At 67.5% G+C, this 51,641-nt stretch carries 48 protein-coding genes and 1 riboswitch; of the genes, 21 read left to right on the top strand and 27 right to left on the bottom strand.

Annotated features, from left to right (window positions below):
• The coding region (locus ABQE89_RS25345) for an epoxide hydrolase EphH (protein ID WP_448421851.1) at nt 1-839 on the bottom strand (839 nt) is incomplete at its 3' end.
• A 62-nt stretch (nt 840-901) separates the two neighbouring features.
• Between ABQE89_RS25345 and ABQE89_RS25340 the strand changes: the two genes are divergently transcribed.
• The 4 genes from ABQE89_RS25340 to yhjD are packed head-to-tail and all read left to right on the top strand — an operon-like array spanning nt 902 to nt 5,190.
• Nucleotides 902-1,711: an exodeoxyribonuclease III gene (locus tag ABQE89_RS25340; RefSeq protein WP_448421849.1), complete on the top strand. Its 810-nt coding sequence runs from the start codon at nt 902-904 to the stop codon at nt 1,709-1,711.
• A 28-nt stretch (nt 1,712-1,739) separates the two neighbouring features.
• Nucleotides 1,740-3,071, top strand: coding sequence for an NAD(P)/FAD-dependent oxidoreductase (locus tag ABQE89_RS25335; RefSeq protein ID WP_448421847.1), 1,332 nt, complete (start codon nt 1,740-1,742; stop codon nt 3,069-3,071).
• 22 nt (nt 3,072-3,093) lie between these two features.
• Nucleotides 3,094-4,122, top strand: coding sequence for a tryptophan--tRNA ligase (gene trpS, locus ABQE89_RS25330; protein WP_448421845.1), 1,029 nt, complete (start codon nt 3,094-3,096; stop codon nt 4,120-4,122).
• 18 nt (nt 4,123-4,140) lie between these two features.
• Nucleotides 4,141-5,190 (top strand): inner membrane protein YhjD, encoded by a 1,050-nt coding sequence (gene yhjD, locus ABQE89_RS25325; RefSeq protein WP_448421843.1) that lies wholly within the window; start codon nt 4,141-4,143, stop codon nt 5,188-5,190.
• Here the strand turns inward: yhjD and ABQE89_RS25320 are convergent.
• The gene (locus ABQE89_RS25320; protein ID WP_448421841.1) at nt 5,187-5,876 is read right to left on the bottom strand and encodes a helix-turn-helix transcriptional regulator; all 690 of its coding nucleotides are present in this window, start codon (nt 5,874-5,876) and stop codon (nt 5,187-5,189) included. The genes yhjD and ABQE89_RS25320 overlap by 4 nt on opposite strands.
• 92 nt (nt 5,877-5,968) lie before the next feature.
• Here ABQE89_RS25320 and ABQE89_RS25315 point away from each other — a divergent pair, with 92 nt between their 5' ends.
• The gene (locus ABQE89_RS25315) at nt 5,969-6,379 is read left to right on the top strand and encodes a hypothetical protein (protein ID WP_448421839.1); all 411 of its coding nucleotides are present in this window, start codon (nt 5,969-5,971) and stop codon (nt 6,377-6,379) included.
• Here ABQE89_RS25315 and ABQE89_RS25310 read toward each other — a convergent pair.
• A complete protein-coding gene (locus tag ABQE89_RS25310) occupies nt 6,372-6,686 on the bottom strand; it encodes a DMT family transporter (protein WP_448421837.1) in 315 nt (104 codons plus the stop codon). The two genes, ABQE89_RS25315 and ABQE89_RS25310, sit on opposite strands and share 8 nt — an antisense overlap.
• Before the next feature lie 11 nt (nt 6,687-6,697).
• Nucleotides 6,698-6,761, bottom strand: a riboswitch (guanidine-III (ykkC-III) riboswitch).
• Nucleotides 6,762-6,821: 60 nt separating this feature from the next.
• Between ABQE89_RS25310 and ABQE89_RS25305 the strand changes: the two genes are divergently transcribed.
• The gene (locus ABQE89_RS25305) at nt 6,822-7,766 is read left to right on the top strand and encodes an NAD(P)H-dependent flavin oxidoreductase (RefSeq protein WP_448421855.1); all 945 of its coding nucleotides are present in this window, start codon (nt 6,822-6,824) and stop codon (nt 7,764-7,766) included.
• Here ABQE89_RS25305 and ABQE89_RS25300 read toward each other — a convergent pair.
• From ABQE89_RS25300 to ABQE89_RS25285, 4 genes are all read right to left on the bottom strand, one after another.
• Nucleotides 7,744-8,961: a D-alanyl-D-alanine carboxypeptidase family protein gene (locus ABQE89_RS25300; RefSeq protein ID WP_448421835.1), complete on the bottom strand. Its 1,218-nt coding sequence runs from the start codon at nt 8,959-8,961 to the stop codon at nt 7,744-7,746. The genes ABQE89_RS25305 and ABQE89_RS25300 overlap by 23 nt on opposite strands.
• Nucleotides 8,962-9,043: 82 nt before the next feature.
• Nucleotides 9,044-10,045, bottom strand: a complete 1,002-nt coding sequence (locus ABQE89_RS25295) for an SMP-30/gluconolactonase/LRE family protein (protein ID WP_448421833.1) — start codon at nt 10,043-10,045, stop codon at nt 9,044-9,046.
• A gap of 80 nt (nt 10,046-10,125) precedes the next feature.
• Nucleotides 10,126-11,487 carry an aspartate aminotransferase family protein gene (locus ABQE89_RS25290; protein WP_448421831.1) on the bottom strand — a complete coding sequence of 454 codons (1,362 nt, stop codon included), beginning with the start codon at nt 11,485-11,487 and terminating at the stop codon, nt 10,126-10,128.
• Nucleotides 11,484-11,993: an Lrp/AsnC family transcriptional regulator gene (locus ABQE89_RS25285; protein ID WP_448421829.1), complete on the bottom strand. Its 510-nt coding sequence runs from the start codon at nt 11,991-11,993 to the stop codon at nt 11,484-11,486. Before ABQE89_RS25285 ends, ABQE89_RS25290 begins: the two co-directional genes overlap by 4 nt.
• Nucleotides 11,994-12,116: 123 nt before the next feature.
• Here ABQE89_RS25285 and ABQE89_RS25280 point away from each other — a divergent pair, with 123 nt between their 5' ends.
• A complete protein-coding gene (locus ABQE89_RS25280) occupies nt 12,117-13,592 on the top strand; it encodes a gamma-aminobutyraldehyde dehydrogenase (protein ID WP_448421827.1) in 1,476 nt (491 codons plus the stop codon).
• Between the two features lies 1 nt (nt 13,593).
• On the opposite strand, the gene ABQE89_RS25275 is transcribed toward ABQE89_RS25280, so the two are convergent.
• Nucleotides 13,594-14,478 (bottom strand): hypothetical protein, encoded by an 885-nt coding sequence (locus tag ABQE89_RS25275; RefSeq protein ID WP_448421825.1) that lies wholly within the window; start codon nt 14,476-14,478, stop codon nt 13,594-13,596.
• Between the two features lie 139 nt (nt 14,479-14,617).
• Here ABQE89_RS25275 and ABQE89_RS25270 point away from each other — a divergent pair, with 139 nt between their 5' ends.
• Entirely contained in the window at nt 14,618-15,568 is a 951-nt protein-coding gene (locus ABQE89_RS25270) for a sigma-70 family RNA polymerase sigma factor (protein ID WP_448421823.1), read from the top strand.
• Here ABQE89_RS25270 and ABQE89_RS25265 read toward each other — a convergent pair.
• Complete coding sequence (locus ABQE89_RS25265) at nt 15,501-16,115, bottom strand: carboxymuconolactone decarboxylase family protein (RefSeq protein ID WP_448421821.1); 615 nt, start codon at nt 16,113-16,115, stop codon at nt 15,501-15,503. The two genes, ABQE89_RS25270 and ABQE89_RS25265, sit on opposite strands and share 68 nt — an antisense overlap.
• A gap of 42 nt (nt 16,116-16,157) precedes the next feature.
• On the bottom strand, nt 16,158-16,907 hold the full coding sequence (locus ABQE89_RS25260; protein WP_448421819.1) for a hypothetical protein: 750 nt from the start codon (nt 16,905-16,907) through the stop codon (nt 16,158-16,160).
• Nucleotides 16,908-17,194: 287 nt separating this feature from the next.
• On the opposite strand from ABQE89_RS25260, the gene ABQE89_RS25255 reads away from it, so the two are divergent.
• Nucleotides 17,195-18,145, top strand: coding sequence for a class I SAM-dependent methyltransferase (locus ABQE89_RS25255; protein WP_448421817.1), 951 nt, complete (start codon nt 17,195-17,197; stop codon nt 18,143-18,145).
• Between the two features lie 55 nt (nt 18,146-18,200).
• Here the strand turns inward: ABQE89_RS25255 and ABQE89_RS25250 are convergent, their stop codons facing one another.
• From ABQE89_RS25250 to sdhC, 4 genes are read right to left on the bottom strand one after another with little or no spacing between them, the layout of a single operon-like run.
• On the bottom strand, nt 18,201-18,992 hold the full coding sequence (locus ABQE89_RS25250; RefSeq protein WP_448421815.1) for a succinate dehydrogenase iron-sulfur subunit: 792 nt from the start codon (nt 18,990-18,992) through the stop codon (nt 18,201-18,203).
• Nucleotides 18,993-19,023: 31 nt separating this feature from the next.
• Nucleotides 19,024-20,778 carry a succinate dehydrogenase flavoprotein subunit gene (sdhA, locus tag ABQE89_RS25245; RefSeq protein ID WP_448421813.1) on the bottom strand — a complete coding sequence of 585 codons (1,755 nt, stop codon included), beginning with the start codon at nt 20,776-20,778 and terminating at the stop codon, nt 19,024-19,026.
• 34 nt (nt 20,779-20,812) lie between these two features.
• A complete protein-coding gene (locus tag ABQE89_RS25240) occupies nt 20,813-21,232 on the bottom strand; it encodes a succinate dehydrogenase hydrophobic membrane anchor subunit (RefSeq protein WP_448421853.1) in 420 nt (139 codons plus the stop codon).
• 56 nt (nt 21,233-21,288) lie between these two features.
• The gene (gene sdhC / locus ABQE89_RS25235) at nt 21,289-21,729 is read right to left on the bottom strand and encodes a succinate dehydrogenase, cytochrome b556 subunit (protein ID WP_448421812.1); all 441 of its coding nucleotides are present in this window, start codon (nt 21,727-21,729) and stop codon (nt 21,289-21,291) included.
• 257 nt (nt 21,730-21,986) lie between these two features.
• Between sdhC and ABQE89_RS25230 the strand changes: the two genes are divergently transcribed.
• The 4 genes from ABQE89_RS25230 (at nt 21,987) to ABQE89_RS25215 (ending at nt 25,360) form a co-directional block, all read left to right on the top strand.
• Nucleotides 21,987-22,394: a cytidine deaminase gene (locus tag ABQE89_RS25230; RefSeq protein ID WP_448421810.1), complete on the top strand. Its 408-nt coding sequence runs from the start codon at nt 21,987-21,989 to the stop codon at nt 22,392-22,394.
• Nucleotides 22,395-22,459: 65 nt separating this feature from the next.
• A complete protein-coding gene (locus ABQE89_RS25225; RefSeq protein ID WP_448421808.1) occupies nt 22,460-22,945 on the top strand; it encodes a DUF2231 domain-containing protein in 486 nt (161 codons plus the stop codon).
• A 28-nt stretch (nt 22,946-22,973) separates the two neighbouring features.
• The gene (locus ABQE89_RS25220) at nt 22,974-24,275 is read left to right on the top strand and encodes a thymidine phosphorylase (RefSeq protein WP_448421806.1); all 1,302 of its coding nucleotides are present in this window, start codon (nt 22,974-22,976) and stop codon (nt 24,273-24,275) included.
• On the top strand, nt 24,272-25,360 hold the full coding sequence (locus ABQE89_RS25215; protein ID WP_448421804.1) for an adenosine deaminase: 1,089 nt from the start codon (nt 24,272-24,274) through the stop codon (nt 25,358-25,360). Before ABQE89_RS25220 ends, ABQE89_RS25215 begins: the two co-directional genes overlap by 4 nt.
• A 90-nt stretch (nt 25,361-25,450) precedes the next feature.
• Here the strand turns inward: ABQE89_RS25215 and satS are convergent, their stop codons facing one another.
• From satS to ABQE89_RS25200, 3 genes are read right to left on the bottom strand one after another with little or no spacing between them, the layout of a single operon-like run.
• Nucleotides 25,451-26,713 carry a protein export chaperone SatS gene (gene satS, locus ABQE89_RS25210; RefSeq protein ID WP_448421801.1) on the bottom strand — a complete coding sequence of 421 codons (1,263 nt, stop codon included), beginning with the start codon at nt 26,711-26,713 and terminating at the stop codon, nt 25,451-25,453.
• Between the two features lie 23 nt (nt 26,714-26,736).
• Nucleotides 26,737-27,843 carry a C40 family peptidase gene (locus tag ABQE89_RS25205; RefSeq protein WP_448421799.1) on the bottom strand — a complete coding sequence of 369 codons (1,107 nt, stop codon included), beginning with the start codon at nt 27,841-27,843 and terminating at the stop codon, nt 26,737-26,739.
• 2 nt (nt 27,844-27,845) lie between these two features.
• Nucleotides 27,846-28,145, bottom strand: coding sequence for a type VII secretion target (locus ABQE89_RS25200; protein WP_448421797.1), 300 nt, complete (start codon nt 28,143-28,145; stop codon nt 27,846-27,848).
• Nucleotides 28,146-28,195: 50 nt separating this feature from the next.
• On the opposite strand from ABQE89_RS25200, the gene upp reads away from it, so the two are divergent.
• On the top strand, nt 28,196-28,819 hold the full coding sequence (upp, locus tag ABQE89_RS25195; protein WP_448421795.1) for a uracil phosphoribosyltransferase: 624 nt from the start codon (nt 28,196-28,198) through the stop codon (nt 28,817-28,819).
• Nucleotides 28,820-28,830: 11 nt separating this feature from the next.
• Here the strand turns inward: upp and ABQE89_RS25190 are convergent, their stop codons facing one another.
• On the bottom strand, nt 28,831-30,468 hold the full coding sequence (locus ABQE89_RS25190; RefSeq protein ID WP_448421793.1) for a phospho-sugar mutase: 1,638 nt from the start codon (nt 30,466-30,468) through the stop codon (nt 28,831-28,833).
• Nucleotides 30,469-30,514: 46 nt separating this feature from the next.
• Nucleotides 30,515-31,309 carry a purine-nucleoside phosphorylase gene (locus ABQE89_RS25185; protein WP_448421791.1) on the bottom strand — a complete coding sequence of 265 codons (795 nt, stop codon included), beginning with the start codon at nt 31,307-31,309 and terminating at the stop codon, nt 30,515-30,517.
• 56 nt (nt 31,310-31,365) lie between these two features.
• Here ABQE89_RS25185 and ABQE89_RS25180 point away from each other — a divergent pair, with 56 nt between their 5' ends.
• Together ABQE89_RS25180 and ABQE89_RS25175 are read left to right on the top strand one after the other, a co-directional pair.
• Entirely contained in the window at nt 31,366-32,547 is a 1,182-nt protein-coding gene (locus tag ABQE89_RS25180; protein ID WP_448421789.1) for a M20 family metallopeptidase, read from the top strand.
• Entirely contained in the window at nt 32,544-33,713 is a 1,170-nt protein-coding gene (locus ABQE89_RS25175; protein ID WP_448421787.1) for a M20 family metallopeptidase, read from the top strand. Before ABQE89_RS25180 ends, ABQE89_RS25175 begins: the two co-directional genes overlap by 4 nt.
• Before the next feature lie 24 nt (nt 33,714-33,737).
• Here ABQE89_RS25175 and ABQE89_RS25170 read toward each other — a convergent pair whose 3' ends face one another.
• The 3 genes from ABQE89_RS25170 to ABQE89_RS25160 form a co-directional block, all read right to left on the bottom strand.
• Nucleotides 33,738-34,733, bottom strand: coding sequence for an NAD-dependent epimerase/dehydratase family protein (locus tag ABQE89_RS25170; RefSeq protein WP_448421785.1), 996 nt, complete (start codon nt 34,731-34,733; stop codon nt 33,738-33,740).
• A gap of 63 nt (nt 34,734-34,796) precedes the next feature.
• Nucleotides 34,797-36,014 (bottom strand): glycosyltransferase family 4 protein, encoded by a 1,218-nt coding sequence (locus ABQE89_RS25165; RefSeq protein WP_448421783.1) that lies wholly within the window; start codon nt 36,012-36,014, stop codon nt 34,797-34,799.
• Between the two features lie 90 nt (nt 36,015-36,104).
• Nucleotides 36,105-36,584 carry a gamma-glutamylcyclotransferase family protein gene (locus ABQE89_RS25160; protein WP_448421781.1) on the bottom strand — a complete coding sequence of 160 codons (480 nt, stop codon included), beginning with the start codon at nt 36,582-36,584 and terminating at the stop codon, nt 36,105-36,107.
• A gap of 66 nt (nt 36,585-36,650) precedes the next feature.
• On the opposite strand from ABQE89_RS25160, the gene ABQE89_RS25155 reads away from it, so the two are divergent.
• From ABQE89_RS25155 to ABQE89_RS25145, 3 genes are read left to right on the top strand one after another with little or no spacing between them, the layout of a single operon-like run.
• Nucleotides 36,651-38,066: an NAD(P)H-quinone dehydrogenase gene (locus ABQE89_RS25155; RefSeq protein WP_448421779.1), complete on the top strand. Its 1,416-nt coding sequence runs from the start codon at nt 36,651-36,653 to the stop codon at nt 38,064-38,066.
• Between the two features lie 43 nt (nt 38,067-38,109).
• Nucleotides 38,110-39,861, top strand: coding sequence for a glycerol-3-phosphate dehydrogenase/oxidase (locus ABQE89_RS25150; RefSeq protein WP_448421777.1), 1,752 nt, complete (start codon nt 38,110-38,112; stop codon nt 39,859-39,861).
• Nucleotides 39,858-40,715: a pseudouridine synthase gene (locus tag ABQE89_RS25145; protein WP_448421775.1), complete on the top strand. Its 858-nt coding sequence runs from the start codon at nt 39,858-39,860 to the stop codon at nt 40,713-40,715. The genes ABQE89_RS25150 and ABQE89_RS25145 overlap by 4 nt, the downstream gene beginning before the upstream one ends.
• A gap of 3 nt (nt 40,716-40,718) precedes the next feature.
• On the opposite strand, the gene ABQE89_RS25140 is transcribed toward ABQE89_RS25145, so the two are convergent.
• The 4 genes from ABQE89_RS25140 to ABQE89_RS25125 form a co-directional block, all read right to left on the bottom strand.
• Nucleotides 40,719-41,543, bottom strand: a complete 825-nt coding sequence (locus tag ABQE89_RS25140; RefSeq protein ID WP_448421773.1) for a DUF8017 domain-containing protein — start codon at nt 41,541-41,543, stop codon at nt 40,719-40,721.
• A 145-nt stretch (nt 41,544-41,688) separates the two neighbouring features.
• On the bottom strand, nt 41,689-44,274 hold the full coding sequence (locus ABQE89_RS25135; protein ID WP_448421771.1) for a cadherin-like domain-containing protein: 2,586 nt from the start codon (nt 44,272-44,274) through the stop codon (nt 41,689-41,691).
• The gene (locus ABQE89_RS25130) at nt 44,271-46,187 is read right to left on the bottom strand and encodes a cadherin-like domain-containing protein (RefSeq protein ID WP_448421769.1); all 1,917 of its coding nucleotides are present in this window, start codon (nt 46,185-46,187) and stop codon (nt 44,271-44,273) included. Before ABQE89_RS25130 ends, ABQE89_RS25135 begins: the two co-directional genes overlap by 4 nt.
• 1,049 nt (nt 46,188-47,236) lie before the next feature.
• On the bottom strand, nt 47,237-49,093 hold the full coding sequence (locus ABQE89_RS25125; protein ID WP_448421767.1) for a glycoside hydrolase family 2 protein: 1,857 nt from the start codon (nt 49,091-49,093) through the stop codon (nt 47,237-47,239).
• A 347-nt stretch (nt 49,094-49,440) separates the two neighbouring features.
• Here ABQE89_RS25125 and ABQE89_RS25120 point away from each other — a divergent pair, with 347 nt between their 5' ends.
• Entirely contained in the window at nt 49,441-50,031 is a 591-nt protein-coding gene (locus ABQE89_RS25120; protein ID WP_448421764.1) for a DUF1330 domain-containing protein, read from the top strand.
• Between the two features lie 66 nt (nt 50,032-50,097).
• Nucleotides 50,098-50,868 carry an SDR family NAD(P)-dependent oxidoreductase gene (locus ABQE89_RS25115; protein WP_448421762.1) on the top strand — a complete coding sequence of 257 codons (771 nt, stop codon included), beginning with the start codon at nt 50,098-50,100 and terminating at the stop codon, nt 50,866-50,868.
• Nucleotides 50,869-50,983: 115 nt separating this feature from the next.
• Here ABQE89_RS25115 and ABQE89_RS25110 read toward each other — a convergent pair.
• Nucleotides 50,984-51,641 (bottom strand): cadherin-like domain-containing protein (locus tag ABQE89_RS25110; RefSeq protein WP_448421760.1); only part of this gene is annotated, 658 nt, incomplete at its 5' end.

Genomic DNA, 51,641 nt, shown 5'->3' with positions numbered 1-51,641 from the left:
AGGGCCGCGCTGTGCGGCGGGGGCTTGGCGTAGCGGTCGACGAACTTTACGATCAGGTCGGCGACGCGCGCGGGCGCCTCGAACATCGGGATGTGACCGACCCCCTCGAGGTGGGTGATCTCGGTGTCGGTCGGCAGGTGCGTGGTGAAGTGGCGGGTGAACCGTGGATGCGGCAGCACCCGGTCCTTCTCGCAGATCACCAGGTGGGTGGGCGTTTTGGCGTCGGCGAGTTCGGACAGCCCGGGCAACAGCAGCGATTTGACCAGCAGCTGGTAGTAGGCCGGGCAGTGGGTGACGTCGTCGATGATGTCGGCCAGGTCCTCGTCGGACAGCACCTCAGGGGTGGCGCTGACGGGGAAGTGGGCGAGGTAGCGGGTGAACGGCAGCTTCAGCACCCGCTCGCGGAACACCAGGGTGAACAGCCACACCGGCAGGCCGGCCAGGAACTTGCCGACGATCTCGAATTTGGCGGGGGTGAAGCGGGTCCAGCCACCCGCGGGCGCGATCCCGGTCAGCGTGCGGGCGCGGCCGCGGCGCTCCAGTTCGAAAGCCACCCAGCCGCCCAGCGAGTTGCCGACGATGTGTGCGGTGTCCCAGCCCAGCGCGTCGAGGCGGCGCTCCATGTCGTCGGCCAGTTCGGCCGTGTCGAGGAAGTACCGCCCCTTCACCCCGCCGTTGTGACCGGGCATGGTGGGCGCGAGCACCTCGTAGCGGCCGGTGTCGGCGATCAGGGGGGCGACCTTCTTCCACACGTTCTGCGACATCATGAACGGGTGCAGTAGCAGCATCGGCTCGCCGGAACCCAGGTGGATCGGGGCGCGCTGCGAAGTTCCAGCCATGCCGCCTGACACTAAAGGTGATACCGGCGGTACCGCAAGCGCGTGGGCTACGGTCTGGGGCCGTGATCGTCTCCACCATCAACGTCAACGGCGTGCGCGCAGCGGTCAAACAACGGTCCGCGGACAACCAGGGGCTGCTGCCGTGGCTGGCCGACACTGCGGCCGAGGTGGTGTGCCTGCAGGAGACCCGCGCCGACGACGAGCAGCTGGCCAAGGCGCTGGCGCCCGCGGTGGCCGACGGTTGGCAGCTGGCGTCGGCCGAACCGCACGTCAAGGGACGCAGCGGCGTCGCGATCTTGTCCCGGCCCCCGGTCGAGGCCGTCCGGCTACTGGACTTCGACGAATTCCGGGCACACGGCCGCTATCTGGAAGTCGACCTGAAAGTCGGCACCGCCGGGCTGACGGTGGCCAGCGTCTACGTCCCGACGGGCGAGGCCGACACGCCGGCGCAGCTCGAGAAGGAGCGGTTCATGGCCGCGTTGGCGCACCGGATGGCCGAGCTGAGCGCGACCGGGCGCGACGCCGTGGTCAGCGGCGACTGGAACATCGCCCACACCGAGGCCGACATCAAGAACTGGAAGGGCAATCTGAAGAAGTCCGGGTTTCTGCCCGGTGAACGACAGTGGCTGACCGAGCTTCTCGCGGCCGGCTGGGTCGACGTGGTGCGCGCGCTGCATCCGGGGGTGGTCGGGCCGTATTCGTGGTGGTCGTGGCGAGGGCGTGCGTTCGACAACGACGCGGGCTGGCGCATCGACTACCAGCTGGCGACGGCCGGGCTGGCCGCCCGCGCGGTGTCGGCCCGGGTCGAGCGGGCCGCGGCCTATGCACTGCGCTGGTCGGACCACGCCCCCGTGACCGTCGAATACGGCTAGGGTTTTCTGCGACGGGAGGAGCACGGCCATGCATCGTGTCGTGATCATCGGGTCGGGCTTCGGCGGGTTGTTCGCCGCCAAACACCTCAAACGCGCCGATGTCGACGTCACGCTCATCGCCAAGACCACCCACCACCTGTTCCAACCGCTGCTCTACCAGGTGGCGACCGGCATCCTCTCGGTCGGCGAGATCGCCCCCGCCACCCGCATCATCCTGCGCAAACAGAAGAACGCCAAGGTGCTGCTCGGTGAGGTGGTGGCCATCGACCTGGCCAACAAGACCGTCACCTCCAGGCTGCTGGACTGGGAGCGCGTCACCGGGTTCGACAGCTTGATCGTCGCCGCGGGCGCGCAGCAGTCCTACTTCGGCAACGACCACTTCGAGGCCTTCGCGCCGGGCATGAAGACCGTCGATGACGCGCTGGAGTTGCGCGGCCGCATCCTCGGCGCGTTCGAGGCCGCCGAGGTGACGACGTCGGCCGACGAGCGACGGCGCCGGTTGACGTTCGTAGTGGTCGGCGGCGGGCCGACGGGGGTGGAGGTGGTCGGCCAGATCGCCGAACTCGCGCAGCGCACTCTGGCCGATGCGTTCCGCAACATCCACCCCGGCGACGCGCGGGTGATCCTCGTCGAGGGCGCGCCCGCGGTGCTGCCGCCGATGGGGCCCAAGCTGGGCGGCAAGGCCCAGCGCCGGCTCGAGAAGATGGGCGTGGAGGTGCTGCTCGACACGATGGTCACCGACGTCGACTATCAGGGTCTGACCATCAAGAGAAAGGACGGGGCCTCCGAACGCATCGAGTGCGCCTGCAAGGTGTGGTCGGCAGGAGTGCAGGCCAGTCCGTTGGGCCGACAACTCGCCGAGCAGTCCGACGGCACCGAGTGCGACCGGGCCGGCCGGGTGATCGTCGAGCACGACCTGACGGTCAAGGGCCACCCGAACGTGTTCGTCGTCGGTGACCTGATGAGCGTTCCCGGCGTGCCCGGTATGGCGCAGGGTGCGATCCAGGGCGCCGTCTATGCGACCAAGCAGATCAAGCGCGAGCTCAAGGGCGGCGATCCCGCGCAGCGAAAACCGTTCAAGTACTTCGACAAAGGCAGCATGGCGACGGTGTCGCGGTTCAGCGCGGTATGTCAGATCGGCAAGCTCGAGTTCGGCGGGTTCCTGGCCTGGCTGGCGTGGCTGGCCCTGCACCTGTACTACCTGGTCGGCAGCCGCAACAGGCTGTTCGCCGTCATCAGCTGGTTCATCACCTTCATGGGCCGCGGCCGCGGGCAGATGACGATCACCGAGCGGTGGGTGTTCGCCCGCCGGGCCCTGGAGCAGGCCCAGGAGCAGAGCAGCCCGAAAAGCATCGGGTGAGGCGTGACAAGATTGGCTCATCATGAGCAGCTCTGTCGACCGTGCGCGCCGGTCCGTGGTGTTCTCCGGCGTCCAACCCACCTCTGACTCCCTGCATCTGGGCAACGCGCTGGGGGCGATCAGCCAGTGGGTCGGCCTGCAGGACGAGTTCGACGCGTATTTCTGTGTCGTCGACCTGCACGCGATCACGCTTCCCCAGGACCCCGAGCAGTTGCGGCGGCGCACACTGGTCACCGCCGCCCAGTACCTGGCGTTCGGCATCGACCCCGCGCGGTGCACGGTGTTCGTGCAGAGCCATGTCCCCGCGCACACCGAACTCGCTTGGGTGCTGGGCTGTTTCACCGGGTTCGGGCAGGCGTCGCGGATGACCCAGTTCAAGGACAAGTCGCAGCGGCACGGCAGCGACGCCACGACGGTCGGGTTGTTCACCTATCCGGTGCTGATGGCCGCCGACGTGTTGCTCTACGACACCGATCTGGTGCCCGTCGGCGAGGACCAGCGTCAGCACCTGGAGTTGGCCCGCGACGTCGCGGGGCGGTTCAACTCCCGGTTCCCCGAGACCCTCGTGGTGCCGGAACCGATGATCCCCAAGGCGACCGCCAAGATCTACGATCTGCAGGATCCGACCGCCAAGATGAGCAAGTCGGCGGGCACCGAGGCCGGGCTGATCAGTCTGCTCGACGACCCCAAGGTGACCGCGAAGAAGATCCGGTCGGCGGTCACCGACAGTGAACGTGAGGTGCGCTATGACCCGCAGGCCAAGCCGGGCGTCTCGAACCTGCTGACCATCCAGGCGGCAGTCACCGACACCGACATCGACAAGCTCGTCGAGACCTACGCGGGCCGCGGCTACGGCGACCTGAAGGCCGACACCGCCGACGCGGTGGTGGAATTCGTCACGCCGATCAAGGCCCGCGTCGACGAACTGCTCGCCGACCCCGCCGAGTTGGAGTCGGTGCTGACCGCCGGCGCACAACGCGCCCGTGAGGTGTCTGCGACGACGTTGCGGCGGGTATACGACCGGCTAGGGTTCCTGCCGCAATCCACCTGAGAAGTTCGGAGGCCGGGGATGACACCAGCGGGCGCGCCGGAGCAGACCGGGCAGTCGGCCAAGCCCGGGTTGGTGGACCGGTTCCGCAGCCGCTACGGCTGGTTCGACCACGTGATGCGGGCCCAGCAGCGCTACCAGGAGAGCAAGGGCGACTTCTACGCGGCCGGGGTCACCTACTTCACGGTGTTCGCGCTGTTTCCGCTGCTGATGCTGGGTTTCGCCGCGGCCGGGTTCGTGCTGGCCAACCAGCCCGAATTGTTGGCGGAGGTGACCGACCGCATCAAGGCGACGGTGTCGGGTGATCTCGGAGATCAGTTGATCGATCTGATGAGCTCCGCGATCGACTCGCGCACCTCGGTGGGCGTGATCGGGTTGGCCACCGCGGCGTGGGCCGGGCTGGGCTGGATGGCGAACCTGCGCGAGGCACTGAGCCAGATGTGGGGCTTGCTGCGCCGCGACCGCCCCGGGTTCATCCGCACCAAGATCTCGGACCTGACTGCGATCGTCGGGTTGTTCCTCGCGATCGCCGTCACCGTCGCGCTCACCGCGATCGGCAGTTCGGGAATTCTGCGCCGGATATTGGAATGGACTGGTCTGGAGGATGTTCCGGGGGTACCCCTGCTGCTGCGGGCGACGTCGCTGGTGGTGTCGCTGCTCGTGTCCTGGCTGCTGTTCACCTGGGTGATCGCCCGTCTGCCGCGGGAGTCGGTCAGCTTCCGCAGCGCGATGAGGGCCGGTGCGCTGGCCGCGGTGGCCTTCGAGATCTTCAAGCTGTTGGGGTCGGTGTACCTGAAATCGGTGGTCACCGGGCCGGCCGGCGCGACGTTCGGTCCGGTGCTGGGCCTGATGGTGTTCGCCTACATCACCTCGCGGCTGATCCTGTTCGCCACGGCGTGGGCGGCCACGTCGAAGGAGAATCTCGAGGCGGCCCCGGTCGATCCGCCCGCGCCGGTGGTCATCGTCCCGCGAGCGCCGGCCCGCCAGGGCATGGGCGCGGGTGCGACCGTGGCCGCGTTCGTCATGGGTGCCGTTGGGGTGCTGGGACTTTCGCGGCTACGCAAGGGTTAGTCCGGCCGCGGTCGTAGCACCACACAGCAGCGGTCGGGATCGGGTTCGAGGCTCGGTGTCGGCGCGTGCGGACCCAGCGCTTCGGTGACGCCGGCGACCAGCGCGTGATTCATCGTGCACACCAGCTGGGTCTGCGCCTGCGCCAGTTGATGGAACGGGCAGTTCACCATCACCACGCGGGTGGGCTCGCGGCGCGGTTCGTATCCGTGGCCGGCCAGCGTCTCGACCGCGATGTCCAGCGCGGCGGCGGTGTCCACCGGCGGGTCGGCGGTGTCGACCCAGCGCCGGCCCTGCTCGTGGGCGATCCGTTGGAGCTCGTCGATCACCGGCGTGCCGGCCTGCGCGGAGGCGGCGATGGCGTCGGCCATCATGCGCCCGGCGAGTTGGTATTCGCGGTCGGGCAGCGACACCGCGATGTCGCGGGCGGCCCGGCGGTACACCTTCGAGGGGCGGCCCGCGCCGGGGCCGCTGCGCCCGTGAAGTCGCGCGTAATCCGTGTCGAGCAGGCCCTCGGCCTCGAGCCTGTCGAGGTGGAACTTCGCCTGGTGGACCGGGATCTGCAGGGCCTCGGCGGCCTGGTCGCGGCTCACCGCATCGGGTTGCGTGCACACGAAGTGGTAGAGGCGGCGGCGCAACGGGTCGGCGAGCGAACCGATGCCGGAGGCGTCCCGGTCGTCGAAGGCCACCGCAACTCCTTTCTAAAAGACAAAACCATTGACGTTAGAGTGTCAGGCGATCTAACGTAGACAGTACTATCCGTTAGAGATTGGAGCTAGTCATGGCCACCACCACCCGGTCCGCGAACCCTCACCTCAAGGACCCTGTCTACCAGGCCTTTCTTCTGCTTCGCGTGGCGTTCACCGCGGCGCCCATCCTGTTCGGGCTCGACAAGTTCACCAACCTGATGGTCGATTGGCCGACGTATCTGGCCCCGTGGATCGACGGCCTCTCGCCGTTCGGTGCGTCGACGACGATGCAGATCGTCGGCGTGATCGAGATTCTGGCGGGCATCCTGGTCGCCGTCGCGCCCCGGATCGGCGCCTACGTCGTCGCGCTGTGGTTGGCGGGCATCATCGTCAACCTGCTGACCTTCCCGGGCTTCTACGATGTCGCACTGCGCGACTTCGGATTGCTCGTCGGGGCGCTCGCACTGGGACGACTGGCCGACGGACAGCGGCGCGTCAGCTGACCAACTGCAGGCCCACGACACAACCGACGATGCCCAAGAGCAACGCCAACTTGAGCGCGGTGACCGGCTCCTGGCCGGTCGCCAGCGAGTAGGCGACGGTGAGCGCGGCACCGATGCCCACCCATACGGCGTAGCCGGTGCCGACCGGTAGCTGACGTAACGCCAAACCCAGGCCACCCATCGAGATCACCGCTGCCGCAAAGAAAACGGCGACCGGTACGGGTCGGGTGAAGCCGTCGGACTTGCTCAGCGCGACGGCCCATACGGCCTCGAACACAGCGGAAACGATGAGGATGATCCACGCCACAGCACACCTCCGAAACGCCGTCTTGTCGCTGGCCGGGTACGGCGCCCCTCGTCCGGTGTCAGCTGGTGACGCCGCCACGCTATCAAAGCGGTAACGTCGCCAATCGTGCCACTGTCAACGTCATGGTCTGCGCGGATGGGCCTGGAAGTGCCGATCGTCAACGCCCCCATGGGCGGTGCGGCAGGCGGTGCGCTGGCGGCCGCGGTGTCCCGTGCGGGTGGGCTCGGGATGATCGGGATGGGCAGTTCGGCGACGGCCGAACAGTTGACCTCCGAACTCGGTGCGGCGTCGGGAGTCTCGCAGAACCTCGGCATCGGTCTCGTGCACTGGGTCACGGAGCGCGAACCCGAACTACTCGACGTGGCCCTCGCCGCGCAACCGGCGCTGCTGGCGGTCAGCTTCGGCACCGACTGGGCATGGGTGCGTCGAGCCCACGAGCACGATGTGCCGGTGGCCGCCCAGGTGGCCGACGTGGACGCGGCGCGGCGCGCTGCCGATGCCGGAGTGGACGTGGTGGTGGCCCGCGGCGCCGAAGGCGGCGGGCACGGGGAAGCACGGATGGGCACGTTGCCGCTGCTTGCGGAGGTGCTCGACGCCGTGCAGGTGCCGGTGCTGGCCGCGGGCGGCATCACCTCGCCCCGCGCGTTGGCCGCGGTGCTGGCGGCCGGGGCCTCCGGCGCATGGCTGGGCACCGTGTTCACCGCGTGCACGGAAGCGGCGACCTCCCCCGCGGCGCGCGACGTGCTGTTGGCCGCGCGGGGAGAGGCGACGACGGTGACCCGAGTGTTCGACGTCGCGCAGGACTATCCCTGGCCCGCAACGATTCCCGAACGCGTACTGCGCAACGAATTCGTCGACCGCTTCGAAGCCGGACAGGACCGTGTCGACTCGGCTGCACGCGCCGAACTGGCCGCCGCGGTCGCCGACGAGGACTACCGGGTGGCGCCAGTCAACGCCGGACAGGGCGTGGGCTTGGTGCGCGAGTCGACGCCCGCCGCCGAGGTGATCGAGCGGCTGTGCACGGGCGCCGACCGACTGCTGCGGCGTTGGGGCCGGGCTAGTACTGGGGCCTTCGGTTGAGCGAGCGTGCGCCCATGATCAGGGCGAACACGACCAGCGAGCCGATGATCGCGACGCCGACCCGCACGGGCATGGCGTCGACGTCGGCCAGCACCGGTGCGGCGTTGACGGTCGCGGCGTCGGCCGCGGAGTCCGGCTTCTCGCCGAGCAGTGTGGGGTCGGGTTCGATGAGCGTGCCGACCTTGGTGCCCGGCGCCGTCGCGAAACCGTAGTCCAGCAGGTGCGCCGCCTGCTCCCACGGCGCGATCGGCTGACGTGTCCCGCGCAGCAGTACGGCCACCAACCGGCGCCCGTCGCGTTCGGCGGCGCCCACGAACGTCTGGCCCGCGTCGTCGGTGTAGCCGGTCTTACCGCCGAGTGCGCCGGGGTAGTTGGCCAGCAGCTTGTTGTCGTTCTCGATCGGATAGCCGACATCACCGCGGCCCGGGAAGTCGAACGAGCGGGTCGCCACGATATCGGCGAAAATCGGGTTGCGCCAGGCATATCGGTAGAACAGCCCGATGTCGTAGGCCGACGTGCTCATGCCGGGGCCGTCCAGGCCGGACGGCGTCGCCACCCGGGTGTCGTGAGCGCCCAGCTTCCTGGCGAGGTCGTTGAGCTTGTCCAGGGTGGCGTCCATGCCGCCGAGCTGCATGGCCAGCGCGTGCGCGGCGTCGTTGCCGGAGTACATCATCAGCCCGTGCAACAGGTCGCGGATCGAATACCAGCCGTTCTCGCCGACGCCGACCTTGGTGCCCTCCTGCGCGGCGTCCTCGGCCGTGCCGGCCACCACCTTGTGAATCGGCAGTTCCTTGATGGCCTGCATCGCGGTCAGGACCTTGATGATGCTGGCCGGGCGGTGCCGTCCGTGCGGATCCCTGGCGGCGATGACGTCGCCGGTGTCCAGGTCGGCGACCAGCCATGCCTCCGCGGAGACGTCGTCGGGCAGCGGGGGTGTGCCGGGGGCGGCGATGATTCCGCAGCCGCCGAGCGCCTCACCGCCCATGGGCGTGGCGGGCACGGGCAGCGGGGCCGGGGGAGCGTCGCCGGGTTTGGGCACCTCGGAGGCATCGACCGCAGGTGGGGTCGCCTCCCGGTACGGGCAGGTGTTCGCGGGCGCCGCGTCCGGGGTGGCCCCCGCGACAGCGGGCACCGCGAGCACGACGAGTGTCGCGGCAAGGGAAACTGCGCGCGTCCAGATCCGTGGGGTCGCCATCGTGAGCGAAGATTAGGCGCTTCTGAGGCCGATGCCGAGGAGGCGCGCTGTTACTGGTGTGAATGATGTTGCAAACGTGACTTCAGGTCGGCAACGGTGTCCAGGCCAGCGCGGAGGCGCCGATACCGCCCAGCCACAACCGCCCTGAAGCCTCCACCAAGCCGGTGACCATGCCGAACGACGGATGCTCGGTGTGCAGTCCGGCCACCACGTCACCGGTGTCGGGGTCGAACGCGACGGCCCACACCACCGAGACGGGCTTGGGCTGAAGGCGCTCGGGCAGTCGCCACACCAACTTGCGCACCAGCGGCGAACCCTTGGCGAGCCGATCAGCCACCGGATTGGCCGGTGTGACCATCGCGCACCAGATCCGACCGTCCGCACCGGTCGACAGATTGTCGGGCATGCCGGGCAGGTTGACCGCCAGCGGTGTCACCGAACCCGCCTCCGGACCGGTCAGCCAGTACTTCGACAGCCGGCGGCCTTGGGTCTCGGCGAACACCAGCGCCGATCCGTCCGCGGTGGGTGTGACGCCGTTGGCGAAGTGCAGACCCGCCGCCGCGGTCAGCACCGTGCCGTCGGGGTCGCGACGGAACAGGCTGCCCCGCGCACGGGCCTCCAAGATGGCCCCCAGGTAATGGGTATACGTGAACGCACTGGTGGATTCGGTGAAATAGATTGTGCCATCCGGCAATTCGGTGACATTGGAACAAAACCGCAGCTTGCGGTCGTCGACCTCGTCGACCAACACCTCGAATGTTCCGGTGCGGGTGTCCATCGCCAGCAGGCCGCGTGGACTGTCGCTAATCAGCAGCCGCCCGTCGCGCGCGAAAGCCAGCCCCAGCGGGCGCCCGCCGGTGTCGCCCACCACCGTGACGTGCTGTTCGGGGGAGATGCGCAGGATCCGGCCATCATCGACGCCGGTCCAGATGTGGCCTTCGGCGTCGACCACCACGTCCTCGGGCGCGTGGCCCGGCACCGGGACCAGGTGCAGCTGGGCCGGTGGCAGGGTCGGCAGGGGGTCGACGGGCGGGGCGTACCACCGCACGGGGTCGATGGGCGGCTTGCGCCGATCCTCGGGCATCCCGCCAGTCTTGTCGCGAAACTGCATTCCGGCAGGCGGTTACTCGAACTTCCGCTGCGCCGATGCAAATTCGCGAACGGTCAAAGTCGTCGACTGGCTTCGCTCAGCACCCCGTGCAGAATCTCGTAGATCGCGTCGAATTCCTTCTGGCCGCAGATCAGCGGCGGCGCCAACTGCACCACCGGGTCGCCGCGGTCGTCGGCGCGGCAGTACAGGCCCGCCTCGAACAAGGCCGGGGTTAAGTACCCGCGTAATAGGCGTTCGGATTCTTCATCATCGAAGGTCTCCTTGGTGGACTTGTCCTTGACCAACTCGATGCCGTAGAAGTAGCCCTCGCCCCGGATGTCGCCGACGATCGGCAACTCGTACAACTGCTCGAGGGTGGCGCGAAAGCTCGGAGCGCTTTGCTTGACGTGATCGTTGATCCCCTCGCGCTCGAAGATGTCGAGGTTGGCCAGCGCTACCGCGGAGGACACCGGATGCCCGCCGAACGTATATCCGTGGGCGAACGTGGTCTTGCCGTCGTTGAACGGTTCGAACAGCCGGTCAGAGGCGATCATCGCGCCGATCGGCGAGTAGCCCGATGTCAAACCCTTTGCGCAGGTGATGATGTCGGGTACATAGCCGAAGTTGTCGCAGGCGAACATCGACCCGATGCGACCGTAGGCGCAGATCACCTCGTCGGACACCAGCAGCACGTCGTAGGTGTCGCAGATCTCGCGGACCCGCTCGAAGTAGCCCGGCGGTGGCGGGAAGCAACCGCCGGCGTTCTGCACCGGTTCGAGGAACACCGCAGCGACGGTGTCCGGCCCCTCGAATTCGATGGCCTCGGCGATGCGGTCCGCACAGTACTGACCGAACGCCTTGGCGTCGTGCTCGTACTGCTCGGGAGCGCGATAGAAGTTGGTGTTGGGGACTCGGAAGCCGCCGGGGGTGATCGGTTCGAACGGCGCCTTGAACACCGGAAGGCCGGTGATCGCCAGCGCGCCCTGGGTGGTGCCGTGGTAGGCGATCGCGCGCGAAACCACCTTGTGCTTACCGGGTTTACCGATCAGCTTGAAATAGTTCTTGGCCAGCTTCCACGCCGACTCGACGGCCTCGCCGCCGCCGGTGGTGAAGAACACCCGGTTCAGGTCGCCCGGCGCATAGCCGGCGACGCGCTCGGACAATTCGATCGCAGTCGGGGTGGCGTAGGACCACAGCGGAAAGAACGCCAGTGTCTCGGCCTGTTTGGCGGCGGCCTCGGCGAGTTCGCTGCGGCCGTGGCCCACCTGCACGACGAACAGGCCCGACAGCCCGTCGATGTAGCTCTTGCCCTTGTCGTCCCAGATCATCACGCCGTCGCCGCGGGTGATGATCGGCGGAGTGATGCCCTCGCCGTGGCGGGCGAAGTGCCCCCACAGGTGGCGGTTGGCGATCGCGCCGAGGTCGGTTGTCGTCATCGGGTGCCCCAATTATATTGCTGCTTGACAAGTTTCAGATATACGAGTGTCTCGGTGGAGGTGACTCCCGGCAGCGAGCGGATCTGGGTGTTGAGCAGATCCAGCAGGTCGTCGTCGTCCTCGCAGACGACCTCCACGATGACGTCGAAGGAACCCGCGGTCAGCACCACGTAGTCGACGGCCTCGATGGCGGCCAACTTCTCGGCCACCCGGGTGGTGTCGCCGGTGCAACGAATCCCGATCATCGCCTGGCGGGCGAAGCCCAGTTGCATCGGGTCGGTGACCGCGACGATCTGCATCACGCCGGCATCGACCATGCGCTGCACGCGTTGGCGCACCGCGGCCTCCGACAAGCCGACGGCCTTGCCGATGCCGGCATAGGAGCGTCGACCGTCCTGCTGCAACTTCTCGATGATCTGCTTCGACAAGTCGTCAAGCGGAAACGCCGCGCCTGGCCTGGACTGGTTGACGCGGAAGGAAACGGGCCCGACGTTCGGGTTCGCCATGCATGCGATTGTGCACGGAATCCGTCGTAGCAGGCAACCATCGCCATGAAATCAGGCGGTTCGGTGCGGTGGGGCTGCGGGAATGCGTAGATTCTGCGGCTGCGTGTCGGTTAGCGTTGGTCCATGACCGTGCTGGGCAGTTGGATCGACGGCGCCCCGGTGAAAACCGGCGGCCGACCGCATCGCGTCATCAACCCCGCCACCGACGAACCCGTCGTCGAGTATGCGCTGGCCGAACCCGGCGACGTCGACGCCGCCGTCTTCTCGGCGCGCGCCGCGTCCCGGGACTGGGCGACGGCCACCCCCGCCGAGCGCTCGGCGGTGCTGTTCACACTGGCCCGGTTGGCCGGCGATCACACCGACGAGCTGGTCGCCGAGGAGGTGAGCCAGACGGGTAAGCCGGTGCGGCTGGCCGCCGAGTTCGACGTGCCGGGCAGCGTGGACAACATCGACTTCTTCGCAGGCGCCGCCCGCCATCTCGAGGGCAGAGCCACCGCGGAGTATTCCGGTGACCACACGTCGAGCATCCGCCGCGAGGCCGTCGGCGTGGTCGCCACCATCACACCGTGGAACTACCCGCTGCAGATGGCGGTGTGGAAAGTGTTGCCCGCCTTGGCCGCCGGCTGCACCGTGGTGATCAAACCGTGCGAGCTGACGCCGTTGACGACGCTGAGCCTGGCCCGGCTGGCCGCCGAGGCGGGTCTGCCCGCCGGCGTGCTCAACGTGGTCAGCGGGCAAGGCGCCGACGTCGGCGCCGCGCTGGCCGGGCACCGGGACGTCGACCTGGTCACGTTCACCGGATCGACCGCGGTCGGCCGCAAGGTGATGGCCGCCGCCGCCGAGCACGGCCACCGCACGCAGTTGGAACTGGGCGGCAAGGCGCCGTTCGTGGTGTTCGACGACGCGGATCTGGACGCCGCGGTCCAGGGCGCGGTGGCCGCGGCGCTGATCAACACCGGCCAGGACTGCACGGCGGCGACGCGGGCGATCGTGGCGCGCCCCCTCTACGACGACTTCGTCGCGGGCGTCGCGGAGGTGATGGGCAAGGTCGTCGTCGGCGACCCGCAGGACCCCGAAACCGATCTGGGGCCGCTGATCTCGACGGCGCACCGGCAGAAGGTGGCGGGCATGGTGGCGCGCGCACCCGATCAGGGCGGGCGGATCGTCACCGGCGGTGCCGCCCCGGAGCGGCCGGGGTCGTATTACCTGCCCACACTGATCGCCGATGTCGACGAGCGGTCGGAGGCCTACCGTGAGGAGATCTTCGGGCCGGTGCTGACGGTGCGCTCGTTCACCGACGACGACGACGCGCTGCGTCAGGCCAACGACACCGACTACGGCCTGGCCGCCTCGGCGTGGACGCGTGACGTCTACCGTGCGCAGCGGGCGTCGCGCGAGATCAGGGCCGGCTGCGTGTGGATCAACGACCACATCCCGATCATCAGCGAGATGCCGCACGGCGGGATGGGCGCCTCAGGGTTCGGCAAGGACATGAGCGACTACTCACTCGACGAGTACCTCACCATCAAACACGTCATGAGCGATATCACCGGTGTCGCCGACAAGGACTGGCACCGAACGGTTTTCGCGAAGCGCTGACTCAGAGGTGATAGACCCGCGCGAAGGCGTCGGCGTACTGACGCAACAGCTTGGGCGCGTCGCTCTCGTCGATGTTGTTGGGCGGGCCGTACGGGGTGTTGTTGGCGTCGACGATGTAGATCTTGCCGCTCTTGTTGTCGCGCAACACGTCCATGTCACCGCACTCCAACCCGATGCCACGGGCGAACGCGGCCATCTTGGCCAGCTCGTCGGGTGAGAACAGCTCGTCTATCGAGGGCACGAGGCGGATCAGCTTGTTCCAGTTGACGAAGCGGTTGGCGTCGGTCTTCCACTTCATGTGGCAGAGCTGGGGCTCGTAGGCCATGATCGACACGCGGATCTCGAGATTGTCGCCGTCTTCGTTGACGTTGTCGACGAGCAGCTGGTAGGCCATCTCCGGATCGGCCTGGGGGATCGGGCACTCGACGACCATGCCGTCGTGTTTGGCGTTGACTCGCGACTTCTTGACCGCCAGACCCACATACGTCGTCGGATCGACCTCGAGCCCGTAACCGAAGGCGCGTTCGAACTCGCGCTGCACCACCAGCTTGTCGTCGGTGAAGGCGGTGTCGTTGATCAGGCGGATGTCCGGGGAGATGCGCCGCAGCTTGGCGATCTTGCCCGAGAGGTCGTATGCGCTGCCGTGGATCCACGGTTTCCAGATCAGGCCGAACGGCGAGGCCGCGGTGGTGTGTCTGGGCGCGACGGGCTCGAGATTGAGCTCGTCGAAGATCTTGGCGTACAGCGACCCGCGCATGTGCCCGAGGTTGCCGACGATGGGTACGGGGACGGCGCCAGGCCGGGAGGCCGAACCCGGTCGCACCGCGTTGCGGATGCGCTTTGCGAGGGTGCGGCCGCGTTTGAGCATGGGCGGGCGGCTTGGCATGGCGCGGAGTCTAGCAAGGCTCGAGGGGGTGAGGTTTGGGGGCGGACGGGGTTCGCCGCAGCGCCGCGGTTGGCTTGACTGCGTGCGGCGAAGCGGCAGAAAGAGTTCGCCGGCGGCCGCCGGTCATAGACTTTTGACCATGACCACCGCGAGTACGCGGGTAGACGAATTCGAGGGGCTGCGGCCGCACCTGCTGGCCGTCGCGTACCGGCTCACCGGAACCGTCGCCGACGCCGAGGACGTCGTCCAGGATGCCTGGCTGCGCTGGAACCGGGCAGCCGACACCGAACCCGTCACCGATCTGCGGGCCTGGCTGACGACGGTGGTCAGCAGGCTGGCGCTGGACCGGTTGCGCTCGGCGTCGCGACGCAGGGAGACCTACGTCGGCGACTGGCTGCCCGAACCGGTCGTCACCGCACTGGGCGACGACGATCCGCTGGCGGCGGTGGTGGCGGGCGAAGACGCGCGGTTCGCGGCGATGGTGGTGCTCGAACGGCTCAATCCCGATCAGCGGGTGGCCTTCGTGCTGCACGACGGCTTCGCGGTGCCGTTCGGCGAGATCGCCGCGGTGCTCGGGGTCAGCGAGGCCGCCGCGCGCCAACTCGCCTCCCGGGCGCGCCGGACCGTGGCAACCGCGCCGCCGCCGGTCGACGACGAGGTGCACAATCAGGTGGCCGGTGAGCTGATGACCGCCCTGGCCGCCGGAGACATGGAAGCCGTTGTGCAGCTGCTGCATCCGGAGGTCACGTTCACCGGCGACTCGAACCGCAAGGCGCCGACGGCCCCGCGGGCGATCCACGGTCCCCAGAAGGTGGCGCGGTTCCTGTTCGGGCTGGCCCGTCGCTACGGCCCGGGATGGCTGGCGGCCAATCAACTCGCGCTGGTCAACGGCGAACTGGGCAGTTTCACCGCCGGCTCCGCGCCGCAACCGGGCTATCCGGCGATGACGCCGCGGGTGACCGCGATGACCGTGCGCGACGGGAAGGTCTGCGCGATATGGGATATCGCCAACCCGGACAAGTTCACCGGCTCGCCGCTTGCCCGGACTCCTCGGTCGCCCACGGGACACGGCACGCGTCACCGGAGTTGAAGCCCTGCTCGGTGATGCCCAGTGCCGAGTACATGCGTGCCCGCATGTTCTCCACGCCGATCTGATAGGTCAGCTCGATGACCCCCGGCTCGCCGAAGCGGGACTTGAGGTCCTCGACCTGCTCGTCGGTGATGGTGTGCGGGTCGGTCGTCATCGCATCGGCATAGGCGATGGCGGCGCGCTCGTCGTCGTTGAACCGCGGTGAGGTCGCGTAGTTGTCCACGTCCTTGAGCCGGTCGATGTCGAGTCCGTCGAGGCGCTGCAACATCGTGCCGAAGTCCACGCACCACGAGCAGCCGACGGTGCGCGCGGTCCAGAACACCGCCAACTCCAGGACGTTCTTGGGTAGCTTCTTCGAGGCCGAACCCAGCATGCCTTCGTGGACCACGTTGGCGATCATCAACCGCGGGTGGTGAGCGGCCACGGCAAACGGTTCGGGCACCTCGCCGAACCGACGCCTGGCGATCCGGTAGAACACCTTGGTCAGCAGCGACGCTTGGTTGGGCGGGACGGGGGCGATGCGGGGGTTCTGTGTCTTCTCGGTCATATAGGTCAGACGAGACAGCCCGCCGATGTGTGACAAGGACCCTCAGAGGTAGGCGCGCGCGAACGCGCCGGCCAGTGCGCGCACCGCCGTCTTCGCCTCACCCGCATCGAGATGGTTGGGCGGACCGTAGGGGGTGTTGTTGGCGTCGACGATGTAGATCTGGCTCTTCTTTCGATCCCGCAACACGTCAACCTCGCCGCACTCGAGGCCGGCTTCATGGGCAAAGGCGCCGATGTGGGCCAGTTCGTCGCGGGAGAACAGGTCATGCACCGATCCCAGTCGCGCGTAGGCGTTGATGTTCGAGAAGCGGTCGGCCACCGGCCGGTATTTCAGGTAACAGATCTCCGGGGCGTAGGCGAGCACGGACACCCGGATGTCCTCGACATAGCCGTCACCGGTGAGATTGTCGATCGGCAGTTGATAGACCGCCTCCGGATTCACTTCGTCGATCGGGCACATGACGATGGCACCGTCGTGTTGGCCATTGACGCGCGATTTCGTCACCGCAGGTCCCAGGTGGTTCGTGGGGTCGATCCCGAGCGGATAGCCGAAGCTGCATTCGAACACCTGCTGAATGCGCGCCTTGTCGTCGTCGAATCGGGTGAGGTTCATCAAATGGATGTGCGGACGAATTCCGCCGACCGCCGCGAGCTGGTCGTACAGGTCGTAGTGGCTGCCGTAGATCCATGGCTTCCAGACCATGCCCACCGGCGACTCCGCATTGGTCTGCTCTGGGGCGACCGGAACCAGGTCGAGTTCATTCAGCACCTTGGCGTACAGCGAAGGCCGCATGTGCGCCAAATTCCCCACGACGGGCACGCGGCCCGCACCGCGCCGCATCGACATGAACTGGCGTAATCGAATTCCAGCGCGCTGTACTGCGGTTTCGCCTCGCTTCAGGGCTCGCGAACGATTCATGGAACTCCTTCTCCTTCCACGCTAAGACACGTGATGGCGTGCAGTCAGCCCCGATCGGGCAATCTTTCGCAAACTGGACAGTCGTTCGTCGGGACCGCCGGAAACGGTGGCCCGCCGATGTGTGACAGCCGAGCCGAAAACGTCTGGCATACTCGCCCCCCATGGGCGAAGCCTCACGCGTGCGACGGGTCAAGGACTGGGGAAAGTCGCAGATCCGAACCGTCTTCGAGACCGGGCAGCGCTTCGGCGTCGACGTGCTCCCGCGGCACTTCTACAGCCAGATCCCCAACATCCGCGCGATGAAGGCCGACCGCAGTTGGCAGCGCCCGTACTCGTTGGTGGGGGTGGGCGGCCGCGACGTCGAGCAGCAACTGAACTGGCTGCGCAAGGTCTGCCCACCCGACGTGGCCGCCACGCTGCCGTCGCTGGCGCTGCAGCAGGAGGCCGGAAAAGCCAACGGCGCGTTGGGCTACGGCCCCATCGAGTCCGACCTGCTGTACTGCGTGGTGCGCACCCTCACGCCCAAGCGGATGATCCAGGTGGGCGCGGGCGCGTCGACCTGGGTGGCACTCAAGGCCGCCGAGGACGCGGGCACCACCATCGACATCACCTGCGTCGACCCGTTCCCGACCGAATTCCTCACCCAGTTGAGCACCGCGGGCAAGATCACGCTTCGCCACGAACCGGTGCAGGCCGTGGACCCGGCCGAACTGGCCCGGCTGGAGCCCGGCGACGTGCTGTTCGTCGACTCCACCCACACCGTGTCGCCGGGCAGTGATGTCAATCACATGATCCTCGAGGTGCTGCCGCGGCTACCCAAGGGTGTGATCGTGCACTTCCACGACATCACGATCCCGTACGGATACTCGGCGCACGTGCTGTCCGACGACCTGTTCTTCTGGAACGAGACCGTGCTGTTGCACGCCTATCTGGCCGACAATCCGCGCTTCGAGATCCGCGCGGCGATGGCGCTGCTGCACGACGCCGCCCTGCCGCGGGTGCAGGAGATCATCCCGACCTACCGCGACCCGATGCGCACCGAACGCGGCGTCCGCGTCGGTGAGCGCGAAGGCCAGTTCCCGACCGCGATGTGGCTCGAGGTCGTCGCCTGACGAGTTCGGCGTGGTTGGTCGCGCTCAGCGCGACTCAACCCGCCGAAATCCCTACTCAGCGGGCGAACATCAGCGCGCGCTTGACCTCCTGGATGGCCTGCGTGACCTGAATGCCGCGCGGACACGACTCGGTGCAGTTGAACGTCGTGCGGCAGCGCCACACCCCGTCGACCTCGTTGAGGATGTCGAGGCGTTCGGCGGCGCCCTCGTCGCGGCTGTCGAAGATGAACCGGTGCGCATTGACGATCGCGGCCGGCCCGAAATAGCTGCCCTCGCTCCAGTACACCGGGCAACTGGTGGTGCAGCAGGCACACAGGATGCATTTGGTGGTGTCGTCGTAGCGGGCGCGGTCGGTCGGGCTCTGGATGCGCTCGCGGGTGGGCTCGTTGCCGCTGGTCATCAGGTACGGTTTGATCGCCCGGTAGGCGTCGAAGAACGGCTCCATGTCGACGACCAGGTCCTTCTCGACGGGCAGCCCACGGATCGGCTCGATGGTGATCGTGAGCTCCTTGCGAGGGTTCTTCGGCAGCATGTCGCGCATCAGCACCTTGCACGCCAACCGGTTCACACCGTTGACGCGCATCGCGTCTGACCCGCACACCCCGTGCGCACAGGAGCGCCGAAACGTCAGCGTGCCGTCCAGATACCACTTGACGTAGTGCAGCAGGTTCAACAGCCGGTCGGTGGGCAGTGAGGGCACCCGGAAGCTCTGCCAGCCGCCGGAGTCGGCGTAGGCGTCCGGGTCCTCGGGGTTGACGCGGGCGATCTTCAGCGTCACCATCACCGCGCCGTCGGGCACCGGCGGCAGTTCGGGATCCTTGGCCGCAACCTCGGGCGAGATCGTCATAGTGCCTCGCTCTTCGCGCAAGCGCTCATCGTCAGTACTTCCGTTCCATCGGCTCATAGCGCGTCTGCACCACCGGCTTGTAGTCCAGCCGGACGTCGCTGAGCAGCTCCGTGCCCTGCTTGTAGGCCATGGTGTGGCGCAGATAGTTGGTGTCGTCGCGGTTGGGGTAGTCCTCGCGCGCGTGCCCGCCGCGCGACTCCTTGCGGTTGAGCGCGCCGACCACCGTCACCTCGGCCAGCTCGAGCAGAAAGCCCAGCTCGATCGCCTCGAGCAGGTCGCTGTTGTACCGTTTGCCCTTGTCGTGCACGGTGATTCGGCTGTAGCGCTCCTTGAGCGCGTGGATGTCGGTGAGCGCCTGTTTGAGTGTCTCCTCGGTGCGGAACACCGCGGCGTTGTTGTCCATCGACTGCTGCAGCGCGCCGCGGATGTCGGCGACCCGCTCGTTGCCGTGCTCGGAGAGGATGTGGCCGACCCAGCCGACCACCATGCTCGCCGGGTCGGGCGGCAGCTCGACGTGGTCGCGGCCCAGCGCGTAGTTGGCCGCGGCGATGCCGGCGCGGCGGCCGAACACGTTGATGTCCAACAGTGAGTTGGTGCCCAACCGGTTGGCGCCGTGCACCGATACGCAGGCGCACTCGCCGGCGGCGTACAGGCCGGGCAGCGGGGTGGTGTTGTCCCGCAGCACCTGTCCGGTGACCGTCGTCGGGATCCCGCCCATCAGGTAGTGACAGGTCGGATAGACCGGCACCAGTTCGGTGACCGGATCCACGCCCAGGTAGGTGCGGGCGAACTCGGTGATGTCGGGCAGTTTGGCCTCGAGCACGTCCTCGCCGAGGTGGCGCACGTCGATGTAGACGTAGTCCTTGTTCGGGCCCGCGCCGCGGCCCTCGAGCACCTCGAGCACCATCGATCGGGCGACGATGTCGCGTGGCGCCAGGTCGACGATCGTCGGCGCGTAACGCTCCATGAAGCGTTCACCCTCGCCGTTGAGCAGCCGGCCGCCCTCGCCGCGCACGGCCTCGGAGATGAGGATGCCGAGCCCGGCCAGACCGGTCGGGTGGAACTGGTGAAACTCCATGTCCTCCAACGGAAGTCCCTTGCGGAACACAATGCCGATACCGTCCCCGGTCAGCGTGTGGGCGTTGGAGGTGGTCTTGTACATCCGCCCCGACCCGCCGGTGGCGAACACGATCGCTTTGGCGTGAAAGACATGGATGTCACCGGTGGCAAGTTCGTAGGCGATGACGCCGGTGGCCACCGGGCCCGACTGCGTCTCGGTGATCGCGATGTCCAGCGCGTAGAACTCGTTGAAGAACTCGACGTCGTGTTTGACGCAGTTCTGATACAGCGTCTGCAGGATCATGTGCCCGGTGCGGTCGGCGGCGTAACAGGCGCGGCGTACCGGGGCCTTGCCGTGGTCGCGGGTGTGGCCGCCGAATCGGCGCTGGTCGATGCGGCCCTCGGGGGTGCGGTTGAACGGCATGCCCATCTTCTCCAGATCCAGCACGGCGTCGATGGCTTCCCGGCACATGATCTCCACGGCGTCCTGGTCGGCGAGGTAGTCGCCGCCCTTGACGGTGTCGAAGGTGTGCCATTCCCAGTTGTCCTCTTCGACGTTGGCCAGGGCTGCGCACATGCCGCCCTGCGCCGCCCCGGTGTGGCTGCGGGTGGGATACAGCTTGGTCAGCACGGCGGTACGGGCCCGTGGTCCGGCCTCGACGGCGGCGCGCATACCCGCGCCGCCTGCGCCGACGATCACGACGTCGTAGCGGTGGTCAAGGATCATCTGATTGCTCCCGTTGTCGCTTGCGCTCGCCCGGTCACGAGATGCTCGCGTCGAAGGTGACCAACACGTAGCTGCCCAACACCAGCGTGAAACCCGTCGCCAACAGCAGCAGCGAGTTCAGGTAGAACTTCGTGACGTTCTTGCGGGCGTAGTCGCCGATGATGGTGCGCATGCCGTTGGCGCCGTGCACCATCGCCAGCCACAGCAGCGCCATGTCCCAGATCTGCCAGAACGGAGAGGCCCACCGCTGCGCGACGTAGTTGAAGTCGATCCGGTAGACACCGCCGTCCCAGATCAGCATGACGAACAGGTGGCCCAGCGCGAGGAAGACCAGCGCCACACCGGAGAATCGCATGAACAGCCAGGCGTACTTCTCGAAGTACGGGATGCCGCCGGCGCGCCGCGGCGCACGCGGATGGTCCAGACCGGCCGGGCGGTCGTGCTCCTTCTGCATCACCGGCGCCGCGCGGTCCTCGCGGTGATGCGGCGTCCAGCCTGTTCCCGGCCCGGTCACAGGAACCGCTCCGCCATGTGCATCCCGATCAGGCCCAGCGCGGGGATGAAGACCGCCAGGAACACGCCGACGACCACCCACAGCATCTGCCGCTGGTGGCGGGGGCCGTGCTGCCAGAAGTCGATGAGGATCACCCGCACGCCGTTGAGCGCGTGGTAGAGGACCGCAACCACCAGTCCGATCTCCATCAAACCGACGATCGGCGTCTTGTAGGTCTCGATGACCTGGTTGTAGGCCTGCGGACTGACGCGCACCAGCGCGGTGTCGAGGACGTGAACGAACAGGAAGAAGAAGATCGTCGCACCGGTGATGCGGTGCAGCACCCACGACCACATCGCCGGGTCACCGCGGTAGAGGGTGCGCCTGCGCGGCGGTTTCGGTCGCGGAACCGGCACCGAAGCACCCCCGGGCGTCAACCCGGAAGTTTGAGTACTCATCTGGCCTCCAACGCCCTCGGTCGACGTTCGGGCACCGGCACCGCATCGCGGCAGGGCACCTGCGCCGCACTGGCGGCGACATACAGTCCGGTCGTCCCAAACCTCGGGGCGACTCTAAACCCACTTGTACTACTAAACGAACTACGGTTTAGCCGTCCGCGTAGGGGAAAACGCGAAATTGAGGGTCATCTATTTCGTGACCCGCACCATAGGACGGGGTTTCGGAATGCTTTCAGGACAACGAGGACGAGGTGCCGATGCCGACCGATATTGACTGGAAGCTGTTGCGGCACAAAGCAGCCGAAGTCACCGCGCGCGCCTACGCGCCGTATTCGGGTCTCGCGGTGGGGGCCGCCGCGCTGGTCGACGACGGCCGCGTGGTGACCGGATGCAATGTGGAAAATGTCTCATATGGCCTTGGTCTCTGTGCCGAGTGCGCGGTGGTGTGCGCGCTGCACTCCGGCGGTGGGGGCAGGCTGATCGCACTGTCCTGCGTGGACGCGACGGGTCGGGTGCTGATGCCGTGCGGCCGGTGCAGGCAGGTGCTGCTGGAGCACGGCGGGGGCCAATTGCTGATCGACCACCCACAGGGACCGCGCCCGCTGGCCGAATTGCTGCCCGATGCCTTCGGGCCCGATGACCTGCGGCTCGCGAACCGGCCGTGAGGTCCGTTTGAGATCGCCCCGGCGAGGTATTCCGCAGCCGTAACCGTTCGGTGAGGAGGCGCAACATGGAGAGTCGGGCGAAGGCGCTGGGCCACGCGATCCATCCGATGCTGATCTCGTTTCCACTGGGACTGCTGGGCACGGCGGTGGTCTTCGACATCATCTACCTGACGACCGACCGATCCGGGTTCGCCGTCGCGGCGGGCTACATGATCGCGGCCGGGATCATCGGTGGGTTGCTCGCCGCGCCATTCGGCTGGATCGACTGGTTCAAGATTCCTGGCGGCACCCGGGCCAAGCGGATCGGACTGGTGCACGGCCTGGGCAACGGGGTGGTGCTGGTGCTGTTCGCGATCAGTTGGCTGCTGCGCGTCGGCGAGGGCTGGACGCCGACCGTGTGGGCGTTGGTGTGCAGTTTCGCCGCGGTGGTGCTGGCCGTGGTGGCCGCCTGGTTCGGTGGTGAACTCGTCGAGCGCCTCGGGGTCGGGATCGCCGAGGGCGCCGGCCTCGACGCGCCGAGTTCGCTGGGCGGTCGGCGCGCAGCCGCCTAGAGGTCTATTCGTCGGTAACGTAACGGCGGTGACGCGGTTGACGTTTGACGCGCCCAGCGTCATCAGGACCAAACGCGACGGCGGGGCGCTGTCGGACGCCCAGATCGACTGGGTGATCGACGCGTACACCGCCGGTGCGCTCGCCGACGAGCAGATGTCGGCGCTGCTGATGGCGATCTTCCTGCGCGGTATGACCGATGCCGAGATCGCCCGCTGGACCGCGGCGATGATCGCCTCGGGGGAGCGGTTCGACTTCACCGACCTGCGCCGCGACGGCAAACCGCTGGCGCTGGTGGACAAGCACTCGACGGGCGGGGTCGGCGACAAGATCACCATTCCGCTGGTGCCCATCGTGATGGCGTGCGGCGCCGCGGTGCCGCAGGCGGCCGGGCGCGGCCTCGGCCACACCGGCGGCACGCTCGACAAGCTGGAGTCGATTCCCGGATTCACCGCCGAGATATCGAAAAGCCAAATACGCCAACAACTCTGCGATATCGGTGCGGCGATCTTCGCGGCCGGGGAGCTGGCGCCCGCCGACCGCAAGATCTACGCGCTGCGTGACATCACCGCCACCACCGAATCGCTGCCGCTGATCGCGAGCTCGGTGATGAGCAAGAAGATCGCCGAGGGCACCCGGGCCCTGGTGCTCGACACCAAGGTGGGTTCCGGTGCGTTCCTGAAGACCGAGGCCGAGTCGCGTGAGCTGGCCCGCACCATGGTCGAGTTGGGCACCGCGCACGGCCTGGTGACCACGGCGCTGCTGACCGACATGGCCACCCCGCTGGGCCGCGCGGTGGGCAATCTGGTGGAGGTCATCGAGTCGGTGGAGGTGCTGGCCGGCGGCGGGCCCGCCGACGTGGTCGAACTGACGCTGGCGCTGGCCGCCGAGATGCTCGACGCCGCCGGAATCGACGGTGTCGACCCGGCCCAGACGCTGCGGGACGGCACCGCGATGGACCGGTTCCGCGATCTGGTGGCCGCGCAGGGCGGTGACCTGAAGACCCCACCGCGGCTCGACACCGCCGTCGAAACCATCACCGCCCCGCGCGATGGCACGATGGGAAGCATCGACGCGATGGCTGTTGGACTTGCGGTGTGGCGGCTCGGTGCGGGCCGCTCCGTCCCGGGCGAGCGGGTGCAGGCCGGTGCGGGCCTGCTCATCCACCGCCGGCCGGGTGAGTCCGTCACCGCCGGCCAGGCGCTGTTCACGCTGTACACCGAGACCCCGCAGCGGTTCCCGGCCGCGATCGCCGAACTCGACGGAGCCTGGAGCGTGACCGACGACGCCCCGCCGTCGCGCCCGCTGATCATCGATCGGATCCCGTCATGACCACACCGTTGACCCTCGACACGATCCGGAAAGCCCCCAAGGCGCTGCTGCACGACCACCTCGACGGCGGCCTGCGGCCGGCTACCGTGCTCGAACTGGCCGAGGCCGGCGGCTACGACGAGCTGCCCGCCCACGACGTCGACGAACTCGCGAAGTTCTTCCGCAAGGCCGCACACAGCGGATCGTTGGTGCGCTACCTGGAACCGTTCGCGCACACCGTGGGCGTGATGCAGACACCGGAGGCCCTGCACCGGGTGGCTCGCGAATGCGTCGAAGACCTCGCCGCCGACAATGTCGTGTACGCCGAGATCCGGTTCGCGCCCGAACTGCACATCGACGGCGGTCTGTCGCTGGATGCCGTGGTGGAGGCGGTGTTGGCCGGGTTCGCCGACGGCGAGAAGGATGCCGCCGCCGAGGGCCGGACCATCATGGTGCGCTGCCTGGTCACCGCGATGCGCCACGCGGCACGGTCACTGGAGATCGCCGAACTCGCGATCCGGTTTCGCGATAAGGGCGTGGTCGGCTTCGACATCGCGGGGGCGGAGGCCGGCTATCCGCCGACGCGGCACCTGGACGCCTTCGAGTACATGCGAAACAACAACGCGCGCTTCACCATTCACGCCGGTGAAGCGTTCGGGTTGCCGTCCATCCACGAGGCCATCGCGTTCTGCGGCGCCGACCGGCTCGGGCACGGCGTGCGGATCGTCGACGACATCACGGTCGCTCCCGATGGCACCGCGAAGTTGGGCAGGCTGGCGGCGTTGCTGCGCGACAAGCGCATCCCGTTCGAGATGTGTCCGACTTCCAACGTTCAGACCGGGGCGGTGGCCAGCCTCGCCGAGCATCCCTTCGATCTGTTGGCGCGGCTGCGGTTTCGGGTCACCGTCAACACCGACAACCGGTTGATGAGCGACACCACGATGAGCCAGGAGATGCTGCGGCTGGTCGAAACGTTCGGTTACGGCTGGAGCGATCTGCAGCGGTTCACCATCAACGCGATGAAATCCGCGTTCATCTCGTTCCACGAGCGGCTGTCGATCATCGACGACGTGATCAAGCCGCGCTTCGCGGTGCTCATCGGCTAGCGGCTCCCCGCATCTCTCCGCGAGCGACCGCGGATGTGCGGTGAACCGCCGATCTCTACGGCGATCTGGGGTCGCTCGCGGGCAGGAGAGTCACTCCGAGCGCAGCCGGGACTCCACGAAGGCCTCCAGTTCCTCCCACTGCTCGACCGCGTCGGCGTAGGGCGGATTCGGCCGGGTCGCAGCGGAGTCGAGCACGTAGGCCACCACCCGGCCCAGCGGCTGCTCCGGGTCCAGGGTCTCCTCGACGACGGTCTCCTCGGCGTAATCGCCGACGTCCCTGAGCAGTTCGACGGCCAACTCGAGCTGGCCGCGGTCGATCGCGTCGGGCCCCTCGGCCAGATAGTCGACGATCTCGGTGAGCACGTAGACGTTGTCGTCGGTGATGTCGACGCGCAGCGAGCCGTCGTTGGCGGCCGTGCGGATGTCGTCGTAGGTGGCCAGCCCGGACAGGTCGTGGTCGTGCTCGTCGGCCAGGTAGCGGGCCAGCGCGCGCTCCGAGGGGAACACGCTGATCCGTCCGTTGCGGCCGAGGAACACCGGCGAGTCCTCGAGATAGCACCGCAGCGTGTAGTAGGTGCCGCCCCTGGTCATGATCCGCACCGGGTCGATGCCGACCTTGAGCCAGAAGTCCGAGTCGCTGCCCAGCACCACACCCGAGGCGTGCGCGGTCAGATCGTCGGCCTCGCCGTCCTCATCGGCGTCGGCATCGGCAGAGTCGGGGTCGACCTCGAGGTCGTCGACCTCCGGTTCGGGCGCGGGGCCGGCCAGTTCGTCGGCGGCCTTCTTCGCGGCGGCGGCGTCGACGTCGGGTGTGGTGACGACGTCGTCGAGCGCGTCGATCACGCCCTCCCAGCCGCGGGCGATCACCTTCTCGATCTCGGCCCACCGCTTGCGCCCGGCGCGACGACTGAACGCCTCGATACCGCCGCCCACCGTGGCCAGGTTCGGGTTGCCGTTGAAGAACTTGGTGATGGCGGGCAGGTCGCACACCGAGCCCAGTGCCGAGACGATCGCCAGCGTGCGGTGAAGTGTGTCGACCGTTTCCTCGCTGGGCTTCTCGGCGGCCAGTTCGGGCACCCCGATCAGGTCGTACTGATGGTCCTCGTCGGGGTCGAGCCGGTGCGCGTTGGCCTCGGTCAGCTTCTCCCAGGCGGGGTGGTCGGTCAGATCGTTGTCGGTGCTGGTCCTGACGAACGCGGCCAGGTCGGCCACCGACTCGAACAGATACAGGTCCTCGTCCTTTCCGAGGAACCCCTCCCATTCGTCGCCGTCGGCGCGCCACCGGGGGGCCCACAGCGTGTACATGTCGCCCTTGGTCAGCCCAAGCCGGATCGGCACGATGTCAGCAGCCATGCGGCACAGAATAGCCACCGCGGTCACGCCGTCGGTCGCCAGAACCCCTGGAAGCCCTGACCGGCGTTGTCGGTACGGATCGGCGAGAGCTTGACCGGATCACCCGCTTCGATCATGGTGCCGTTGCCCACGACCATCGCGACGTGGCCATCCCAAACCGCCAAGTCGCCCGGCCGCAGCGAGCCGGCGTCGACGGCGGCCCCGACGTCCTGCTCCTGGGCCAGCCGCGGAATGTTCAGCCCCGCTTCGCCGTACGCCCACTTGGTCAGCCCGCTGCAGTCCAGCCCGACGCCGGGCGTGACGCCGCCCCACTGGTAGGGCACCCCCAGCTGGGTCAACGCATGCCGGACGGCGCTGGCCGCCACGGCATTCGGCGCCATCGCCGAGCTGCCGTCGGGTAGCCGCACCGCGACGCCGCTGCCGAACCCGGCCGGGTCGGCCAACGCGTCCGGCGCGTCACGGGTGGACAGCCCGACCAGATCCCCGATCAGCGTGCCGAGACCCGCGCCAGGCGCACCCGCCGAACCCGACGCGCCGCCGCCGAGACCCGAGCCCAGCGCGGGCATCGGGCCGACGCCGCCCACACCGGCAGGCGCCGTCGCCGCGGGCGCGGACGGCGCCGCGGTGGTCAGCGCCGCGGCATGGCCGTCGAGGTCGGCATGGAGCGCGTCGACCACCGCGGTGGCCTCGGCCAGCGCACGCCTCGCCTCGGCCAGCAGCTTCTCGGCCACCGCGGGAGAGTCGAGGTGGGGTGCCAGGGCCGCGGCGCGGGCCTCGAAGTCCTCGACGATCGCGGTCAACCGGTCGTGCGCGCGCATGATCGCCTCGGCCGCGGTGCCCGCGGTGCTGCTCAGCCGATCGGCGTGCGCCGCGAGGTCGTCGAGGGCGGCGACCGTCCGTGCCATGAAGCCGGCCGCGCCCTGCGCGCCCGCACCGGACCACTGCGCCTCTGCCGCGAACCATGTGCGCCCGATGCGCGCCGAGACGTCGGCCAGCCCGTCGCGCACCCGGCCCAGCACCGCGGCCGGATCGGCGAACGGATCGGCCGACCAGCCCGTGCCCACCGCCGCCTGCAGCCGCCGAATCGGCGCCGCCAGCGCCGTCACCACCGCATCCGGGGCACCCGCCACCGCTACTCCCCGGCGATGCGCAGGCCCGCGCCGCGGTCGGCGTCGGCGTAGGCCTGCGCGGCGGCGTACGCGGTCGAGGTGGACTGCGCGAGCGTGTCGGCCAGCGCGGTCACCGCCTGAGACCCCTCGGCGGCCGCGGCGGCCAACGCGGACAAGAACCGGGCACCGACCGGGCCGAAGCTCGGCGCGGGCGGGAGCGCGGACAGCGCCGCGGCGAGGGCGGCGAGGTCGGCGGCGTGCGCGGAGTTTGCGGCGCCCAGTGCGCGGACGGCCTGTGGGTCGACGAAGGTACCGGCGAACATGCCCTTTAGGACGGCTCCCGGCCCGCCGCGGTTCCATTAGGGTGCGGCGCATGGATGTGCGCGTCGTCGACCACCCACTGGCCGCCGCACGGTTGACCACGCTGCGCGACGAGGCGACCGACAACGCCGCCTTCCGCGCCGCGCTGCGCGATCTGACCGTGATGCTGGTCTACGAGGCCACCCGCGACGCCCCGGTCGAGACCGTCTCGGTCCGCACCCCGATGGCCGAGACCACGGGCTGCCGGTTGGCCAACCCGCCGCTGCTGGTTCCGGTGCTGCGCGCCGGGCTGGGAATGGTCGATCAGGCGCACGCGCTGATCCCGGAGGCCCGCGTCGGGTTCGTGGGCGTCGCCCGCGACGAGCAGACGCTGCAGCCCACCCCGTATCTGGAGTCGCTGCCCGACGACCTGAGCACCCAGCCGGTGATGGTGCTGGACCCGATGCTGGCCACCGGCGGTTCGATGGTGCACACGATCCGGCTGCTGCGCTCGCGCAACGCCGTCGACATCACCGCGGTGTGCGTGGTGGTGGCGCCGGAGGGGATCGCCGCGTTGGAGGAGGCGGCCCCGGATGTGACGGTCTACACCGCGACGATCGACGAGCGGCTCAACGAGATCGCCTACATCGTGCCCGGCCTCGGCGATGCGGGTGACCGCCAGTTCGGACCGCGTTGATCAGCGGCGGCTCACCATTGCCGCACGGCCGCGGCCAGCTCGTCCTGTAGGCGTTGCGCGCGGGCCCGCGCGGCGGTGAGGTCGCTGACGTCGCCGCACCGAACCTCGATGTAGGACTTGACCTTCGGCTCGGTGCCCGACGGTCGCACCACGATTCGGAATCTGGATTCGCCGTCGCCGCCGGACATGACCAGCGCGTCGGTGCACAGCGGCCCGGGTTCTGCCAGCAGGTCGACGACGGCCACGTCGAAACCGGCGAGGCGATCGGGCGGGGCCTGACGCAGCCGCGCCATCACCGCGGCCGCCTCGTCGACATCGGCCACCGCACGCGACACCGCGGTCGTCGAGTGCACGCCGTGCCGGCGGGCCAGGTCGTCGAGCGCGTCGAGCACCGTGTGGCCGCGGTGCTGCAAAGCGGTGACCAGATCGCAGAACAGCACCGCCGCGCTGATGCCGTCCTTGTCGCGCACCGCGCTGGGATCCACGCAGTGGCCGATGGCCTCCTCGTAGGCGTACACCAGCGTGCATCCGGGTAGGCCCTCGTCGGCGCGCGCCAGCCACTTGAAACCCGTGAGGGTCTCGACATGCCGGGCGCCGTGTTCCCTCGCGATCGCGGCGAGCAGCCGCGAGGACACCACGGAGCTGGCCACCACGGTGGCCTCGGTCACCGGGCCCGGCTCGATCTGCGAGAGCAGATAATCGCCCAGCAGCCAACCTGTTTCGTCGCCGGAGAGCATCCGCCAGCCGTCCGGGGTCGGGACGCCTACTGCGCACCGGTCGGCGTCGGGATCCAGTGCCACCGCGACGTCGGCGTCGACGTCGGCGGCCAGTTTCAGCACGGCTTCGACCGCCGCCGGTTCCTCGGGGTTGGGCAGGGCCACCGTGGGGAAGTCCGGATCGGGTGCGAACTGCTCGTCGACCACGTGAACGTCGGAGAACCCGGCCCGCACCAGCGCATCCAGCGCGAACTCACCGCCGACACCGTGCAATGGGGTCAACGCCACCCGCACCGACCCGTGGGTGTGCCGGACGTTGGCCGCCCGTTCGATGTAGCGCTGCACCTGGCCGACGCCCGAGGGTTCGACGGCCCGGCGGGCGATCTCGTCGGCATGCGGGGCCTCGGCCATCGCCTGCTCGATCTCGTGATCGGTGGGGGACACGATCGGCAACCCGGCCTCGAAATAGACCTTGTAGCCGTTGTCCGACGGCGGATTGTGTGACGCGGTGATCTGGATACCCGCGGCGGCGGGCGCGTGGCGCACGGCGAAAGCGACTACCGGTGTGGGCACCGCGGTGAACATCAGTGTCACCGAAAAGCCTTCGGCGGCAAGTACTTCGGCGGCCGCAAGCGCGAATTCGTCTGATCCGTGCCGGGTGTCGCGGCCCACCACGACATCGTGGCCGTGCAGCCCGCGGTCCTTGAGCACCTTGGCGACGGCCCAGGTGGCGCGCAGCACCACCGCCAGGTTCATCCCGTTGGGGCCCGCCCGAAGCGGTCCGCGCAGCCCGGCGGTCCCGAACGTCAGAGGGCGGGCGAACCGCTCTTCGAGTTCCTCCGGTGTGCACGCCGCGAGTTCGGCGGCGGTGTCGGGGTCGGGGTCATGCGTTATCCATTCCTGCGCGTTGGTCGAGGTCCGCGACGCCGTCATGGAAGCTAGTGTGCCCACTTTCTCGTCGGCATATGCCGGGATGTGTCTACAGGCGCGCGATGACGTCGGCCAGCAGCGCGCCCATCCGCGTCGCCGACTGCCGGCCCGCCTCGAGCACCTCGTCGTGGCTCAGCGGCAGGCCCGTCATACCGGCCGCCATGTTCGTCACCAGCGACACGCCCAGCACCTCGGCACCGGCCGCGCGCGCGGCGATGGTCTCGTGCACCGTCGACATGCCGACCAGGTCAGCGCCCAGCGTGCGCAGCATCCTGATCTCCGCGGGGGTCTCGTACTGCGGCCCGGTCAACCCGGCGTAGACCCCGTCGACCAGCGAGGGGTCGATCTCGCGGGCGACGGCCCGCAACCGCGGCGAGTACGCGTCGACCATGTCGACGAAATCCGCCCCCACCAGCGGCGACCGGCCCGTCAGGTTGAGGTGGTCGCTGATCAGCACCGGCTGGCCCACGGTGAAATCCTCGCGTAGGCCGCCGGCGGCGTTGGTCAACACCACCGTCGTCACCCCCGCCGCGCACGCCGCGCGCACCGGACGCACCACATCGCGGGCCTCGTGGCCCTCGTAGGTGTGGATCCGGCCGACGAACACCAGCACCCGCCGGGGACCGACCGTCATGGACACTAGTTGTCCGCCGTGTCCCTGCGCGGTCGGCGCGCTCAGGCCGGGCACCTCGGCCATCGGCACCGTCGCCTGCGCGTCTCCGAGCCGGGCGACGGCGGGCGCCCAACCCGATCCGAGAATCACCGCGACGTCGTGCTCGTCGACGCCCGTGCGGTCGCGGATGGCGGCCGCCGACTCGGCAGCGATCTGATCCGGACCCGTCACAGTCGGCGAGCTTAGCTGTCGGAATCGGCAAGTGACGGCAGTGAGATACTTCGAGGATGCCCACCGCCACCACGTCGAGTTGCGTCGAAGACGCCGTCCGGCGACGCGGCGGGGACCTGGTGGCGCTGTCTCACGACATCCACGCCGAGCCCGAACTGGCCTTCGCCGAATACCGCAGCTGCGCCAAGACCAAGGCGCTGGTCGCCGAACAGGGTTTTGAGATCAACGCGGCGCCCGCCGGGCTGCCCACCGCGTTTCGCGCCGACTACGGCAGTGGTCCGCTGGTCATCGGCATCTGCGCCGAGTACGACGCGCTGCCCGAAATCGGCCACGCGTGCGGGCACAACATCATCGCCGCCTCGGCGGTGGGCACCGCGCTGGCGCTGGCCGAGGTGGCCGACCAACTCGGGCTGACGGTGGCGCTGCTCGGCACTCCCGCCGAGGAGGCCGGCGGCGGGAAGGTGCTGATGCTGGAGGCCGGTGTGTTCGACGACATCGCCGCCACGGTGATGCTGCATCCCGGGCCACTCGACATCGCCGCTGCCCGGTCGTTGGCGCTGTCGCAGGTCGCGGTGACCTACCGGGGCACCGAGGCCCACGCGGCGGTCGCACCGTACCTGGGTGTCAACGCCGTCGATGCGGTCACCGTCGCGCAGGTCGCGATCGGGTTGCTGCGTCAACAGCTCGCGCCCGGCCAGATGATGCACGGCATCGTCACCGACGGCGGCCAGGCCACCAACGTCATACCGGCGCGCGCCGAGATGCAGTACACGATGCGCGCGGGCGATACCGCCTCGCTGCGCGAACTCGAGCAGCGGATGGCGGACTGCTTCCTGGCCGGCGCGGTGGCCACCGGCTGCGGCTACGAGGTCGCCGAGACCGAGCCGGCCTATCGCGAACTGACTCCCGACGCCTGGCTGGTCGAGACGTTCCGGGCCGAGATGGTGCGGCTGGGCCGCAGCCCGGTGCCCGCCGAAGCCGAGGCGGCGTTGCCGCTGGGCAGCACCGACATGGGCAACGTCACGCAGGTGATGCCGGGGATTCACCCGGTCGTCGGCATCGACGCCGGGGGAGCGTCGGTGCATCAGCCCGCGTTCGCCGCCGCAGCCGTCGGCCCTGGCGCCGACGCGGCCGTCGTCGAGGGCGCGGTGATGCTGGCGCGCACGGTGGTGTCGCTCGCCGAGACGCCGACCGAGCGGGACCGGGTGCTGGAGTTGCAGGCGAGGCGAGCGTCATGACGCTGCCGGACGCCGCTGAGCTGTGGCTGGACGCCCACTACGACGACATGGTGACGTGGCGGCGTCACCTGCACGCCCACCCGGAGCTGGGCCGTCAGGAGTTCGCCACCACGCAGTTCGTCGCGTCGCACCTGGCCGATGCCGGGCTCAACCCGAAGGTGCTGCCCGGCGGTACCGGGCTGACGTGTGACTTCGGGCCCGAGCACGGGCCGAGGATCGCGCTGCGCGCAGATATGGACGCATTGCCGATGGCCGAGCGCACCGGCGCGCCGTACGCCTCGGTGGTGCCCAACGTTGCGCACGCCTGCGGACATGACGCGCACACCGCGATCCTGTTGGGTGCCGCGCTGGCCATCGCGTCGGTGCCCGAGCTTCCGGTCGGCGTGCGGCTGATCTTCCAGGCCGCCGAGGAGTTGATGCCCGGCGGTGCGATCGACGCGATCGCCGCGGGTGTGCTGACCGGCGTGTCGCGCATCTTCGCGCTGCACTGCGATCCGCGCCTGGCGGTCGGCAAGGTCGCGGTGCGGCCCGGGCCGATCACCTCGGCGGCCGATCAGCTCGAGGTGACGCTGCACTCGCCGGGCGGGCACACGTCGCGGCCGCACCTGACCGGTGACCTGGTCTACGGGCTGGGCACGTTGATCACCGGCGTGCCCGGAGTGCTGTCGCGGCGCATCGACCCGCGCAACAGCACGGTGATGGTGTGGGGGGCGGTCAACTCGGGCACCGCGGCCAACGCGATTCCGCAGAGCGGGACACTGGCCGGCACCATCCGCACCGCCAGTCGCGACACTTGGGAGACGCTGGAATCTCTTGTGGAAGAGGCGGTTTCGTCGCTGTTGGCGCCGCTGAACCTGGAGCACACGCTGCAGTATCGGCGCGGTGTTCCGCCGGTGGTCAACGAGGAGATCTCGACGCGCATCCTCACCCACGCGATCGAGGCGATGGGCCCCAACGTGCTGTGCGACACGCGTCAGTCCGGCGGTGGCGAGGACTTCTCCTGGTATCTCGAGGAGGTACCGGGGGCGATGGCACGGCTGGGCGTGTGGAGCGGCCGCGGACCGCAACTCGATCTGCATCAGCCGACGTTCGACCTCGACGAACGGTCGATGGCGGTGGGCGTGCGGTTGATGGTCAACATCGTCGACCAGGCCGCCAAGCTGTAATTTCGCGGTCGCTCGCGAAAAGGGCTAGATGGCCTTGGCGGGCTCGCGGGACGCCAACTGGTCGTAGATCCACTTGTAAGTGCGCTCGAGACCGTCGGCGAGCTTGATCCCCGGCTCCCAACCGTAGATTTCCTGAATCATCGTGTTATCGCTGTTGCGGCCGCGCACGCCCTTGGGCGCGTCGAGGTTGTAGTTGCGCTTGACGGTGATTCCCGCGATTTGCTCGATAATGCTGACCATCTGATTGATGCTCACCAATTCCGAACTGCCGATGTTCACCGGTTCGGGACTGTCGCCTGCGGTCACGCGCAGCGTGCCCTCGACGCAGTCGTCGATGTACATGAAGCTACGGGTTTGCTCGCCGTCGCCCCAGATCTCGATCTCGTGCTCACCGGTCAGCACCGCCTCGGCAATCTTGCGGCACAGTGCGGCGGGTGCCTTCTCGCGTCCACCCTCGAAGCTGCCGATCGGTCCGTACACGTTGTGGTAGCGGCCGACGCGGGTCTGCAGCCCGAAGTCCTCCAGGAAGTGGCGGGCCATGCGCTCGCTGAACAGCTTCTCCCAGCCGTAGCCGTCCTCGGCCATGGCGGGGTAGGCGTCGGCTTCCTTCAGCGCGGTCACGTTGGCGTCAACTTGCTTGTCGGCGGCGTAAACACAGGCAGAACTCGAGTAGAAGTACCGGCTCACACCCGCGTCGTGGGCGGCCTGCAGCATGTGCGTGCTGATCAGAACCGAGAGCATGCAGTCGGCCTTGTGGGTCTCGATGAAGCCCATGCCGCCCATGTCGGCGGCCAGCATGTAGACGGTGTCGATGCCCTTGGCCGCCTCCTGCGCGTCGGCGAGCAGCGACAGGTCGAGCTGGCGCGCCTCGACGCCCTCGGGGACCTGATACCACTCCTCCAACGGCTTGACGTCTGCGCCGCGAACCTGATGGCCCTGTTCGCTGAGGGTCTTGGCAAGATGGCCCCCGATAAAGCCACCGGCGCCGGCGACAAGCACTGTTCCTCGCGAACCACTCACTTTTCATCCTCCAGGTTGCCGGCACATCCGCGGTGTTGCGGGGCACGTTCGGCCATTTCGCGTCTACTTTAGTCTTTGCTGAGAAATGGCTCTGGCTGGATCATAAACGCCAGTCACCACCGATTCAAAAGTGTCGCCGACAAGTTTCACGTCAAATGTCGTTTCGGCATAGGCGCGCGCGGCCGCGCCCATCTTCTCGCGGAGCGCGGCGTCGGCGAGCAAACCGTTGAGAGCGGCCGAGGACTTCTCCGCGTCCGTCGGGTCGACCACCACCCCTGCCTGCGCCGATTCGATCATGTGGGCCACCGCGTTGTCGGCGGGAAGCAGCCCCAGCACCGGCCGGCCAGCACAGAAGTAGTTGAGCACCTTCGAGGGCACCGAGTACCGGCTGGCGTCGCTTTCCAGCACCACCACCAGGACGTCGGCGGTGGCCAGCATGTCGGGAAGTTGCTCATAGGGTTGGTAGTCGAGCAATTTCAGGCTTGCGATGTTGCCGGCCTGACCGTCGAGCCATTCCCGGCCCTGGCCCTGAGACACCACCACCACACGGGTGCCGTCGGGTACCTGCTGGGCGAGCTTGGACAGCACCGACGGGTCGTGCTTGAGCCCGAGGGTGCCCGCGTACATCACCACCGGGACATCGGCCAGGCCCTGACTGCGCGACCAGTCGTTGTCCTTTGGGCGCAACGGCATTTCGTCGATCGCGCCCCAGTTGGGGATGACGCGGATCTTGTCGCGCGTGACGCCCCAGGCGTCGAGTTGGTCGATGAAGGTGTCGCTGATCGGCACCACGCCCGCCGCACCGCGGGCGACGATGCGTTCGGCGCTGCGGGCGGCCCAACCGATCAGGCCGCCGAGAGGACCCAGCCGCTGCCGGGCCACCACCGAGATCGCGTCGCTGTAGACGTCCTGCTGCCAGAACACATACGGCGTGCGGCGGCGCCGCAGCGTCAGAGTGAGGAACAGCAGTGACAGCAGCGGCACGTTGGACAGCACCACCACATCGGGGGTCGCGTCGCGGATCGCGCCGGCGGTGATGCGGGCGTACCGCAGTTCTTGCCGCAGGCGCGTCAGCGGCGAGTAGCGGGCGAACTCACCACCCAGTTCCAGCGCCCGCACCGAAAACGTCGCGGGGTCGCCTTCGCGCCGTTCGGTGGCGCCGCGGCCCGTGGTGTAGGAGGCGCAAAACTGGTGCTCGACGGTGTGGCCGCGGCGGGCCAGTTCGCGGCTGAGATGGACTTGACCCGGGTGGCCGGAGTAGTCGTGAACGACCAACCTCATGGCGAGGCTCCTGTGCGTCGGTGGGGGGCAGACACTGTCGTAGCATGCCAGCAAACCGGTCGTGGCGAAGCGTCGGCTCCACCCTGTCGGCTATGCGCCGTGTCCGGGGCCGATGTTGCGGGCCGGCCGGGTGCGAATGTCGTAGACGTATTCCGATGGGGCGCCCGCGATTTCGGCGGCGTCGGCCATGACGCCGAGATAACGCGCCGACGGCAGACCACCTTCCCACGCGTCGACCACGTACAGCCAGGCCAGCACCGGGTCGGTGGTGGTGTCCGAGGAGGTGCGGTGCACGCGGCACCGGATCTTCTTGTGGATGCCCAGCTCTGAGCCCTCCCAGCGGTCGAGGTTTTTCTCGTCGTCCTTGGTCACGTCGTAGAGCACCACGAACACGCTGGACGCCGGATCCTCGACGATGGTCGCCAGCGCGCCCTCCCACCCGATGTCCTCGCCGCCGAAGGTCAGCCGCCAACCGTGCAGCCACCCCGTGCCCGCCATCGGTGAGTGCGGTGCCCGCTGCAGCATCTGTTCCGGATGCATGTTGGACCCGTAGGCGGCGTAAATCGGCACGAGGAAAGATTAAGGCTTCGGTTCTGGACTGGGCGATCAACCGCCTGCTTGGCTAGCGTTGAGCGGGTGGCGACCAGAATTGTGATCATCGGCGGGGGACCGGCGGGCTACGAGGCGGCGCTGGTGGCGGCCGCGAAGGGACCCGAGGTCGCCGAGGTCACCGTGGTCGACGCCGACGGTATCGGCGGAGCGTGCGTGCTGTGGGACTGCGTGCCGTCCAAGACGTTCATCGCCTCGACCGGCGTGCGCACCGAACTGCGTCGCGCGCCGGACCTCGGCTACCAACTGGAGTTCGACGACGCCAAGATCGACGTGTCCAGGCTCAACGACCGGGTGAAAAAGCTGGCTGCCGCGCAGTCCGCCGACATCGCCGACCAACTGCGCCGCCAGGGCGTGACGTTGATCGCCGGCCGCGGCGAACTGGTCGACGACGTGCCGGGCATGGCGGCGCACTCTGTGAGGATCACCGCGCACGACGGTTCGGTGCGCACGATCAAGGCCGACGTCGTCCTGATCGCCACCGGCGCCAGCCCACGGGTACTGCCCGGCGCCCAGCCCGACGGTGAGCGGATCCTGAACTGGCGTCAGCTCTACGACCTCGACACCCTGCCGGAACACCTGGTGGTGGTGGGTTCGGGGGTGACCGGCGCGGAGTTCGTCAACGCGTTCACCGAACTCGGGGTGAAGGTCACCGTGGTGGCCAGCCGCGACCAGATCCTGCCGCACGAGGACTCCGACGCCGCCGCGGTGCTCGAGGACGTGTTCGCCTCGCGCGGCGTGACGTTGCTGAAGAACGCCCGGGCCGACTCCGTCACCCGCAAGGGCGACGGTGTGCTGGTGGAGATGACCGACGGACGCTCCGTGGAAGGCAGTCACGCGCTGATCACCGTCGGATCGGTGCCCAACACCAGCGGGCTGGGACTCGAGCGCGTCGGCATCGAACTGGGGCCCGGCGACTACCTCAAGGTCGACCGCGTATCGCGCACGGCGGTGCCGGGTATCTACGCCGCGGGCGATTGCACGGGGTTGATGCTGCTGGCGTCGGTGGCCGGCATGCAGGGCCGCATCGCGATGTATCACGCGTTGGGGGAGGGCCTGGAACCGATCCGGCTGCGCACGGTGGCGGCTGCGGTTTTCACCCGCCCCGAGATCGCCGCGGTCGGGGTACCACAGTCGGCGATCGACGACGGGTCGGTGCCGGCGCGCACCATCATGTTGCCGTTGAACACCAACGCCAGGGCCAAGATGTCGAGTCTGCGGCGTGGCTTCGTCAAGATCTTCTGCCGACCGGCCACGGGGGTGGTGATCGGCGGGGTGGTGGTGGCCCCGATTGCCTCGGAGCTGATCCTGCCGATCGCGCTGGCGGTGCAGAACGGCAACGACGTGGAGGATCTGGCGCAGACGTTTTCGGTTTATCCCTCGCTGTCGGGGTCTATCACAGAAGCTGGCCGCAGGTTGATGGCGCACGATGACCTGGATTGACCACTAACCTGGGCATACCGACGAGTAACTAGGAGTGCTTCCGGTGAGTGACCCGATTCCGGCCAGCGGCCAGACGCTGCTCGGCCCCGAACAACGGGCAGAAGCCTGGGAGCGGCTCGGCAGCGAGCAGTTCGACGTCGTCGTCATCGGCGGCGGTGTGGTGGGCGCGGGGGCGGCGCTGGACGCGGCGACGCGGGGGCTCAAGGTGGCGCTCGTCGAGGCCCGCGACTTCGCCTCGGGCACGTCGTCGCGCTCGTCGAAGATGTTCCACGGCGGGCTGCGATATCTCGAGCAACTCGAATTCGGTCTGGTGCGCGAGGCGCTCTACGAGCGCGAGTTGTCGTTGACGACGCTGTCACCGCATCTGGTCAAGCCGCTGCCGTTTCTGTACCCGTTGACCAAACGGTGGTGGGAACGGCCTTACGTCGCGGCGGGCATCTTTCTCTACGATCAGCTGGGCGGATCGAAATCGGTTCCGGCGCAGAAGCATCTGACCCGCGCAGGGGCGCTGCGGCTGTCGCCGGGTCTCAAGCGCTCGTCGTTGATCGGGGGCATCCGCTACTACGACACCGTGGTCGACGACGCCCGCCACACCATGACCGTGGTGCGCACCGCGGCGCACTACGGAGCGGTGGTGCGGTCCTCGACGCAGGTGGTGGCGCTGCTGCGCGAGGGCGACCGGGTGGTCGGCGTGGAGGTGCGCGACTCCGAGGACGGGTCGGTCACCGAGGTGCGCGGGCACGTGGTCGTCAACGCCACCGGCGTGTGGACGGACGAGATCCAGGCGCTGTCCAAGCAGCGCGGGCGATTTCGGGTGCGGGCGTCCAAGGGGGTGCACATCGTGGTGCCACGCGACCGGATCGTCAGCGAGGTCGCGATCATTCTGCGCACCGAGAAGTCGGTGCTGTTCGTGATCCCGTGGGGCACGCACTGGATCATCGGCACCACCGACACCGACTGGAATCTGGACCTCGCTCACCCGGCGGCCACCAAGGCCGATATCGACTACATCCTCGAACAGGTCAACAAGGTGTTGGCCACGCCGCTTTCCCACGACGACATCGACGGCGTGTACGCGGGACTGCGCCCGTTGCTGGCGGGGGAGAGCGAGGAGACGTCCAAACTGTCCCGCGAGCACGCCGTGGCGGTGCCGGCGCCCGGTCTGGTGGCGATCGCGGGCGGCAAGTACACCACGTACCGGGTGATGGGTGCCGATGCGATCGACGCCGCCGCCGAGTTCATTCCCGCCCGGGTGGCGCCCTCGATCACCGAGAAGGTGCCGCTGATGGGCGCCGACGGATACTTTGCACTGATCAACCAGACGGAAAGTGTCGGGGCCCATCATGATCTGCATCCATATCGGGTGCGGCACCTGCTGGACCGATACGGCTCGCTGATCGGTGAGGTGCTCCAGATGGCAGGCGAGGAGGGCGCTGCTCGTCCGGATCTGCTCGAGCCCATCACCGAGGCGCCGGTGTATCTGAAGGTGGAGGCGTGGTACGCCGCGGCTGCCGAGGGTGCGTTGCATCTGGAGGACATCCTGGCGCGTCGGATGCGGATCTCGATCGAATACCCGCATCGCGGTGTGGACTGCGCGCGCGAAGTCGCCGAAGTGGTTGCGCCGGTGCTGGGTTGGAGCGCAGCCGATGTCGACCGTGAGGTGGCGACGTATCTGGCGCGGGTGGACGCCGAGGTGCGATCGCAGCAGGAACCGGACGACGAATCGGCCGACGCGTTGCGCGCCGCGGCGCCGGAGGCGCGGGCCGAGATCCTCGAACCGGTGCCGCTGAATTGAGGCGTGTCCCGCCGCTGCCGGTGCGTGACGGGCTGGGGCCGGCGCGGGTGCGGTTGCGCGGCGGGGCCGTGCTGGTGGAGCTCTCGTCGCGGTTCGGTGCGGATGCGGCGGCGAAAGTGCTTGCCGGCGAAGTGGTCTGCGCCGACGGGACGGTGGTGACGCCCGCTACGGTGTTGCCGGCCGGATCGTTTGTCTACCTGTACCGGGATCTGCGCGACGAGGTGCCGGTGCCCTTCGACATCCCGGTGCTGTATCGCGACGAGAACATCGTGGTGGTGGACAAACCGCATTTCCTGGCAACGATGCCGCGGGGCCGGCACGTGGCGCAGACGGCGTTGGTCCGGTTGCGGCGCGCTTTGGACTTACCGGAGTTGTCCCCGGCGCACAGGTTGGATCGGTTGACGGCAGGGGTGTTGCTGTTCACTACGCGGCGTGAGGTCCGCGGCCCATATCAGACGATGTTCGCGCAGGGTTCGGTGTCGAAGACATACCTCGCAAGGGCTCGCGACGAGATGGAATTGGAGTTTCCGCGTGTGGTGCGCAGCCGAATCATCAAGCGGCGCGGGGTCTTACAAGCGATCGAGGAGCCGGGCGAGCCGAATGCCGAGACGCTGGTGGAGTCGGTGGGCGACGGCCTGTACCGGCTGACCCCGCGGACCGGGCGCACGCACCAACTGCGGGTGCACATGGCGTCGCTGGGACTGCCGATCATCGGTGATCCGTTGTATCCGACGGTGATCGACGTGGCACCCGACGACTTTTCGCGGCCACTGCACCTGCTGGCGAAGCGCCTTGAGTTCGACGACCCCATCAGTGGTCGGGGGCGGGAGTTCGTGAGCAGCCGCGAAGTGTGAGGTTCAGGCCGGGCTGCGCAACGTGTCGACCATCTTGTTGATCACGTCGGGCTTGGGCGTGGCGTTGACACCCTCGCGCAGGGAGATGAGGAAGACCACGGAGCCCTCGACGTTGGGCACGGTGGTGACCACCATGCTGTGCAGTGCCGTCGGCCCGTTGCAGTCATCGGTCGCTATCCCGGTGACGGTGGCAACTCGCTGCACGGCCGGATGGTCGCCGATGGTGAAATCCCGCACCGGCGTGTACTCGACCTTGGGTACCTGGCCGTTTTGCTCGTAGATGGCCGGTACCGTGGCGAGTTCTTCGTCGAGAGCCGCGCCGATGTCCGGATTCTTCGAACTCGCCACGCCGGCCATCGCGATGTTCTGTTTCGGGCACGCCGGGTTGGCGACGGTGGCGGGGGCGCCGATCTCGCGGACCACACACTGGCCCTGCGGGCAGGGCTTGGCCCAGCCCATGCGGACGCCACACGCCGCGACCGACCAGTCCGGCGGGGCGGCGTAGGCCAGGCCGAGCCGGTTCACCGTTGCGTGCCAACCCGGTTGGGACCCGGGGTCGACATTCGCGGTGTAGCCCTCACAGGTCATCGACTGTTCGGTGGTGCCGGTGCCCTGTGGAGGCGCCGACCGGACCTCAGACGTCGGGGTGGGCGCTGCGACGGCGGGTTCATCGGCCGGATCGTTCTTGAACTGCGTGATCAACACCGCGGACAGCACCACGATGATGACGACCGCGATCCCCAACGCGATCGCCAGCCAGGGCGGGCGGCGCTTTTGCCCAGGCACATATCCGGGGTAGTCATGGCGCGGATCCATGGGGCCTGGCATCGGTTGATTCAAGGGACGCTCCGTACAGTTGGGCCGGGATGAACGTGGTTCGCCCTTGGTGATTATCCCGATTTGTTGCTCGCGAGTTGCCTCTTCCGCATTGAACTTTCCGAACAGGGACTACCGCACCTCACTACCGATCGACTCAGCCTTCGTGGCCGTAGAGCTGAAAGCCGACGTAACGGTCGGTGAACATCAGGCTGCCATCGTTGAAGCGCACCACGTCGTCCCCAACGCCGCCGGTGCTGCCCCAGCCGAAGGCGCTGGCGTTGGTGCTGTACATGCTGACGTAATAGTCGCCCGCATCGAGGGCCCAGGCGGGCAGATCGACCACCGCCCAATAGGTCAGGTAACCGGCCGGCGGGTCCCCACCCGGCTCCGTTGTGTACTGCCCACTCGGCACGTCGGTTTCGTATAGGATTGTGCCTCCCGGCGAGTCCCAAATGGTGATCTTCAAGTCGTCCGCAGGCTGTGTGCTGAGTACCGCAAAACGTCCGCTGGTCAGCGTGGCGTCGTTGTCCAAAGTGAAGGAGCCGAAGGTGGTGGCGTCCGCGTGGTCGCACGGCGAGCACCAACTGGTACTCCACGTCGCCGACGGTTGATCCACCAGCACCACAGGCTCGGCCAGCGGCGGAGCGATGGTCACGATGGTCGAGGCACCATACTCGGTGCCGTCGAACACTCGGTAGGCAAAGCTGTCCTCGCCCGCCGATTCCGGTGCGATGTAGAAGAAGTCGCCGGTCGCTGGATCGAGCGAGAACGTGCTGGGGACGGCGTTCGCCGGGCCGCTGACAAGCTGCACAGTCCGAACACCGCCTTCAGCGTCGAGGGGGTCGTTGGTCAAGACGTTCCCCGCGACGGCGTTGAATCCGCCGGGGAAGGGAGCGGTCGTGAAGGTGTCTGGGGTGCCGTCGACCACGTCGTTGACCGCGACCACGGTGACGGTCTTGGTGGCGGTGGCGGTGGCGTTGTGGTCGTCGAAGACCAGGAAGCCGATGGTGCGCTCGCCTGCGACGGGGGCATCCCCGGCGGTGGTGAAGGTGATGTTGCGCAACGCTTCGAGGTATTCGTCCACAGACGCGGTGCCGGTCAGCACCAGGAAAGTCGGGCTGCTGTCCGGGTGCAAATGGATGATGTTGCCCGGCAACGGCGTCCAGGTCAGGACATCACCGGGTTGGGCGCCGTCGATGCCAATCCAGGCCTGCGTGATGGGCGAGTCGGGGTCGGCCAGTACCAGATCGGGGTCGACGGGCACCGGTGCGTCGTTTTCTGTGTAGGTGGTGCTGCCCGCACTGGTGCTCAGCGTCGGGGGATCGTTGGCGGCGACCACGGTGACGGTCTTGGTGGCGCCGTTGCTGGGCGCGAATTGGTCATCGAAGACGGCGAAGCCGATGGTGCGCTCGCCGGCGACGGGGGCATCGCCGGCGGTGGTGAAGGTGACGTTGCGCAGAGCCTCTTGGTATTCGGCCACAGAGGCGTCACCGGTGAGTGCTAGGAACTCGCCGGTGCTGTCGGGGTGCAGCGTGATGGTCGATCCCGCCGGTGGGGTCCAGGCCAGGGCGTCGCCGGGCTGGGCGCCGGCAAGCGCGACCAGCGCCCCCGACAAAGTCGGGGAGTCCACATCGGACAATGTCAGATTCGAGTCGACAGCGACCGGCGAACCGTTTTCGGTGTAGGTAGTGGTGCCCGGGCTCGTGCTCACCGCCGGGGCGTCGTTGACACCGGTGATGGTGACCGTGACAGTGGCAGTGTCGGTGAGGTTGCCGTCGGAGACGGTGTAGGTGAACGTGTCGATGAGGATCTCCCCGGTATCGAGACCCTGCACCGTGGGATTGGTCGCATCGGGAACATAGGTGACCGTGCCGCCGGAGAAGCTCACGGCGCCGTAGGCCGGTGGGTCGTTGATCACGGCGGAGACGAAGAGCGCCTCGCCGTCGACATCGGTGTCATTGGCCACCACATTGTAAGTCGTTCCCGTGAGGGAGTTTTCGCCGACCGAGAATGCGTCGGGATTGGCCACCGGGGCGTCGTTGACGCCGACGATGGTGACCGTGACCGTGGCCGTGTCGCTCAGGTCACCGTCGGTCACCGTGTAGGTGAAGGTGTCGGTGATGGTTTCACCCGTGTCGAGGCCCCGTAGGGTCGCGTGGCTGGTGTCCACAATGTAGGTGACGGTGCCGCCGGAGAAGCCCACGGTTCCGTAGGCCGGCGGGTCGTTGACGACAGCGGAGACGTTGAGCGCCTCGCCGTCGACGTCGATGTCGTTGGCCACCACGTTGTAAGTGACTGCAGTGGTGGAGTCCGCGCTGACGGTGCCGGGGATGACGTCGTCGACGGCGACGGGAGCGTCGTTGACGCCGGTGACGGTGATGCGCAGGGTGCCGGTGTCGCTCGAAACGCCATCGCTGACAATGTAATCGAATACGTCCTCGGCGGTTTCGCCGTCATCGAGGACCCCTCCCGCGGCGTTACCGCCGCCGACTATCGCCGGTCCGCTCGAGGTGAACGTCAGCGGAAGGTTGAGGCTGCCTCCGGTCCCGAAGGTGGAGTTGACGATGGTGTAGGTCTGCCCCGCGGTGAGGTTGGCAGTGACCTGCGGTTCCAGGCCAATCGGGCCGCCACCGGAGTCGTCGTCACGGGTGATCAGATTGGTGTTTTCGGAATTGGGATCGAAGGTCCCGTTGTAGACGAACAGTGTGGTGTCGCGCGGAATGTTGACCTGCCGGATCACATAGGTTCCGGTGGTCTGTGGGACGAAGCTGAGGCAACGTAGGGCTTGTTGCCTTGGACGTAGTAATTGCTGAAGTACGTGCCCTGGCTGACTTGGGCCGTGTTGGTGAGCGTGAATTGGCCTCCACCCGAACCGACCACGGTGCCGTGGCCGGGGGTGTAGGTGTAGGCACCAGATTCGTCGATGGTGAGGGTGCCGTACTGGCCGACCATGGGGGCGGTGGTGGTAACCGAGAGGGCGTCGCCGTCGGGGTCGGTGTCGTTGGTCAGCACATTGCCTGTCGCCGCGGTGTCCTCGTCGGTGGCGTCCTCGTCGTCGAAGGCGACAGGCGGGTCGTTGACACCGTTGATGGTCACGTTGACGGTGGCGACATTGGAGACCGCGCCGGTGTTGTCGGTGACGGTGTAGGTGAACGAGTCGGTGGCGTCTTCGTCGCCGTTGTTCTCGTAGGTGATGGTGCCGTCGGGATTGGCCGTGGCGATGCCATGGCCGGGTTGGGTGACGACGGTGACGGTGTTGGGTACCAGGGCGTTGGTGCCTGTCGCGGTGCCGTCGGCGTCGGTGTCGTTGGCCAGCACGGTGATTGAGGTGCTCTGGCCCTCGTTTACATTCGCCGCGTCGTTGTTGGCCACGGGATCGTTGATCCCCACCTTGATCGACACGGTGGCGGGTGCGCTGAACTGGCCGGCGCCGTTGACGCGGTAGGTGAAGGTGTCGATTCCGGTGAAGTTGGCCGCCGGCGTGTAGTTGAACGCGCCGTTGGGTAGGAAGCTCAGCGTGCCGTGGCTGGGGCCGGATACCAGTTGAGCCGTCAGTGTGGGGGTGTCGACATCTGTGTCGTTGGCGAGCACACCCTTGACAGGCACGTTGAGCTTGGTCTTGACCGGTGTGACATAGCTGTCGGAGACGCCTACTGGCGCATCGGCGACGGGGGTCACCGCGAAGGTCGCGGTGGCGACCCCGCTGTAGGCCACACCGTCGAAGGCGCGGTAGGTGAAGGTGTCTTGTCCGTAGAAGTCGGCATTGGGCGTGTAGGTATATGAGCCGTCGGGGTTGAGGTTTACCGCGCCGTTGCGCGGGCCGGTGACCAGTACGGCAGTCAACGGGTTGTTCTCTTTGTCGGTGTCGTTTGCCAACACGCCCGGTCCGGTGACGACCAGGGTCGTGTCCTCGGACAGCACCTTGGCCGGGTCGTTGTAGGCGACGGGCGCGGTGTTGGGAACAGTCAGCGCTGCAAATGACATCGGCGCGCTGCTCATCGACATCAAACCGGCTGGGGCCACGGGGGTTTCGGTTGTCAGCTCGGTCTGCAACGGTGCGGGCGCCGGCGCGAGGGCGCCCAATGTGTGGGCGGCTTCGCGGCGTACCCAGGCCAGCATCGCCCACAACAGAGTCGGCTCGGTGGGCGCCGAGGGCCCCGTCGACAGCAACGGTGAGAGCAACGCGGTGACGAACGAGGTGATCACGCTGGTCACCGCGGCGGCTGGATTGGTCACGGACCGCTGCGACAACCCGGTCTGGGTGTGCGTGGTGAACGCAGACTCGTTCTGTGTGGTCAGCGCCGACCGTTGGCCTTGATCGACTGGCCCACCGCCGCTGAAACCGGACCCCGACGGCACCGTGAGATTGGTCAACGTCGAGACAGCGTGGTCGTCGTCGAACGGTAGGCCCTGTTTGACGCTATGGGACGGAATGGATTGCTCAGCAGACAGTGTCGTCAATGTCGACCCACTGCGGCTGCCCTCATTGTCCTGACCGGGTGGAGTATTTCCGAGGTTGGCGACGGGATTGGCCTGCGACGGGGGCGGCGTCTGACCGTCTTCACCGTTTTGACCATCGGCGCCGTCGGCTCCGGGCAGCCCGTTTTCGCCCTTGGCGCCATCCAACTCGGTTAGGGCGTCGCTGATGTCCAAGTCCTCATCGGATCGGTCGGCGTCGTCTAGCAAAGCTATGTCCGATATCGAAGAAAGGAATCGGGGATTTCCCTATGTTTTCCCCTCGCCGATCTGGGCAAGCACGTGACGGGTAAGTGATTTGCTGCTCGGCGTTCGACTGGCTGAGCAAGTTGCCGGGCCAGTTTGGCCACCACAGTTGCGAATGCGAACAGTCTCCGTTGTTACCGACGGTGTTTCACTGTTTGACGATGACGTACTCAACCGAATCTTTGCGTTAGCCATAATTCGGAATTCGTCAGACCGTCAATTTGCCCTGGTGGAGCAGCTATTCGAAAATGGTCGGTCGATGGCGATCAGGGGGTCACGTCACGAAGCGCATGCCTGGCGAAGGGCAAACGAGCAAGATCAGTCCCGTCGCGGTAATCGCGGATGCACACGAGTCGTCAAGAAGGGCGAACGCGCTCGGTTCGCGGCCCTCGCGCGAACAGAAACCGCGATCCGATCCGCCGGTTCGTTTCCCCCCAACCGAACCAGCGGATCGGACGGCCTCGGGTTGGGCGGCGGCCCGCAGTAGGTCCGCTGATGGCAATGATCCCTACCCCTCTGCTCGGATTCCCCCGGGACCGATGCAGTGACCATGTGCCGACCGCTGAGCGACGACGCCCTCACCGATGCAGCAAACATACGACGATCTCTGCGAGAAGGGAATCAGGGGTTTCCCTACTCTTTTCGATGAGCTGCTGGCAAGGGGTTCACGCCAGCAAAGCAATTCGCTGCTGATGCGCGGTGCGGGGGCCGGGGGCGGCGACGGCGACATTTTCCCAACGCAATCAGATGGCTCGCGAATGCTAGCGTAACCTGGGTTATACCTGCTGGCTTGTAGTGCCGTCTGTCATGAGCTCCCGCGCTATGCGCCGGATTTGGAAAGCTGAACTTGTGATCGCGAATTTTAGCTGAAAGCGTCAATTATATATCGCTGGCAAAGCTGGTGACCCTATGACGGCAGATGGTTTCCAGGCATCTCGGGTCGCCAAACGGGCCAGCCGTTGCGATTTAGGCAAACTAGTTCACCGGGATCCGGCGGCGATCACGGCGCGGTTTCGTTCGGCCACCACCCCGAGGTCTGGTTTCATCACCCTGCGGTCGTAGGTCAGGTAGCCGTTGACCTCGTTCTCGACGTCGGTGGTCTGGGTGTAGATCGCTCCTGACAGACCGTGGGTGTGGATCGCATGCTCCAAGTCGAGGCTGACTTCGACGTAGCGCTTGGTCAGCTGCTCCTTGCTGTCGGTCATCTCGTAAGCCATCGGAGGTCCGGGCCACCTGTTTTGTTCGACTACCAGGCCCAGACCCCCGTATTCACCATTGACGGTCACCCGTCCGTCGTCTACTTCGGGGCGACCGGGCCCGACGTAGGTGTGATCGTCGTAAACGTCGCCTGCGCCGGTGTCAGTGCGCGATTGGCAGCAGTTCGTCCCGCTGTTGGGCACCACCATCCGTGTGGCGTCCATGGCTTTGACCGCATTGGCGATGCGGGCGGTGTCGAACTCGCCCCAACCCTCGTTAAACGGCACCCAGGCGACTATCGAGGTGACGTTGCGCAATTGGTCCACCATCTCCGCTAGCCCGCTCTCGTAATTGACTTGCGCCTCCAACTCCGGATCCGGCGCGGGGCCCCATACCCCTTCGATCGAGGCGGTCAACGGCAGCGACGGCATGTCCTGCCAGACCAGCAGTCCGAGCTTGTCCGCCCAGTAGTACCACCGCGCCGGCTCGACCTTGATGTGTTTACGCACGAAGTTGAATCCCAATGCCTTTGTCTGTTCAAGGTCGAACCTCAGTGCGGCATCGGTGGGAGCGGTGTAGATCCCGTCGGGCCAGTAGCCCTGGTCCAGGGGGCCGTGCAGGAAGACGATCTTGTCGTTCAGGGCGATTCGCGATCTGCCCCGCGCGTCGTCGACCGTGCCGATGGTGCGCAATCCTCCGTAGCTGGACACCTCGTCGACGACATCGCCCGCCGCATCCACCAATCGCACCGTCACGTCGTAGAGGTACGGGTCATCGGGCGTCCACAACCGCGGCTTCGGTACCGCGATCCGTATCGTCTCGCCGGGCATCCCGGACTTGCTCGCGACTGGTTTGCCTTGCGGTGCGGCGACAGTGACCTCCACGCGTTGGTCGCCGGCACCCGAAATCTTCGGCCGGACAGCAAAACTGGTCAGGTCCGCAGTGATGTCGAGCTTGTCGATGTGGGCGGCAGGCACAGGCTCCATCCACACCGTCTGCCAGATGCCCGACGCACCGGTGTAGAACAGGCCCTTTGGCCGGTTGCTCTGTTTGCCGACCGGAAACGGATTGGTGTCGTTGCGGTCCTCGACGCGGACCGTCAATTCCTGCAGACCCGACGGCCGCAGTGCGCTGGTGATGTCAGCACTGAACGCCGTGTAGCCGCCTTCGTGATGGGCCACCCTGCGATCGTTCACCCACACCGTCGCTACTTGGTCGACCGCGCCGAAATGCAAAAGCACGCGCTGATCGGCCCAGCCGTCCGGGACCCGAAAAGTTCGGCGATACCACATCTGGTCGTCGTGGCGCTCGACCCCGGACAGCGCCGACTCCGGCGGGTATGGCACCAGGATCTGCTCACGGTAGTCGGCCGGCGCCGGGGGTCGGGAAGTGACATCCGCGGCCGGCCTGCCTGCGTAGTCCCAGACTCCGTTGAGGTTCTGCCAGCGCGACCGCGCCATCTGCGGGCGTGGGTATTCAGGTAGCGCATTGGCAGGCCCCACCTCGTGCGTCCACGGCGTCGACAAGACCGGTTCCTTGGCGCTCCAGGTGCTGGCCGCGTGGGCGGGCACATCCGTCATCACCGGCGCCAACAGTACCAACCCGACCGTGACGAAACGCGCGATGCGTTTCGCTCTCATAGAGGCAGGCCAGACGGTGCAAAAGCTTCGAACAAGTTGTCCTTCAATAAGATTGACACGGCACTGGACAAAGCCGGGCGTGTGGAGCCGTCGGCGGATGGAGCATACCGAGATCGAGCCGTGCCGTCGAGATGGGTTTCCGCGCTCGTTTTGCCGACGCGAGGGGGCCCAGACGGGCACAATCAAGGAGGGCCGACTACGAGGTCCTGAAGGAGGGGGAGATTGCGTAAGGCAGGGTTGCTGGTCGCGGCGTTTCTGTTCGTCGCGGGCCTGGTCAATGTCAGCTTGCCCTCGGCTGAGGCGACACTCTGCGGGTCGGTCGGGGGTCGGCATGTCGACGTGACCGGGTGCGCAGACCCGTTGTCGTATCTCAACGACGTATTGCCTCCGCCGCCACCCCCTCCACCGCCGCCTCCGCCGCCGGGCGAGCCGCCACCCCCACCACCACCGCCGCCTCCACCGCCGGCACCGGTGCCGTACTACGTGCCGCCTGCGCCGAACGTGAACGTATGCGCGAGCGTGGGTCGACGGGTCAGCGTTTCGGGCTGCATCTAGGCATGAGCGCACCGCTGGAGCCCACACCCGATCAGTACGAGGCACTGGCGGCGAGACCTGCTGACGAGCCCGTCGTGATGGTGAACCTGCTGCAGTTCGGCGCCGGGGGCAGGGAAAGTTATCTGCGGTATGTGCAGGAGGCGGGACCGCATCTGCGGCGGGTGGGTGGGACGGTACGTTATGCCGGTACAGCGCCTGCGCAGATCATCGGCGACGGAGAAAAGCTTTGGTGGGACGCGATTCTCGTGGTGGAATACCCGTCGCCTGCGGCGTTTCTGGAGATGGTGACCGACGAGCAGTATCTCAAGATTCACGAGTACCGCGCTGACGCGCTGACCCGCGGCGACCTGATCGCCACGTCGACGTGGAGCATAGGCGGCTGAGCTCGGACGACGGTGGGATGCGGCATCCGCAGCCGCGGCCGGCCGGTCATCTGTTTGACTGTGCGGGTGGATCGGACGACTTTTGACCGGCTGTTCGACATGACCGGTCGCACCGTCATCGTGACCGGAGGTACCAGGGGCATCGGGTTGGCGCTGGCCGAGGGGTTCGCGCTGGCCGGCGCCAATGTGGTGGTGGCCAGCCGCAAGGCCGACGCCTGCGAGCAGGCCGCCAAGCAGTTGCGGGAACTGGGGGCCAAAGCGATCGGCGTGCCGACGCACTCCGGCGACATCACGGATCTCGAGGCGCTGGTGCAGCGGACCGTCGAGGAGTTCGGCGGGATCGATGTCGTGGTGAACAACGCTGCGAACGCCCTGGCGCAGCCGCTGGGGGAGATGACGCCGGAGGCGTGGACGAAGTCGCACGAGGTGAACCTGCGGGGTCCCGTCTTTCTTGTGCAGCACGCGTTGCCTCATCTCAAGGCCAGCGAGCACGCGGCGGTGATCAACATGGTGTCGGTGGGTGCGTTCAATTTCGCGCCGACGATGTCGATATACGTCGCGAACAAGGCGGCCTTGATGTCGGTCACGCGGTCGATGGCCGCCGAGTTCGTGCAGTTCGGCATCCGGGTGAACGCCATCGCGCCGGGCCCGGTCGACACCGACATGATGCGCAAGAATCCGCAGGCGGCCGTCGACGCGATGGTCGGCGGCACGCTGATGAAGAGGCTGGCCACGCCAGACGAAATGATCGGTGCGGCACTGCTGTTGGCGTCGGACGCTGGAAGCTATATCACCGGAACGGTCATCATCGTCGACGGTGGCGGAACGCCTCGCTAGCGTCGAGCATCGATGGGCAAGGTCCTTGTTGTGCTGCGGGTTGCAGCGAAGCGATCCGCTTCTGGCGAAGGAGATACCAGGGCGGCTGGCTTATTGCATACCGAGGACGGTTAGGTCACAACTCCAATATGAGTGGAACGGTGATTATTACTGTTTGCGGTTCACTCCACGTCGTCCCGTCCCAGACGCGGTACGTGAAGCTGTCTGGGATGCCGAGTGCCAATGACGTATAGGTGAAGGTGCCGTTCGGGTTTAGGTTGAAGGATAGGGCGTGGCTCGGACCGCTGACCAGTTGTGCTGTCAGTGGATCGCCGTCGGGGTCGGTGTCATTAGACAACACGTTGGGCGCACCAGACCCTGTAGGAACCGATGCAGTGATTTTCAACTGAAGGCCAATTAGTTGGACGCCACCCACTCCTGCGTGGAAGTTATCCGGGTTGGCAACGGGTGGATCGTTGACGGCGTTGACGGTGATGGTGACGGTGGCGGTGTTGCCGTTGGCGGTGCCGTCGTTGGCGAGGTAGGTGAAGGTGTCGGTGCCGTAGAAGTCGGCATCCGGGGTGTAGGTGAACGACCCGTCGGCATTCAACGTCAGGCTGCCGTTCGAGGGTCCGTCCACCAACACCGCTGTCAATGAGTCGTTGTCGTAGTCGGTGTCATTAGTGAGGACGCCTGGCCCGGTGATAGTGAGGGTGCCGTCTTCATCAACCTGATAGGCGTCGTCGACGGTCACGGGTGCTTCGTCGTTGACCGGGTTGACCGTGATGGTGACG

The organism is Mycolicibacterium sp. XJ1819, from assembly GCF_053483675.1.
This window is presented reverse-complemented; position numbering and strand designations above follow the sequence as displayed.

Excerpts from the sequence above, each read along its gene's own strand:
- satS (WP_448421801.1), bottom strand. The coding sequence starts at position 26,713 with ATGGCTGCTGACATCGTGCCGATCCGGCTTGGGCTGACCAAGGGCGAC.
- ABQE89_RS25165 (WP_448421783.1), bottom strand. The coding sequence starts at position 36,014 with ATGAGGTTGGTCGTTCACGACTACTCCGGCCACCCGGGTCAAGTCCAT.
- ABQE89_RS25125 (WP_448421767.1), bottom strand. The coding sequence starts at position 49,093 with ATGAGAGCGAAACGCATCGCGCGTTTCGTCACGGTCGGGTTGGTACTG.
- ABQE89_RS25255 (WP_448421817.1), top strand. The coding sequence starts at position 17,195 with ATGGGCGAAGCCTCACGCGTGCGACGGGTCAAGGACTGGGGAAAGTCG.
- ABQE89_RS25250 (WP_448421815.1), bottom strand. The coding sequence starts at position 18,992 with ATGACGATCTCGCCCGAGGTTGCGGCCAAGGATCCCGAACTGCCGCCG.
- ABQE89_RS25180 (WP_448421789.1), top strand. The coding sequence starts at position 31,366 with ATGCCCACCGCCACCACGTCGAGTTGCGTCGAAGACGCCGTCCGGCGA.
- ABQE89_RS25280 (WP_448421827.1), top strand. The coding sequence starts at position 12,117 with ATGACCGTGCTGGGCAGTTGGATCGACGGCGCCCCGGTGAAAACCGGC.
- ABQE89_RS25315 (WP_448421839.1), top strand. The coding sequence starts at position 5,969 with ATGGCCACCACCACCCGGTCCGCGAACCCTCACCTCAAGGACCCTGTC.
- ABQE89_RS25265 (WP_448421821.1), bottom strand. The coding sequence starts at position 16,115 with ATGACCGAGAAGACACAGAACCCCCGCATCGCCCCCGTCCCGCCCAAC.
- ABQE89_RS25260 (WP_448421819.1), bottom strand. The coding sequence starts at position 16,907 with ATGCGGCCTTCGCTGTACGCCAAGGTGCTGAATGAACTCGACCTGGTT.
- ABQE89_RS25335 (WP_448421847.1), top strand. The coding sequence starts at position 1,740 with ATGCATCGTGTCGTGATCATCGGGTCGGGCTTCGGCGGGTTGTTCGCC.
- ABQE89_RS25295 (WP_448421833.1), bottom strand. The coding sequence starts at position 10,045 with ATGCCCGAGGATCGGCGCAAGCCGCCCATCGACCCCGTGCGGTGGTAC.
- sdhC (WP_448421812.1), bottom strand. The coding sequence starts at position 21,729 with ATGAGTACTCAAACTTCCGGGTTGACGCCCGGGGGTGCTTCGGTGCCG.
- ABQE89_RS25305 (WP_448421855.1), top strand. The coding sequence starts at position 6,822 with ATGGGCCTGGAAGTGCCGATCGTCAACGCCCCCATGGGCGGTGCGGCA.
- ABQE89_RS25300 (WP_448421835.1), bottom strand. The coding sequence starts at position 8,961 with ATGGCGACCCCACGGATCTGGACGCGCGCAGTTTCCCTTGCCGCGACA.
- ABQE89_RS25140 (WP_448421773.1), bottom strand. The coding sequence starts at position 41,543 with ATGCCAGGCCCCATGGATCCGCGCCATGACTACCCCGGATATGTGCCT.
- ABQE89_RS25240 (WP_448421853.1), bottom strand. The coding sequence starts at position 21,232 with ATGCAGAAGGAGCACGACCGCCCGGCCGGTCTGGACCATCCGCGTGCG.
- upp (WP_448421795.1), top strand. The coding sequence starts at position 28,196 with ATGGATGTGCGCGTCGTCGACCACCCACTGGCCGCCGCACGGTTGACC.
- ABQE89_RS25285 (WP_448421829.1), bottom strand. The coding sequence starts at position 11,993 with ATGGCGAACCCGAACGTCGGGCCCGTTTCCTTCCGCGTCAACCAGTCC.
- ABQE89_RS25270 (WP_448421823.1), top strand. The coding sequence starts at position 14,618 with ATGACCACCGCGAGTACGCGGGTAGACGAATTCGAGGGGCTGCGGCCG.
- ABQE89_RS25225 (WP_448421808.1), top strand. The coding sequence starts at position 22,460 with ATGGAGAGTCGGGCGAAGGCGCTGGGCCACGCGATCCATCCGATGCTG.
- ABQE89_RS25275 (WP_448421825.1), bottom strand. The coding sequence starts at position 14,478 with ATGCCAAGCCGCCCGCCCATGCTCAAACGCGGCCGCACCCTCGCAAAG.
- sdhA (WP_448421813.1), bottom strand. The coding sequence starts at position 20,778 with ATGATCCTTGACCACCGCTACGACGTCGTGATCGTCGGCGCAGGCGGC.
- ABQE89_RS25215 (WP_448421804.1), top strand. The coding sequence starts at position 24,272 with ATGACCACACCGTTGACCCTCGACACGATCCGGAAAGCCCCCAAGGCG.
- yhjD (WP_448421843.1), top strand. The coding sequence starts at position 4,141 with ATGACACCAGCGGGCGCGCCGGAGCAGACCGGGCAGTCGGCCAAGCCC.
- ABQE89_RS25200 (WP_448421797.1), bottom strand. The coding sequence starts at position 28,145 with ATGTTCGCCGGTACCTTCGTCGACCCACAGGCCGTCCGCGCACTGGGC.
- ABQE89_RS25290 (WP_448421831.1), bottom strand. The coding sequence starts at position 11,487 with ATGACGACAACCGACCTCGGCGCGATCGCCAACCGCCACCTGTGGGGG.
- ABQE89_RS25190 (WP_448421793.1), bottom strand. The coding sequence starts at position 30,468 with ATGACGGCGTCGCGGACCTCGACCAACGCGCAGGAATGGATAACGCAT.
- ABQE89_RS25175 (WP_448421787.1), top strand. The coding sequence starts at position 32,544 with ATGACGCTGCCGGACGCCGCTGAGCTGTGGCTGGACGCCCACTACGAC.
- trpS (WP_448421845.1), top strand. The coding sequence starts at position 3,094 with ATGAGCAGCTCTGTCGACCGTGCGCGCCGGTCCGTGGTGTTCTCCGGC.
- ABQE89_RS25230 (WP_448421810.1), top strand. The coding sequence starts at position 21,987 with ATGCCGACCGATATTGACTGGAAGCTGTTGCGGCACAAAGCAGCCGAA.